Annotated in this window: 47 protein-coding genes (2 of these 47 only partly in view); 26 read left to right on the forward strand and 21 right to left on the reverse strand. The window is 62.1% G+C overall.

What is annotated here, in order from left to right:
* Positions 1–1272 carry the 5' portion of a murein biosynthesis integral membrane protein MurJ gene (gene murJ, locus BFN67_RS19730; protein ID WP_080921196.1) on the reverse strand. 300 nt of this gene lie to the left of the window's left edge, so 1272 of the gene's 1572 nt are visible here — the first part of the coding sequence; it begins with the start codon at positions 1270–1272; its stop codon lies off the left edge, out of view.
* Positions 1269–4076, reverse strand: coding sequence for a [protein-PII] uridylyltransferase (locus BFN67_RS19735; protein ID WP_080921197.1), 2808 nt, complete (start codon positions 4074–4076; stop codon positions 1269–1271). The genes murJ and BFN67_RS19735 overlap by 4 nt, the downstream gene beginning before the upstream one ends.
* A 188-nt stretch (positions 4077–4264) precedes the next feature.
* Between BFN67_RS19735 and BFN67_RS19740 the strand changes: the two genes are divergently transcribed.
* Both BFN67_RS19740 and copM read left to right on the forward strand, forming a co-directional pair.
* On the forward strand, positions 4265–6799 hold the full coding sequence (locus BFN67_RS19740) for a heavy metal translocating P-type ATPase (RefSeq protein ID WP_080921198.1): 2535 nt from the start codon (positions 4265–4267) through the stop codon (positions 6797–6799).
* A 39-nt stretch (positions 6800–6838) separates the two neighbouring features.
* Positions 6839–7231 carry a CopM family metallochaperone gene (gene copM, locus BFN67_RS19745; RefSeq protein WP_080921199.1) on the forward strand — a complete coding sequence of 131 codons (393 nt, stop codon included), beginning with the start codon at positions 6839–6841 and terminating at the stop codon, positions 7229–7231.
* A gap of 20 nt (positions 7232–7251) precedes the next feature.
* Here copM and arfB read toward each other — a convergent pair whose 3' ends face one another.
* The gene (gene arfB / locus BFN67_RS19750) at positions 7252–7689 is read right to left on the reverse strand and encodes an alternative ribosome rescue aminoacyl-tRNA hydrolase ArfB (protein WP_080921200.1); all 438 of its coding nucleotides are present in this window, start codon (positions 7687–7689) and stop codon (positions 7252–7254) included.
* An 80-nt stretch (positions 7690–7769) separates the two neighbouring features.
* A complete protein-coding gene (locus BFN67_RS19755) occupies positions 7770–9395 on the reverse strand; it encodes a phosphoenolpyruvate carboxykinase (protein WP_080921201.1) in 1626 nt (541 codons plus the stop codon).
* A 332-nt stretch (positions 9396–9727) separates the two neighbouring features.
* Between BFN67_RS19755 and BFN67_RS19760 the strand changes: the two genes are divergently transcribed.
* The 12 genes from BFN67_RS19760 (at position 9728) to trxA (ending at position 27244) form a co-directional block, all read left to right on the forward strand.
* Complete coding sequence (locus tag BFN67_RS19760; RefSeq protein ID WP_139789272.1) at positions 9728–10429, forward strand: response regulator transcription factor; 702 nt, start codon at positions 9728–9730, stop codon at positions 10427–10429.
* Positions 10430–10455: 26 nt separating this feature from the next.
* On the forward strand, positions 10456–12237 hold the full coding sequence (locus BFN67_RS19765) for a sensor histidine kinase (RefSeq protein WP_080921203.1): 1782 nt from the start codon (positions 10456–10458) through the stop codon (positions 12235–12237).
* Between the two features lie 6 nt (positions 12238–12243).
* Positions 12244–12690 carry an HPr kinase/phosphorylase gene (locus tag BFN67_RS19770; protein WP_080921204.1) on the forward strand — a complete coding sequence of 149 codons (447 nt, stop codon included), beginning with the start codon at positions 12244–12246 and terminating at the stop codon, positions 12688–12690.
* 179 nt (positions 12691–12869) lie between these two features.
* Positions 12870–13271 carry a PTS sugar transporter subunit IIA gene (locus BFN67_RS19775; RefSeq protein ID WP_080921205.1) on the forward strand — a complete coding sequence of 134 codons (402 nt, stop codon included), beginning with the start codon at positions 12870–12872 and terminating at the stop codon, positions 13269–13271.
* On the forward strand, positions 13268–13564 hold the full coding sequence (locus BFN67_RS19780) for an HPr family phosphocarrier protein (protein WP_080921206.1): 297 nt from the start codon (positions 13268–13270) through the stop codon (positions 13562–13564). Before BFN67_RS19775 ends, BFN67_RS19780 begins: the two co-directional genes overlap by 4 nt.
* 164 nt (positions 13565–13728) lie before the next feature.
* Positions 13729–15129: an adenosylhomocysteinase gene (gene ahcY / locus BFN67_RS19785; protein WP_080921207.1), complete on the forward strand. Its 1401-nt coding sequence runs from the start codon at positions 13729–13731 to the stop codon at positions 15127–15129.
* 212 nt (positions 15130–15341) lie between these two features.
* Entirely contained in the window at positions 15342–17897 is a 2556-nt protein-coding gene (locus BFN67_RS19790) for a sensor histidine kinase (protein WP_080921208.1), read from the forward strand.
* A gap of 8 nt (positions 17898–17905) precedes the next feature.
* Entirely contained in the window at positions 17906–19420 is a 1515-nt protein-coding gene (tsaE, locus tag BFN67_RS19795) for a tRNA (adenosine(37)-N6)-threonylcarbamoyltransferase complex ATPase subunit type 1 TsaE (RefSeq protein WP_080921209.1), read from the forward strand.
* Positions 19417–20160: a nucleotidyltransferase family protein gene (locus BFN67_RS19800; RefSeq protein ID WP_080921210.1), complete on the forward strand. Its 744-nt coding sequence runs from the start codon at positions 19417–19419 to the stop codon at positions 20158–20160. The genes tsaE and BFN67_RS19800 overlap by 4 nt, the downstream gene beginning before the upstream one ends.
* Entirely contained in the window at positions 20157–23291 is a 3135-nt protein-coding gene (gene addB / locus BFN67_RS19805) for a double-strand break repair protein AddB (RefSeq protein ID WP_080921211.1), read from the forward strand. The genes BFN67_RS19800 and addB overlap by 4 nt, the downstream gene beginning before the upstream one ends.
* Positions 23288–26818, forward strand: coding sequence for a double-strand break repair helicase AddA (gene addA, locus BFN67_RS19810; protein WP_080921212.1), 3531 nt, complete (start codon positions 23288–23290; stop codon positions 26816–26818). The genes addB and addA overlap by 4 nt, the downstream gene beginning before the upstream one ends.
* A gap of 102 nt (positions 26819–26920) precedes the next feature.
* The gene (gene trxA, locus BFN67_RS19815; protein ID WP_080921213.1) at positions 26921–27244 is read left to right on the forward strand and encodes a thioredoxin; all 324 of its coding nucleotides are present in this window, start codon (positions 26921–26923) and stop codon (positions 27242–27244) included.
* Between the two features lie 86 nt (positions 27245–27330).
* Here trxA and BFN67_RS19820 read toward each other — a convergent pair whose 3' ends face one another.
* Both BFN67_RS19820 and BFN67_RS19825 read right to left on the reverse strand, forming a co-directional pair.
* Positions 27331–27996, reverse strand: coding sequence for an FAD-binding oxidoreductase (locus BFN67_RS19820; RefSeq protein ID WP_080921214.1), 666 nt, complete (start codon positions 27994–27996; stop codon positions 27331–27333).
* 90 nt (positions 27997–28086) lie between these two features.
* Entirely contained in the window at positions 28087–30366 is a 2280-nt protein-coding gene (locus BFN67_RS19825) for an NADP-dependent malic enzyme (RefSeq protein ID WP_080921215.1), read from the reverse strand.
* Between the two features lie 146 nt (positions 30367–30512).
* Between BFN67_RS19825 and mutS the strand changes: the two genes are divergently transcribed.
* Together mutS and BFN67_RS19835 are read left to right on the forward strand one after the other, a co-directional pair.
* Entirely contained in the window at positions 30513–33242 is a 2730-nt protein-coding gene (gene mutS, locus BFN67_RS19830; RefSeq protein ID WP_245295350.1) for a DNA mismatch repair protein MutS, read from the forward strand.
* A gap of 174 nt (positions 33243–33416) precedes the next feature.
* Positions 33417–34112, forward strand: coding sequence for a DUF899 family protein (locus tag BFN67_RS19835; RefSeq protein WP_139789269.1), 696 nt, complete (start codon positions 33417–33419; stop codon positions 34110–34112).
* On the opposite strand, the gene BFN67_RS19840 is transcribed toward BFN67_RS19835, so the two are convergent.
* Genes BFN67_RS19840 through BFN67_RS19855 form a run of 4 tightly spaced genes read right to left on the reverse strand, consistent with a single transcriptional unit; the run spans position 34103 to position 36831 of the window.
* A complete protein-coding gene (locus BFN67_RS19840) occupies positions 34103–34483 on the reverse strand; it encodes a helix-turn-helix domain-containing protein (RefSeq protein WP_080921217.1) in 381 nt (126 codons plus the stop codon). The genes BFN67_RS19835 and BFN67_RS19840 overlap by 10 nt on opposite strands.
* The gene (locus BFN67_RS19845; protein WP_080921218.1) at positions 34480–35013 is read right to left on the reverse strand and encodes a Smr/MutS family protein; all 534 of its coding nucleotides are present in this window, start codon (positions 35011–35013) and stop codon (positions 34480–34482) included. The genes BFN67_RS19840 and BFN67_RS19845 overlap by 4 nt, the downstream gene beginning before the upstream one ends.
* Positions 35010–36101, reverse strand: coding sequence for a murein transglycosylase A (mltA, locus tag BFN67_RS19850; protein ID WP_245295351.1), 1092 nt, complete (start codon positions 36099–36101; stop codon positions 35010–35012). Before mltA ends, BFN67_RS19845 begins: the two co-directional genes overlap by 4 nt.
* A 22-nt stretch (positions 36102–36123) precedes the next feature.
* Positions 36124–36831 (reverse strand): Tim44/TimA family putative adaptor protein, encoded by a 708-nt coding sequence (locus BFN67_RS19855; protein WP_080921277.1) that lies wholly within the window; start codon positions 36829–36831, stop codon positions 36124–36126.
* A 189-nt stretch (positions 36832–37020) separates the two neighbouring features.
* Here BFN67_RS19855 and BFN67_RS19860 point away from each other — a divergent pair, with 189 nt between their 5' ends.
* Positions 37021–37536, forward strand: a complete 516-nt coding sequence (locus tag BFN67_RS19860) for an FxsA family protein (RefSeq protein WP_080921220.1) — start codon at positions 37021–37023, stop codon at positions 37534–37536.
* Positions 37537–37627: 91 nt separating this feature from the next.
* A complete protein-coding gene (secB, locus tag BFN67_RS19865) occupies positions 37628–38134 on the forward strand; it encodes a protein-export chaperone SecB (protein WP_080921221.1) in 507 nt (168 codons plus the stop codon).
* A 63-nt stretch (positions 38135–38197) separates the two neighbouring features.
* Here secB and dnaQ read toward each other — a convergent pair whose 3' ends face one another.
* The 6 genes from dnaQ to BFN67_RS19895 form a co-directional block, all read right to left on the reverse strand.
* The gene (dnaQ, locus tag BFN67_RS19870; protein ID WP_080921278.1) at positions 38198–38902 is read right to left on the reverse strand and encodes a DNA polymerase III subunit epsilon; all 705 of its coding nucleotides are present in this window, start codon (positions 38900–38902) and stop codon (positions 38198–38200) included.
* 75 nt (positions 38903–38977) lie between these two features.
* A complete protein-coding gene (locus BFN67_RS19875) occupies positions 38978–40021 on the reverse strand; it encodes a mechanosensitive ion channel family protein (RefSeq protein ID WP_158083544.1) in 1044 nt (347 codons plus the stop codon).
* Positions 40022–40279: 258 nt separating this feature from the next.
* Complete coding sequence (gene coaE, locus BFN67_RS19880) at positions 40280–40864, reverse strand: dephospho-CoA kinase (protein ID WP_080921223.1); 585 nt, start codon at positions 40862–40864, stop codon at positions 40280–40282.
* On the reverse strand, positions 40861–41712 hold the full coding sequence (locus BFN67_RS19885) for a shikimate dehydrogenase (RefSeq protein WP_080921224.1): 852 nt from the start codon (positions 41710–41712) through the stop codon (positions 40861–40863). The genes coaE and BFN67_RS19885 overlap by 4 nt, the downstream gene beginning before the upstream one ends.
* Entirely contained in the window at positions 41705–42304 is a 600-nt protein-coding gene (locus tag BFN67_RS19890) for a Maf-like protein (RefSeq protein ID WP_080921225.1), read from the reverse strand. The genes BFN67_RS19885 and BFN67_RS19890 overlap by 8 nt, the downstream gene beginning before the upstream one ends.
* A 61-nt stretch (positions 42305–42365) precedes the next feature.
* A complete protein-coding gene (locus tag BFN67_RS19895; protein WP_080921226.1) occupies positions 42366–43187 on the reverse strand; it encodes a pyruvate, water dikinase regulatory protein in 822 nt (273 codons plus the stop codon).
* Positions 43188–43588: 401 nt separating this feature from the next.
* Between BFN67_RS19895 and hemE the strand changes: the two genes are divergently transcribed.
* The 3 genes from hemE (at position 43589) to rho (ending at position 46570) form a co-directional block, all read left to right on the forward strand.
* Positions 43589–44617, forward strand: coding sequence for a uroporphyrinogen decarboxylase (gene hemE, locus BFN67_RS19900; RefSeq protein WP_080921227.1), 1029 nt, complete (start codon positions 43589–43591; stop codon positions 44615–44617).
* A complete protein-coding gene (hemJ, locus tag BFN67_RS19905) occupies positions 44614–45156 on the forward strand; it encodes a protoporphyrinogen oxidase HemJ (RefSeq protein ID WP_080921228.1) in 543 nt (180 codons plus the stop codon). Before hemE ends, hemJ begins: the two co-directional genes overlap by 4 nt.
* A gap of 148 nt (positions 45157–45304) precedes the next feature.
* Positions 45305–46570 (forward strand): transcription termination factor Rho, encoded by a 1266-nt coding sequence (gene rho / locus BFN67_RS19910; RefSeq protein ID WP_139789270.1) that lies wholly within the window; start codon positions 45305–45307, stop codon positions 46568–46570.
* On the opposite strand, the gene BFN67_RS19915 is transcribed toward rho, so the two are convergent.
* Positions 46571–48589, reverse strand: a complete 2019-nt coding sequence (locus BFN67_RS19915; protein ID WP_080921280.1) for a thioredoxin domain-containing protein — start codon at positions 48587–48589, stop codon at positions 46571–46573. It abuts the gene before it with no gap.
* A gap of 60 nt (positions 48590–48649) precedes the next feature.
* Between BFN67_RS19915 and mnmE the strand changes: the two genes are divergently transcribed.
* From mnmE to BFN67_RS19940, 5 genes are all read left to right on the forward strand, one after another.
* Positions 48650–49969 carry a tRNA uridine-5-carboxymethylaminomethyl(34) synthesis GTPase MnmE gene (gene mnmE, locus BFN67_RS19920; protein ID WP_080921229.1) on the forward strand — a complete coding sequence of 440 codons (1320 nt, stop codon included), beginning with the start codon at positions 48650–48652 and terminating at the stop codon, positions 49967–49969.
* Between the two features lie 119 nt (positions 49970–50088).
* Complete coding sequence (mnmG, locus tag BFN67_RS19925) at positions 50089–51972, forward strand: tRNA uridine-5-carboxymethylaminomethyl(34) synthesis enzyme MnmG (RefSeq protein WP_080921230.1); 1884 nt, start codon at positions 50089–50091, stop codon at positions 51970–51972.
* Positions 51969–52598, forward strand: coding sequence for a 16S rRNA (guanine(527)-N(7))-methyltransferase RsmG (gene rsmG / locus BFN67_RS19930; RefSeq protein ID WP_080921231.1), 630 nt, complete (start codon positions 51969–51971; stop codon positions 52596–52598). Before mnmG ends, rsmG begins: the two co-directional genes overlap by 4 nt.
* 46 nt (positions 52599–52644) lie before the next feature.
* Entirely contained in the window at positions 52645–53445 is an 801-nt protein-coding gene (locus BFN67_RS19935) for a ParA family protein (protein WP_080921281.1), read from the forward strand.
* A 37-nt stretch (positions 53446–53482) separates the two neighbouring features.
* On the forward strand, positions 53483–54400 hold the full coding sequence (locus tag BFN67_RS19940; protein WP_080921232.1) for a ParB/RepB/Spo0J family partition protein: 918 nt from the start codon (positions 53483–53485) through the stop codon (positions 54398–54400).
* A gap of 44 nt (positions 54401–54444) precedes the next feature.
* On the opposite strand, the gene holA is transcribed toward BFN67_RS19940, so the two are convergent.
* The 4 genes from holA to BFN67_RS19960 form a co-directional block, all read right to left on the reverse strand.
* The gene (gene holA, locus BFN67_RS19945; RefSeq protein ID WP_080921233.1) at positions 54445–55503 is read right to left on the reverse strand and encodes a DNA polymerase III subunit delta; all 1059 of its coding nucleotides are present in this window, start codon (positions 55501–55503) and stop codon (positions 54445–54447) included.
* 124 nt (positions 55504–55627) lie between these two features.
* The gene (locus BFN67_RS19950; protein WP_080921234.1) at positions 55628–56302 is read right to left on the reverse strand and encodes a DUF1028 domain-containing protein; all 675 of its coding nucleotides are present in this window, start codon (positions 56300–56302) and stop codon (positions 55628–55630) included.
* 5 nt (positions 56303–56307) lie between these two features.
* Positions 56308–56724 carry a RidA family protein gene (locus BFN67_RS19955; protein ID WP_080921235.1) on the reverse strand — a complete coding sequence of 139 codons (417 nt, stop codon included), beginning with the start codon at positions 56722–56724 and terminating at the stop codon, positions 56308–56310.
* A gap of 42 nt (positions 56725–56766) precedes the next feature.
* Positions 56767–57671: the 3' portion of a flavin-containing monooxygenase gene (locus BFN67_RS19960; RefSeq protein ID WP_080921236.1), read on the reverse strand. It continues 370 nt past the right edge of the window; 905 of the gene's 1275 nt are visible here — the last part of the coding sequence; its start codon lies off the right edge, out of view; its stop codon occupies positions 56767–56769.

Genomic DNA, 57671 nt, shown 5'->3' on the forward strand with positions numbered 1-57671 from the left:
GATCCAGCCGGCTAGCGCCGAAGCCACCGCAATACCCGGCGCCCCCATCGACGGAAACAGTATCAGCGCGGTGGCGAGATTCACCGCCACCGAAATCGCGGCGAAGATCATCGGCGTCTTCGTATCCTCACGCGCGAAATAGCCGGGCGTAAACGCCTTGATGAGAACGAAGGCCGGCAGGCCGATGCCGAAAATGGCGAGGATCGACGCCACCACTGGCGTCGAATTGTTGGCAGCGAAGGCGCCGCGCTCATAAAGCAGGCGCACGATCGGCTCCGAAATCACCAGCAGGGCCGCAGCCGCCGGCAGAGTGAGAAACAAAGTGAATTCCACGGAGCGGTTTTGAAGATTGTCGGCCTCGACGCGGTTTCCGGCCTTCAGCGCCCGCGCCAGTTCCGGCAACAGCACGATCGCCACGGCAATGCCGACCACGCCGAGCGGAAGCTGATAGACCCGGTCGGCGAGCGCTAGCGAGGAAACGGCGCTTGCTTGCGTCGAGGCGATGGCGGTACCAACCACCTGATTGATCTGGGTAATGCCGCCGGTGACGGCCGCCGGCAGCGCCAGCAGCAGCAAGCGCCGCACATTGGGTGTTATGCGCGGCCTTCGAAAGCCGATGCGCACGCCGGCATGGCGCACGGCGACCCAAAGGATGGCAAGTTGCACGACACCGGCCGCCAGCACGCCCCATGCCATGGCATGCCCTACCTCTAGCCCCTTGGCGCCGTTGCGCCAGGCATTATAGAGTACACCGATAAGAATCACATTGAGGAACACCGGCGCGATGGCCGCGGCGAAATAGCGGCGGAGCGAATTCAGCATGCCGGCCATCATGGCTCCCAGCGACATGCACACCAGATAGGGAAACATGATCGTCGCCAGCCGCACGGTCAGATCATATTTCTGGGGGTCGTTGGCGAATCCCGGCGCGATGATGGTGCTGACCAGGAGCGGCATGGCCAATTCCATGATGAGGGTCAGCCCCAGAAGCACGGTGAACAAGACGCCAAACACTTCTTCGGAAAAGCGCCGCGCGCCATCCAGCCCGCCGGCCTCGATTTCCTTGGCGAACAGCGGCACGAAAGCGGTATTGAAAGCGCCTTCGGCAAACAGGCGACGGAAGGTGTTGGGAAACTGGAAAGCAGCATAAAAAGCATCGGCGATCGGCCCGGTGCCAAGTGCCGCCGCCATCAACATCTCGCGAGTAAATCCGAGGATGCGGCTTGCCAGCGTGCCCGAGGCAACCGTGGCGAATTTCTTGATAAGGCTCATGGAGCGACGTTTTCCGCTGTCTTCGTTTTGGTGGTCCGCTCGGCTGCCGCGCCTTCCAGCGTGGCGAGCAGGCGTTTGCGGATAGCCGAGATGCGCGTCGGATTCTCGATCTTCTGGCCAGTCAGATCGGTGACGTAGAACGTATCGATGATCTTCTCGCCAAATGTGGTGATGTGCGCCGAGGCGATGTCGAGTGAAAGATCGGACAGCACGCCGGTAATTTCAGATAACAGGCCGGTCCGATCCAACCCTTCGACCTCGATGACCGAAAAGCGATTGGACAGCGTGTTGCGGATCTCGGCAACAGGCTGGATGCGGAAGGCCCGCGTGCCGCGCTTCGGCCGGGCGCGCTTCTCGATCATCTCCGGCAGCGAACTCTTGCCCGAAAGAACGCTTTCGATCAGCGTGCCAATCCGCTCGGCGCGGCGGCGCTCATCCTCGTCGCGGTCGAACTCCCGGCTAATCAGGATCGTGTCGAGCGCGCGGCCGTCCGCGGTGGTGAAGATTTGCGCATCGACGATATTGGCGCTGGCTGCGGCGCAGGCACCGGCAATGATCGACAACAGGCGCGGATGATCCGGCGCAAGCACGGTGATCTCGGTGACGGCCTCGAATTCATGCGGGCGGACCATGGTGGCAAGCGCGCGGTCGGCCTTGTCGGTGTCGCGAATGAAGCCGGCATGACGAAGCTGGTCGGGGAGTTCGACGGTCAGCAGATAATTCTCGTAATGCAGTGCAACCAGCCGTTCGCGCTCGTCACCCGGCCAACCGGCAAGCGCATCGCCAAGCTGATTGCGCGCCTCGATCGCGCGCTGGCCACGCGACATCTCCGAAAAGCCGCCGGTCAGCAGAAGCTCCGTCTCGAAATAAAGATTGCGGAGGAGCTGGCCCTTCCAGCCGTTCCATACGCCCGGCCCGACGCCGCGTATGTCGCAGACAGTGAGAATAAGCAGCAGTTTCAGCCGCTCGACCGACTGCACGACATCGGCGAAATCCTCGATGGTCTTGCGGTCGTTGAGGTCGCGCGTCTGCGCCGTCATCGACATCACCAGATGGTTCTCGATGAGCCAGGCGATCAGCCGTGTATCGGCAGCGGAAAAACCCATATGCGGGCAGACGCGCCGGGCGATGCGCGCGCCGGCCACGGAATGATCCTCCGGGCGTCCCTTGGCAATGTCATGCAGGAGCACGGCGACATAGAGCGCGTCGCGATGTTTCCTCAGGCTTGGCATCAGCGAATGCGACAGCGGATGCACCTTTGCATCGTCGCCGCGCTCCAGTTCCGCCAATATGCCGACGCAGCGGATGAGATGCTCGTCCACCGTATAGTGATGGTACATGTTGAACTGCATCATGGCGACGATCTTGCCGAAATCGGTAATCAGCCTGCCGAGCAGCCCGGCCTCGTTCATGCGCCTGAGATTATGCTCGGCGAATCGGTCGGAGGTTAAGATGTCGAGAAACAGCCGGTTGGCCTCGGCATTGCGTCTGAGCGTCTTGTCCACCAGCCGCAGCGAGCGGGTCAGCAGCTTCAGCGCGTCGGGATGGAACTCCAACCCGTGCCGGTCGGCAAACCAGAACAGGCGAAGAAGATTGACCGGGTCACGCTCAAAAACCTGACCATCGGCAACGTTGATCCGATGATTGTCGATAACGAAATCCGATGTTCCGGCCAGCTTGCGGCGGCGGCGCTGGAAGGTGAGGAAAATGCGGTTGAAGCCCGGAACGTGCTTGGCCTGCTCTTCTTCCAGTGCGGCGCAGAAGATGCGCGTCAGATTGCCGACATCCTTGGCGACGAGGAAATAGTGTTTCATGAAGCGTTCGACCGCCGAAAGGCCGGGATGGCTGGTGTAGCCCAGCCGGTCGGCGATATCGCGCTGAATGTCGAAATGCAGCCGCTCCTCGGCCTTGCCGGTGAGGAAATGCAAATGACAGCGCACCGCCCATAAAAAGTCTTCGGCCTTGCGAAACTGACGATACTCGCCGGCCGTGAACACGCCCTTGCCGACCAGTTCCTCGGCAGTGGGAACCCGATAGAAATATTTGCCGATCCAGAACAGCGTGTGCAGATCGCGCAACCCCCCCTTGCCGTCCTTGACGTTGGGCTCGACCAGATAGCGACTCTCGCCGCCCTTGGCGTGGCGGGCATCGCGTTCGGCCAGCTTCGCCTGGACATATTCGGGCCCGGTCTCGCTCACCACTTCCTGATCGAAGCGCGCGACCAGTTCGTCATAAAGCACTTCATCGCCCCAGACATAGCGCGCTTCCAGCACCGCCGTGCGGATGGTGATGTCGTCGCGGGCAAGACGCAGGCATTCGCCGATGTTTCGGGTGGCGTGGCCGACCTTCAGCTTCATGTCCCACAACATATAGAGCATGTACTCGACGATCTGCTCGCCCCAGGGCGTCTGCTTGTAGGGCAACAGGAACAGGAGATCGATGTCGGACCCCGGCGCCAGTGTGCCACGGCCATAGCCGCCGACCGCCACCACCGCCATGCGCTCGGCGGCGGACGGGTTGCGCGCCGGATAAACATGAGCGACGGCGAAATCGTAGAGCGCACGAATGATCTCGTCCATGACGTGGGAGAGGCGCGCGGCACAGGCGCTGCCGCTGCCATCCTGTCCAAGCAGGGCTTGCGCCGCCTTCATGCCGGCAGCGCGATAATCCTTGAGGATATTCAGCACGCCGGCCCTGACGCCGGAAGACCCCGCCGCGTCCTTCACGCCGGGCAAGGCGGCAAGCGCGGCGCGCAAGGCCGCGCCGTCGATTATCTCATCCAGCTTGAGTGCGATCCTTGCCATTCCTGCCTTTCGCCCGTTCCAGTCTTAGAACCCGGCGCGCCGGCGGCGTCTATAGCCTGTTTTCATCGTGCTGTGTATGACCCCCTCCCGCGTGAATTCATCCGATGGCGGGCCTGCACGCTTTGCCCCTTGACCTTCCAGTTACTGGAAGCCCTATCTCTGCCCCAACACGAGATTCGAGGCATCAAATGGCACGCAACGAACCACACACCCACGACCATTCGCATCATCATCATGAGCATCATGGCCATTCCGGCTCCTGCTGCGCGGCACATGACAGTGGGTCGGCGACCGACGCGGTGGTCCGCGATCCCGTCTGCGGCATGACAGTCGATCCTGGCGCCGGCAAGCCAAACCTGGAGCATGACGGTCGTACATTTCATTTCTGCTCCGAGAACTGCCGCACGAAATTCGAGGCGGCACCGCAAGACTATATCAGCGCCACCGACCCGGTTTGCGGCATGCAGGTCGATCGTGCCACGACGAAACATTTCGCGCGGCGTGAGGGCCAGGGCTTCTATTTCTGCTCGACAGGCTGCAAGGAGAAATTCGAGGCAGATCCTGAAAAATATCTTGGCGACAGGCCGGTACCCGCGCCCATGCCGAAGGGCACACAATATACCTGTCCGATGCACCCCGAAATCATAAGCGACAAGCCCGGCGCCTGCCCGCTCTGCGGCATGGCGCTGGAGCCAATGGGCATACCGACGGGCGATGAAGGCCCCAATCCCGAACTGGTCGATTTCACCCATCGCTTCTGGGTGAGCGCGGCACTGTCCTTGCCACTGCTGGTGCTGACCATGGGTTCCATGCTCGGCCTGCCTGTTCGACAATGGATGGGCGAACAGACGGCGATCTGGCTCGAACTCGTTCTGGCGACGCCGGTGGTGCTGTGGGCGGCCTTGCCCTTCTTCGAGCGCGGCTGGCATTCGATCCTCAACCGCAGCCCGAACATGTGGACGCTGATCTCGCTCGGCGTCGGCGCGGCTTTCATCTACAGCGTTATCGCCACGCTGTTTCCGGGCATCTTTCCGCATCAGTTCCGCGGCCATGACGGCACGGTGCCGGTCTATTTCGAGGCTTCGGCGGTAATCGTCGCGCTAGTCTTTCTCGGCCAGGTGCTTGAATTGCGCGCCCGAGAAAAGACCGGCTCGGCAATCCGTGCCCTGCTCGACCTCGCGCCGAAGACCGGGCGCTTGATCGGCGAGGACGGCACGGAGAGAGACGTACCGCTGGACGAGGTGAAGGCCGGCGATCGGCTGCGCATCCGCCCCGGCGAGAAGGTGCCGGTGGATGGCGTTGTGTTGGAAGGCCGCTCCTCAATCGATGAATCGATGATCACCGGCGAACCGCTGCCGGTAGAAAAGGACGAAGGCGCGGCGCTGACCGGCGGCACGCTGAACGGGAACGGCTCGCTCATCATGCGCGCCGAAAAGGTCGGCTCAGAGACGACGCTGTCGCGCATTGTCGAGATGGTCGCCAGAGCGCAGCGCAGTCGCGCACCGATCCAGGGGCTGGCCGATCGTGTTTCATACTATTTTGTGCCGGCGGTGGTACTGGTCGCCATTGCTGCCTTCATCGCATGGTCGATCTTCGGGCCTGAGCCCAGTCTTGTCTTCGCCATCGTCTCGGCCGTCTCGGTGCTGATCATCGCCTGCCCTTGCGCGCTGGGGCTGGCAACGCCAATGTCGATCATGACGGCCACCGGGCGCGGCGCGCATGCCGGCGTCCTGGTCAAGGATGCTGCCGCACTGGAGCGTCTGGCCGCCGTCGATACGCTGGTTATCGACAAGACCGGCACGTTGACCGAAGGCAAGCCGAAACTGACGGACGTGATAGCGGACGGCATCGAGGAGAACGAACTGCTCACCCTCGCCTCCGGACTTGAAAAAGGCTCGGAACATCCGCTGGCCGAAGCCATCGTGGACGGCGCCAAGGCGCGCGGCATTGCCGTCCCCGGCAGCGCCGATTTCGAAGCTGTAACCGGCAAGGGCGTCAGCGGCACCGTATCCGGAAAAAAGGTCGCTCTGGGCAATACGGCGATGATGGCCGATCTCGGCCTTGATCCGGCAGCACTGGAGGACAGAACCGAAGCACTGCAAAACGAAGGCAAGACGGCGATGTTCGTTGCCGTCGAGGGCAGGATCGCCGGCATCGTCGCCGTCGCCGACCCGGTCAAGGAGACGGCTGCCGAGGCGATCCGGGGATTGCAGGCCATGGGCATCACCATCGTGCTTGCCACCGGCGACACTGAGCGCACCGCAAAGGCAATCGCGAAAAAGCTGGGCATCGACCGTTTGCGCGCAGGGCAATTGCCGCAAGACAAGGGCGGTTTCGTGGAGGATTTGCGTCGGCGAGGCGCGGTGGTGGCGATGGCCGGCGATGGCGTCAACGACGCACCGGCGCTGGCGGCAGCCGATGTCGGTATCGCCATGGGAACGGGCGCCGACGTGGCGATGGAAAGTGCCGGCATCACGCTGGTCAAGGGCAACCTCACCGGCATCGTGAGGGCGCGGCGGCTGGCTGAAGGAACGCTGTCCAACATCCGCCAGAACCTGTTCTTCGCTTTCCTCTACAATGTGATCGGCGTGCCGGTCGCGGCTGGCGTGCTGTATCCGATCACCGGCATGCTTTTGTCACCGATGCTCGCGGCGGCGGCGATGAGCCTGTCATCGGTTTCGGTCATCGGCAACGCTCTCAGGCTACGCACGTTGAAACTCTGAATTTGTAGCCGGACCCCGCTTAACCCAAAGGAGATACCAATGACTCATATCCGCAAAACCACACTGGCGTTGGCCGCCTCGGCCCTGCTCGCCGCTCCTCTACTGGGGAGCCTTTCCGCGCAGGCGGAGGAGATGAACCACGACATGAGCACAATGAGCATGAGCGCCGAAAGCCCAGCGACCAAGGGCTATATGGCGGCCATGGACAAGATGCATCAGGAGATGATGGGCATCGATTATAGCGGCGACGCCGACAGGGATTTCGTGCTCGGCATGATTCCGCATCATCAGGCCGCAGTCGATATGGCCAAGGTACTGCTCGAAAACGGCAAGGATCCGGAACTGCGCAAGATGGCGCAAGACATCATCGCCGCGCAGGAAAAGGAAATCGCCGTGATGGAGAACTGGCTCGCCGCCCACCCGGCGAAGTAACCGGGCTCCTGTTTACAGTATCAGTCGTCCGCAATCCGACCGCGCAGCTTCTTGACCGTTGCACGGCCAGCCTTTGCCTTCAGCCGCCGTTCGACCGCACCCTTGGAAGGCCTCGTCTTCTTGCGCGGCTTGGGCGGTGGCTCCGCTGCTCTAGCCAGCAGCGCCGTCAACCGGGCGCGCGCATCGGCGCGGTTCTGTTCCTGGGTACGAAAGCGCGCGGCCTCAATGACGATGACGCCGTCCTTGGTGGCGCGCTGGCCGGCCAACCGGATCACCCGCTCGCGCACACGCTCGGACAGGCCTTCGGCATTGGCGGCGTCGAAGCGCAACTGGACCGCCGTCGCCACCTTGTTGACGTTCTGGCCACCCGGCCCGGAGGCGCGGATGAAATCCTCGCGCAGGTCACCCGGCCGAACGATCGCCTCTGCGCTCACTGTGATGATGTCTTCCGCTGCCATGGCGCAGTCATGCCGCGCGCGGGGCCAAAAGAAAAGACCCGGCAAGAGCCGGGCCTTTCAGAAGGCAGTTCTGGAAGCACCTACTCGGCAGCCTGCCGCAGATGCGGGGCGGCATTGCGCACCCTGGCGTCGACATGGTTTTCGAACTTCCCGAAATTCTCGATGAACATGCCGACGAGCCTGGCCGCCTGCCGGTCGTAGGCAGCGGGATCGGCCCAGGTCGCCCTTGGATCCAGGATCGTCGGATCGAGGGTGACGCTGTCCATGCCCGCCACCGCAACCGGCACCTCGAAGCCGAAATGCGGGTCGGTGCGAAACTCGACCTGTCGCAACGTTCCGTCAAGCGCGGCAGCAAGCAGAGCGCGCGTCGCCTTGATCGGCATGCGCGTGCCGGTGCCATAGGCGCCGCCGGTCCAGCCGGTATTGACCAGCCAGCAATCGACGCCGTGCTCGGCGATCAGCTGGCGCAGCAGATTGCCATATTCCGACGGATGACGCGGCATGAAGGGCTCGCCGAAGCAGGTCGAGAAGGTTGCTTCCGGCTCGGTGACGCCTTTTTCGGTACCGGCTACCTTGGCGGTATAGCCGGACAGGAAATGATACATGGCCTGCGCCGGGGTAAGCCGCGCGATCGGCGGCATGACGCCAAAAGCGTCCGCCGTCAGCATGACAATGTTCTTTGGATGGCCGGCGCGGCCGCTGCCGCTGGCATTGGCGATATAATCGAGCGGATAGGCACAGCGGGTGTTTTCCGTCAGCCGCGCATCGTCGAAGTCGGGCGCACCGTGTTCATCGATGACGACATTTTCCAGCACCGTTCCGAAACGCTGCGTGGTGGCGAAAATCTCCGGCTCATGCTCTGCCGAAAGCCGGATCGTCTTGGCATAGCAGCCGCCCTCGAAATTAAAGACACCCTGCGGTCCCCAGCCGTGCTCGTCGTCTCCGATCAGCGTGCGCGCGGGATCCGCCGAGAGCGTCGTCTTGCCGGTGCCCGACAGCCCGAAGAAGATCGCCGTGTCGCCCTCGGGACCCTCATTGGCCGAGCAATGCATTGGCATGACGTTCTTTTCAGGCAGGAGATAATTGAGCACGCTGAACACGGACTTCTTCATCTCGCCGGCATAGGAAGTGCCGCCGATCAGCACGATCATACGTGTCAGATCGACCGCAATCACCGTCTCGCTGCGACAACCGTGCCGGACCGGATCGGCGCGAAAGGTCGGCAGGTCGATTATGGTGAGTTTCGGTACGAAGCTCTCCAGCGCCTTGGCGTCCGGACGGATCAGGAGATTACGGATGAACAGCGAGTGCCAGGCAAGTTCATTGACGATCCGCACCGGCAGGTGGTGCTCGGGATCGGCGCCACCGACCAGATCCTGCACATAAAGGTCCTTGTCGGCGGCGTGAGCCAGGAAATCAGCCAGCAACGTGTCGAAATGCTCGACCGACATCGCCCTGTTGGCCTCCCACCAGACATGCGGGCGAGTGTGTTCATCATTGACGACAAATTTGTCCTTGGCCGAACGCCCGGTATGCCGGCCGGTTTCGGCAACAAGGGCCCCCTGCGCAGTCAGCCGTGCCTCGCCGCGCCGGATCGCCTCTTCGGCGAGCGCAGCGGCACGCAGATTATAGCGCACAAAACCTATCGTCCCGAGACCGATGCGGTCGATTCCATAGGAAGAATTGCGTTTGCCGAGTTCCGACATGGTGCTCCCTTTTACGATCCTGCTGTGTCTGCCGGTAATATTGAGGTCTCTCTTTTTGGCAGGACTTGGGCGCTCAGAAACAGAAAAGATGAAAGATATCAAATCATTAATCGATTTAAAAAATTTGAAAGTTGTTTAAATCGTTTATATGTGCAAAAACCCGCCAGTGGCCAAGGATTGGCGGACCTGTTGCGTCCCGGTCATTCCAGATGGGCGATGCAGGGTCGCCTTCGGGCGGTTGCGGAGCCGCGCCACATTTTGTACCTAATTTGTCCTGCAAAGCCCTTCTTCGAAGAACGAAGGGATACCCGCTCATGAGGGAGCCGCTGGAAATGGCGACAATCGCGCTAGTCGACGACGACCGCAACATTCTGACATCGGTTTCAATCGCACTGGAATCGGAAGGCTACCGCGTAGAAACTTACACGGACGGTGCCTCGGCGCTGGAGGGGCTGACGGCGCGGCCGCCGAATCTTGCCATTCTCGACATCAAGATGCCGCGTATGGACGGAATGGAGCTTCTGCGCCGCCTGCGACAGAAAACCGATCTGCCGGTGATTTTTCTGACCTCGAAGGACGAGGAAATCGACGAGCTGTTCGGCCTCAAGATGGGCGCGGACGATTTCATCAAGAAGCCGTTCTCACAGCGCCTACTGGTCGAGCGCGTGCGTGCGGTGCTGCGCCGCGCCAATGCCCGCGAAGCGGCGGCCAAGCAGCCGAACCAGCAGTCGCGCTCGCTGGAGCGCGGTCAATTGGTTATGGATCAGGAGCGCCACACCTGCACCTGGAAAGGCGAGCCGGTGACGCTCACCGTCACCGAGTTCCTGATCCTGCATTCGCTGGCGCAGCGGCCAGGCGTAGTGAAAAGCCGTGATGCGCTGATGGACTCGGCTTATGACGAGCAGGTCTATGTCGATGACCGCACCATCGACAGCCATATCAAGCGCTTGCGCAAGAAGTTCAAGCAGGTCGATGATGAATTCGAGATGATCGAGACGCTTTACGGGGTAGGCTACCGCTTCCGCGAGATTTAAGCTTCGCGGGCAGGACCTGTCGATCGATGGCAACAGAGGCAGAACGGCGAAGGCCGGCAACGGCCGCAAGGCGGGTTTCCCGCAGGCCCGGACTTCTTTCCCGGATCACGGTGCCGTTACGCCGTTTTCTCGGCCATCACATCTTCTCCAGTCTGACCCGGCGAATCCTGTTTCTGAACCTTGCCGGCTTGGCGGTGCTGGTCAGCGGCATCCTTTATCTCAATACCTTCCGCGCCGGGTTGATCGACGCGCGCGTGGAAAGCCTGATGACGCAGGGCGAGATTATCGCCGGCGCCATCGCCGCTTCCGCCACTGTCGAGACAGATTCGATCTCCATCGATCCGGAGAAACTGCTCGAACTTCAGGCCGGCGAAAGTGTCGGCCCTAGCAGTGACCAACTCGACAATCTCGATTTTCCGATTAATCCCGAGCGCGTCGCCCCGGTATTGCGCCGATTGATTACCCCGACGCGCACGCGCGCACGCATTTACGACCGCGACACCAATCTGTTGCTCGATTCGCGCCACCTGTATTCGCGCGGCCAGATTCTGCGTTATGATCTGCCGCCGGTGGACGAAGAAGAGCCAAACCTGCTGGAACGGTTTGATCGCTATATTTTCTATTTGTTCCGAAATCGAGACTTGCCGATCTATCACGAACAGCCCGGCGGCAGCGGGTCAGCCTATCCCGAAGTGATCCGGGCGCTGACCGGCAGCCCTTCGACGATCGTACGTATCAGCGAGCAGGGCGAGCAGATCGTCTCCGTCGCAGTGCCGATCCAGCGCTTCCGTGCCGTGCTCGGCGTGCTGCTGCTTTCCACCGAAGGTGGCGACATCGACAAGATCGTCACTGCCGAGCGCAAGGCGATCCTGCGCGTCTTCGGCGTGGCGGCGCTTGTGACGGCGCTTTTGTCTCTGCTGCTCGCCTCGACCATTGCCAATCCGTTGCGCCGCCTCGCGGCCGCGGCTGTTCGGGTGCGCCGCGGCCTCAAGGATCGCGAGCAGATCCCCGACTTTTCCAATCGTCAGGACGAGATCGGCAATCTTTCCATTGCCGTACGCGACATGACCAATGCGCTTTACGATCGCATCGAGGCGATCGAAAGTTTCGCCGCCGATGTCAGCCATGAGTTGAAGAATCCGCTGACCTCGCTGCGCAGCGCGGTTGAAACACTGCCTCTGGCAAAGAACGATGCTTCGCGCGCCAGATTGATGGAGGTGATCCAACATGACGTCAGGCGCCTTGACCGGCTGATTACCGACATTTCGGATGCCTCACGGCTGGACGCCGAATTGGCGCGCGATGACGCCGGCCGGGTGGACCTGGCCAAATTCATTACCGATCTCGTCACCATTTCGCAGGAGGCTTCCCACCACAAGAAACGCGTCGAGATCGAATTCAAGGCAGCCAAGCTGCCACAGGGCGCGAAGGGTTACTTCGTGCAAGGACACGATCTGAGACTTGGCCAGGTCATTACCAACCTGATCGAAAATGCGCGCTCCTTCGTGCCGGAAGGGCATGGCAGGATCTCTGTATCGCTCACGCGATCGGGCAAGTTCAACATCATCACCATCGATGATAACGGCCCAGGGATCAGGACGGACGCCATCGAGCGTATATTCGAGCGCTTCTATACCGACCGTCCCGCAAGCGAGGCATTCGGGCAGAATTCCGGTCTCGGCCTCTCTATCAGTCGCCAGATCGTCGAAGCACATGGCGGCACCCTGACAGCGGAAAACATTCCTGGCACCAAGCCCGGCGAGATCAAGGGCGCACGGTTTACCATGACGCTGCCGGCGGAAAGCTAGGTTGTAGTGACGAATCTTCACGGCACCGCAATTATCATCGGCGAACGCGGCCTGCTGATTACCGGCCCTTCCGGTTCCGGCAAGACGACGCTGGCACTGGCGCTTATCGAGCAATTTGCTGGCCGGGGCCTGCTTTGCCGGCTGATCGGTGATGACCAGCTTCTGACCGCGAACCATAGCGGCCGTCTGGTCTGTACGGTGCCGGAAACCCTCGCCGGGCTGGTCGAGGTGCCGGGTATCGGCCCGCAGTCGCTTGCATACGAACCGGCAGCGGTGATCGACCTGCTTGTGCGGCTGGTGCCGGCTTCCGTCATGGCACGCTTTCAGGAGCCCGGCATGGAGATGGTCGCAGGCTGCCGAATATCGCAGCTCGATCTGGCTGCGCGCAATGTCACCGCGGCTGTTCCAGCAATCGCCGCCCGCCTTGCTCTGGATCATTTTGGAATAGAATAGCCGGCATATGGCGTGCCGCGACCGTCTCGTTTTTGCTGCAATGCGTCAAAATGGCCCGGCTTTGACTAAATTGGGGCTTGTCAACGGGTTTTGGCTCGACAAGATAGCGCTCCCGCCGTCCGCATGGCCGGCGGGAAGAAAATGTGCCTGCAACAGGCCATGACGGGAGCCGCCGAAGAATGATTGGACTCGTGCTCGTGACGCACGGTCAACTGGCCAGTGAGTTCCGCCTTGCGGTGGAACATGTGGTGGGGCCGCAAGAAAATTTCGCCACTGTCGCCATCGGCGCCGATGACGATATGGAGCAACGCCGGCGCGACATTGTCGATGCCGTTGCCCGCGTCGATACCGGAACCGGCGTCATCGTGCTGACCGACATGTTCGGCGGCACGCCCTCCAATCTCGCGATATCGGTGATGGAGCCCGGCCGCGTCGAAGTCATTGCCGGCATGAACCTGCCGATGCTGATCAAGCTTTCCGGCGTGCGCAAGGCCGACAACATGACGAACGCGCTCGACGAGGCGCAAGCGGCAGGGCGTAAGTACATCAATGTCGCGAGCCAATTGCTGAGCAGCAAATGAGCATCGAGCCGACCGAAAGCGAAACCATCGTCCGCGACTTCCAGATCGTCAATCAACGCGGGCTGCATGCCCGTGCCTCGGCCAAGTTCGTTCAGGTGGCGAGCGGCTTCGAAGCTACGGTCGATGTCGAAAAGGATGGGGTCAGGGTTGGCGGCACCTCGATCATGGGGCTGATGATGCTGGCGGCAAGCCCCGGCTGCTCGATCCGGGTGATTGCCAGCGGACGCCAGGCGGCGGACGCCATCGCCGCGCTCGACAGCCTGATCGCCTCGCGTTTCGGCGAGGAAATCTAAGCCTGTCGCGGCTTTGCAACTATCGATCCGCATATGTACGGATAATGATTTCTTTATGTCCCATTGTCGTTAAGCGCGTGATCTGATAGGCAAATCGCCAATCAAAGCGCCATGAACCAGCCAATGGCATCGGCGCACCAAGACAAATCATACCGGAGCATGCCATGACCGACAGCAAGGACTTTCTGGTCGCCGATATTTCGCTCGCCGAATGGGGACGCAAGGAAATCGAAATCGCCGAGACGGAAATGCCGGGCCTGATCGCCTGTCGCGAAGAATTCGCCAAGGCGCAGCCGCTCAAAGGCGCGCGCATTTCCGGCTCGCTGCACATGACCATCCAGACGGCAGTGCTGATCGAGACGCTGAAGGCGCTCGGCGCGGATTTGCGCTGGGCCTCATGCAATATCTTCTCCACCCAGGACCAGGCAGCGGCGGCCATTGCCGCAACCGGCACACCGGTCTTCGCCGTCAAGGGCGAGACGCTGGAGGAATACTGGACCTATACCGACCGGATCTTCCAGTGGCCGGATGGCGGCTTCTCCAACATGATCCTCGACGATGGCGGCGATGCCACCATGTATATCCTGCTTGGCGCCCGCGCCGAAGCCGGCGAGGACGTTCTTTCCAAGCCGGGCAGCGAGGAGGAAGAAGTCCTGTTCGCCCAGATCAAGAAGCGCATGAAGGCAACGCCGGGCTTCTTCACCAAACAGCGCGAGGCGATCCGCGGCGTCACCGAGGAGACGACCACCGGCGTCAACCGCCTGTACCAACTCCAGAAGCAGGGCTTGCTGCCCTTCCCGGCGATCAACGTCAACGACTCAGTCACCAAATCGAAGTTCGACAACAAATATGGCTGCAAGGAATCGCTGGTCGACGGCATCCGCCGCGGCACCGACGTGATGATGGCCGGCAAGGTCGCGGTGGTCTGCGGCTATGGCGATGTCGGCAAGGGTTCGGCCGCCTCGCTCAGCGGCGCCGGCGCCCGCGTCAAGGTCACTGAAGTCGATCCGATCTGTGCGCTGCAAGCAGCCATGGACGGCTTCGAGGTGGTGACGCTGGAAGACGCGGCACCGACAGCCGACATCGTCATCACCACCACCGGCAACAAGGATGTCATCACGCTCGACCATATGCGGGCGATGAAGGACATGGTGATTGTCGGCAATATCGGCCACTTCGACAACGAGATTCAGGTCGCGGCATTGCGCAATCTGAAATGGACCAACGTCAAGCCGCAGGTGGACATGATTTCCTTCCCCGATGGCAAGCGCATGATCCTGCTGTCGGAAGGCCGCCTGCTCAATCTCGGCAACGCCACCGGCCACCCGAGCTTCGTCATGTCGGCGTCCTTCACCAACCAGACGCTGGCGCAGATCGAACTCTTCACGAAGCCCGGTCAGTACAAGAACCAGGTTTATGTTCTGCCCAAGCACCTCGATGAAAAAGTGGCGCGGCTGCATCTCGCCAAGCTCGGCGCCAACCTCACGACGCTCAGCGACGAGCAGGCCGCCTATATTGGCGTGACGCCAAAGGGGCCGTTCAAACCGGAGCACTACCGCTATTAACCATAGCGAAATTAATCACAACATATAGTGGCTGGGCGATTGACATTTCGCCCGGCCTTTATTTTTGCGCGGCACATGCCTTCACGGCGATTCGCCAAGGGGTTATTGTCGAATGATTCGCGGCGTATCCGGCAGGTCGGGGCAATGGATTCGCCGAGGCGGTCTTGTTTTAGGTCGTAGTGACGAAATCGGGCGGCGGAGAGGTTCAAGACATGCCGGGGGACAACCCGCTTCACGCGGGAGAGGCCGTTTCCGGCGGCCAGGACGATTCCAGTATGAAAAGCGGCGCGATTGCGACCGCACGCCGGCTACTGCGCCACTGGCGCATGGGTTGGCTAGCCGGATCCACATTCGCCTTGCCTTTGTTGGCAGGAACCGCGCAGGCGCAGGAAATAGCCCCGCGCGCTGGGTTCTCGGTCAGCACGGTGGATGTCATCCAGCTTGCCGTTACCGTCGGCATTATGAGCGCCGCGCTGGTGTCTGCGATCGTGCTGATCCGTGAGCGGCAGCGCACGGCTGCCGAGAATGTCGAATTGCGCACGCGCATCGCCGATGCCAATGCGGCCCTGCAACGTTCGGAAGCCTTGCTCAATCTGCGTGACCAGCGCATCGTGATCTGGCCGTCCGAAAACCGCAAGGCCGAACTGGTCGGCGCGCTGCCGCTGGAAAGCGGCGCGCCGGACGAGCGCTCCGCCTTCCTGGCCTTCGGACGCTGGCTTATGCCGCGCTCGGCGGCGGCACTGGAGCACGCCATCGCCGCGTTGCGCGAAAAGGGCACGGGTTTTGATCTCGTCGCGGAATCGCAGGCCGGCGCGCCGCTCGAAATCCAGGGCCGCAAGAGCGCGACGCATGCACTGGTACGGTTTTCCTCGCTGTCCGAAACAAAACGCGGCGAAGCGCGGCTCAGGCTCGAAAACCAGCGGCTGGCCGCCGATCATGACACGCTGTTCGGCCTGCTCGACGCCTTGAAAATGCCGCTGTGGCTGCGCGCTGCGGACGGCCGCCTCAAATGGGCCAACCGCGCCTATGCCGAAGCTGTCGAGGCCACGGATGCCGAGGCGGCGGTTAGCGATGGCAAGGAGTTTCTCGGAGGTCAGTCACGCCAGACGATTACCGAACGACATCGGACAAACCCAGTCTTCGAGGAGACGCTCTCCACCGTGGTCAACGGCGACCGGCAGATGTTTTCCGTTACCGACTTCGCCGGGCCGGCAGGATCGGCGGGGATCGCCTGCGACGTCAGCGCCGCGGAAACGATTCGCGAGGAATATCAGCGCATGGTGCGCAGCCATGCCGACACGCTCGACCAGCTCAACACGGCGGTGGCGATCTTCGACGAACGGCAGAAGCTGCGCTTCTTCAACCAGGCCTTCCAGAAGCTGTGGGGCCTCGATGGCGGCTTCCTGCACAGCGCGCCCGACAATGCGCTGCTGCTCGACCGATTGCGCAGCGAGGGCAAGATCGCCGAGCAGCCCGAATGGCGCCGCTGGAAAGACGGCCTGCTTGCCGCTTACCGCGCGGTGGAACCGCAAGAACACTGGTGGCACCTGCCGGACGGCAAGACCATCCGCGTCGTTGCCAATCCGCAGCCCAGAGGCGACGTGACCTGGGTGTTCGAGAATCTGACCGAGAAGATCAATCTTGAAAGCCGCTACCAGACGGCGGTGCGGGTGCAGGGCGAGACGCTCGACAATCTCGTCGAGGGCGTGGCGGTTTTCGGACCAGATGGGCGATTGCGCCTCTCCAACCCGGCCCTTGCCAAATTGTGGGATCTGGAGCCCGAGGCCGTGCAGCCTACAGTGCATGTGTCGGTCATCCGCGATATTTGCGATCAGCGCGCCAAGGACAGCCCATGGGTCAACTTTGTCGCGGCCGTGACCGGGTTTGACGAAGAACGCCGCGACCGGCATGGCCAGTGCGAACTCGTCAACGGCACGGTGCTGCGCCATGCCGTCATCCACCTGCCCAACGGACAGACGATGATCACATTCGTGGACGTCACCGACAGCGTCAATGTCGAACGTGCGCTGAAAGAGAAGAACGAGGCGCTGCTGAAATCAGATCAGTTGAAGAACGATTTCGTCCAGCACGTTTCCTATGAATTGCGCTCGCCGCTCACCAACATCATCGGCTTCACCGAATTGCTGGCGCTGCCGGCCACTGGCCTGCTGACGCCGAAACAGCGCGAATATGTCGGCCATATCGGCTCGTCTTCGGCGGTGCTGCTCACCGTCGTCAACGACATACTCGATCTTGCCACCGTCGATGCCGGCATCATGCAGCTCGACATTTCCGAGGTCCGCATCGCAGCCACAATCGACGCGGCGGCCGAGCTTGTAGCCGAGCGGCTGGACGAGCACGCCATCAAGCTCAAGATCGAAGCCGAGGGCGCGCCGGAAAGCCTCCATGGCGACGAGACGCGCATCAAACAGGTCCTCTACAACCTGCTCAGCAATGCCGCCAATTACGCACCCGAAGGCAGCACCGTGACGCTGACCTGCCGCCAGCAGGCCGAAGGCGTGGAATTTGCCGTTCATGACGACGGGCCGGGCATGGCGCAGGACGTGCTGGACTCGGTGTTCAGCCGCTTCGAATCGCGGATCAATGGCGGGCGGCGACGCGGCGCCGGACTGGGTCTCTCCATCGTCAAGAGCTTCGTCGAACTGCATGGCGGCAGCGTCGCCATCGAAACGGGCGCGGGGCGCGGCACGACCGTGATCTGTACCTTCCCAGCTTCGCCCGCGACAGTGCGCGCAGCGGCAGAGTAAAGGCAGGCATGGAGGACGGTTTGCTGCCGGCGCTTTTCCTGGCCGACGAGGCCGCCACCGCCCGGCTCGGCGAAGACATCGCCATGGCGCTGAAACCGGGAGACGCGATTGCGCTCAAGGGCGACCTCGGTGCCGGAAAATCGACGCTGGCGCGCGCGCTGATTCGGGCGCTGGCGGACGATGCGGCGCTCGAAGTGCCGAGCCCTACCTTCACGCTGCTGCAAAGCTATGCGGCGCGCTTTCCCGTCCATCATTTCGACCTCTACCGGCTCGGCTCGCCGCACGAACTGGACGAACTGGGCTTCGAGGAGATACTCGGCGATGGCGCGGCGCTGATCGAATGGCCGGAACAGGCCGGCAACAGGCTGCCTGCTGAAACGGTCCAGATCGAACTCACCCACGAGGGCGAACGGCGCTCAGCTCAGATTTCCGGCAACGGCCCGCTTTTGGAGCGTATCGCCCGCTCGCTTGCGATGCGCGCCTTTCTCGGAGACGCCGGCTGGGGCGATGCCGTGCGCCGCGCCTTCGCCGGCGACGCCTCGGCGCGCGGCTATGAAATCGTGACGCGCGCGAGTGAAGTGCCGCGCGTCTTGATGAATTCGCCACCGCTGGTGATGGGGCCGCCGGTGCGCGACGGCAGGCCCTATGCCGAGATCGCCCATACGGCGAAAACGGTCGCGGCGTTCGTGGCCATCGACCGGGCGCTTTCAGACGGCGGCGTCACTGTGCCGCAAATCCATGCGCAAGACCTCGACCACGGCTTCGTGCTGATGCAGCATCTGGGCAGCGAAGGCTTTCTCGACACCGAAGGAAAGCCGATAAAGGCGCGTTACGAAGCAGCGGCGCTCCTGCTGGCCATGATGCACGGACAGGAATGGGCATGTCGTCTGGAGGCTGCGCCGGGCATCCTCCACACCGTTCCGCCCTTCGACCGCGACGCGATGATGATCGAGGCCGATCTGCTGGTCGATTGGTATGTGCCGGCCATCACCGGCGCGCTGGCAGTCGAACAGATCCGCGCCGATTATCGCCGCCACTGGAACGCGCTGCTCGACCGGCTGGAAGGCCGTGAAACCACCTTGATGCTGCGCGATTTCCATTCGCCCAACATTGTGTGGCGCGCTGAGCGCAAAGGTCATGACCGGCTCGGCATTCTCGACTTTCAGGATGCGCTGGTCGGCCCGCCGGCCTATGATGTCGCCTCGCTGGCCATGGACGCGCGCGTCAGCGTGCCGCCGAAAATCGAGAGGGCGACCTACGACGCCTATATCGCGGCGCGCAATGCGGCGGGCGACTTCGATACCGGCGCCTTCGCCGAGGCCTATGCAATCATGGCAGCCCAACGCAACTCCAAAATTCTCGGCATTTTCGTGCGGCTCGACCGGCGCGACGGCAAGCCCGCCTATCTGAAGCATCTGCCGCGTATTCGCGACTATCTGAGACGGGCGCTGGCGCATCCGGCGCTGACAGAATTGCGCACCTTCTACGAGGAGCAGGGCTTTCTTGAGGAGCGCCCGCTATGACGGATAAGCCCAAGATAGCGATGGTGTTGGCCGCCGGGCTCGGCAAGCGCATGCGCCCGATCACCGACACGCTACCCAAGCCGCTGGTGAAGATCGCCGGCAAGCCGCTGCTCGACTGGGGATTGGACAGTCTGGCCGCCTCTGGCGTGGAAAAGGCGATCGTCAACGTACATTATCTTCCAGAGCCAATCCTTGCCCATGTCGCAGGCCGCACGGCACCACGCGTCGTCATTTCCGATGAGCGCGCGAAACTGCTCGAATCGGCCGGCGGTATCGTCAAGGCCCTGCCCGAACTTGGCTCTGCGCCCTTCTATGTCATCAATTCCGATACGTTCTGGATTGAGGAGGGCTGGATCGAGAGGGGAAAATCCAATCTCGACCGCCTCGCCCTTGCATGGGACGGCGCGCGCATGGATATTCTGCTGATGCTTGCCAATCTCGATCAGGCGACCGGCCATTCGGGCAGCACCGATTTCCTGATGGCGCCGGACAGCGTGCTCAGCCGCGCCAGGGGCGACCCGACCGGGCTGATCTATGCCGGCGCGGCCATCATCCATCCACGCATCTTTGCAGGTGTCGCAGCGACCTCGCATTCGCTCAACATCTATTTTGACCGCGCCATCGCCGCCGGCCGCCTGTTCGGCATGAAAATGCACGGCCACTGGATCACCGTCGGCACGCCGGACGCCATCCCGAAGGCCGAGGCGGCGGTCGAAAAGGCGCTGGCAGACGCGCCATGACCAGGCGGGACGCGCGCCACGTCTTCACCATTCCGCCCGGCGCGCCGTTTTTGCCGACGCTGGCGCAAGCCCTGCTTTCCGGCACACTCGTGCCCGACTTTCGCTTCCATGGCGACCCGCTGGCGCTGGCCGCCGTCACCATCTATGTGCCGACACGGCGCGCCGCGCGCGCGCTGCGCAGCGTCTTTGCAGAAGTGCTGGGCGGCGGATCGGCCATTCTGCCGACAATCCGCCCGCTCGGCGAATTCGACGAGGACGAGGCGGCATTCGAGGCGGATACGCCCGAAAGCCCCGCCGCGCTCGACCTTGCCCCGCCGATGGCGGGAATCGAGCGCCTGCTTTTGCTCAGCCCGCTGGTGCGCGCATGGAAACGGCGCTTGCCGGCACATGTTGCGGCACTGTTCAACGAGGAGGTTGTCGTGCCGGCCTCGACGGCGGATTCGCTGTGGCTGGCGCGTGACCTCTGCGGCCTGATGGACGAGATCGAGACCGAAGGTTCGGACTGGGCGAAGCTTTCGGGCCTTGTTTCCGGCAATCTCGCCGGCTGGTGGCAGGTGACGCTGGATTTCCTGCAGATCGTCACCGAAGCTTGGCCAGTCCTGCTTGCCGAGCGCGGCCTTTCCAACCCGGCCGCGCATCGCAGTGAGCTGATCCGGCTGGAGGCCGCGCGACTCAAGCGAAACCCGCCGCCCGGCCCGGTAATCGCCGCCGGATCGACCGGGTCGATTCCCGCCACCGCCGAACTCCTTTCCGTAATCGCGTCGCTTCCGCAAGGTGCCGTGGTGCTGCCGGGTCTTGACCGGGCGTTGGACGAGGCCTCTTTTGCCGCCATCACCGCCCCAGGCGCCGCGCCGGCGCTGCTTGGCCATCCGCAATATGGCCTTGCCCGCTTGATCGGCCAGATCGGTATCGCGCGCCGTGACGTCGATGAACTCGGCGCAACCACGCCCGCGCTTGCCCTGCGGGCAAGACTGGTCGGCGAGGCGTTACGACCGGCCGAGACCACCGAATTGTGGCGCGAGACGCGCAACGGCTTCAGCGATGCCGACATCGAACAGGCGCTGGACGGCGTGACCCTGATCGAAGCCGCCACCGAGCGCGACGAGGCGGCGGCCATCGCCATTGCGCTGAGGCTCGCCGTCGAGCAACCGGGCCAGCGCGCCGCGCTTGTCACCGGTGATCGCGCACTGGCGCGGCGCGTGGCGGGCGAGCTTCTGCGTTTCGGTATTGTCGCCGACGATTCCGGCGGCATGCCTCTGGCCGAGACGCCGCCCGCCACATTGCTCAAACTGCTGCTCGAAACCGTTTTCCATCCCGGTGATCCGGTGGCGCTGCTTTCGCTGCTCAAACATCCACTTCTGGCGCTCGGCATGGAGCGCTCGACTGTCCGCCACGTCGCCGAGACTATCGAACTGGTGGCGTTGCGCGGCGGCACCGGTAGGCCGGACATTGCCGAACTCAGCGCGCACTTCGAAACGCGGCTGACGGCGCTCGGCGGCGACAGTCGGCCGCCCTTCTGGCTACCACGGCTTTCGACATCCCGCATTGAGGCCACGCGTTCGGTGTTGGCGCGGCTTGGTGAAGCGCTGGCACCTCTCATTGACCTGCGCACTGTGAGCGAAGCCGATTTTCGGGCCCTGACCGAGGCAAGCGTCACCGTGCTGGAGGCGTTGGCACGCACAGCCGACAACGGCCTTACTGCGCTCTATGAGGGCGATGCGGGCGCAAAACTGGCCGAACTGCTGCGTTCGCTGGTTTCGGCAGAGGCCTCGCTGCCGCTGGAACCCGCCGAATGGCCGGACGTGATGAATGCGCTGATCGCGCCTGAAACGGTCAAGCCGGCGCGAGGCGCCGACAGGTCGGTGGCCATATGGGGCGCGCTGGAGGCGCGGCTCCAGCATGTCGACACGCTGGTGATCGGCGGGCTGAACGAGGGCGTGTGGCCGCGCAAGGCCGAGAGCGACCGTTTCATGTCGCGACTGATGAAGACCGGCATCGGTCTTGAGCCGCCGGAGCGGCGCATCGGCCTTGCCGCACATGATTTCCAGATGACGATGGGTGCGCCCAAAGTGGTGCTGGCGCGCGCGGGCCGCACTGGGGATGCGCCGGCGGTGCCGTCGCGCTGGCTGCAGCGGCTTACCACTTTCATCGGCAAGACGCCGACCGACGGGCTGCGCCAGCGCGGCAATGAACTGATTGCATGGGCGCAGGCGCTGGATGTCGGCGAGCGCAAGGATTTTGCTCCGCGCCCGCAACCGAAGCCGCCGCTGGCAGCACGGCCGCATCATTTCTCCGTTACGGAGATCGAAACGCTGCGCCGTGACCCGTATGCCATCTATGCACGGCGCATCCTGGCGCTTTCACCACTCGATCCGCTGATCCGCGACCCGAACGCTGCCGAGCGCGGCACGCTGTTCCACGCCATATTGCATCGCTTTTCCGGCCTCGGCATTGATCCACGCGACGGCGGCGCGCTGGCTGCATTGCTCGAAGCCGGCCGCGCCTGCTTCACTGAAGCCGCTTTGCCCGCCGATGTCGAGGCGGTGTGGTGGCCGCGCTTTGAAAAACTCGCGCCCAACATCATCGAATGGGAGCGCCGGCGCGCAGGCGATGTGGCACAGCGCTACGCCGAAGAACGCGCCGTCAAGAGCGTAGTGGGGAAATCCGGCGTCACGCTTTCCGGTTATGCCGACCGCATCGACCTTCTGGCCGGCGGCATGGCCGACATACTCGACTACAAGACCGGCTCCTCGCCCTCCAAGGCGCAGGCGCACACCCTGTTGTCGCCGCAACTGGCGCTGGAAGGCGCGCTGCTGAGGCGCGGCGCTTTTTCCGCACTGGGGCGGCGCGACCCTTCGCAACTGGCCTTCGTGCGGCTGAAACCCAATGGCGAGGTGTTTCAGGAATCGATTCTCGAATATAACCGCCAACCGCGCAGCGCTAACGATCTTTCGGAAGAGGCCTGGGCGCGACTGGAAAAGCTGCTCATCCACTATGCCGATCCCCTAATCGGCTATCTGTCGCGGGCGCTGCCCTTCCGCGAGGGCGAGAGCGGCGACTACGACCATCTGGCGCGCGTACTGGAATGGTCGGCTGGCGGCGATACCGATGGTGAGGGAAGCGAGGAATGAAGCGCCGCTACCCTGTTCCCTCCGATACCGCCACCAGCCAGGCAGCCGCCTCAGATCCGGCAAATTCCGCCTGGGTGTCGGCCAATGCCGGCTCCGGCAAGACGCATGTTCTGGCGCAGCGGGTCATTCGCTTGCTGCTGAAAGGTACCGATCCGTCAAAAATCCTGTGCCTGACCTATACCCGTGCAGCCGCCGCCAATATGTCGAACCGCGTGTTCTCCACCCTGTCGGAATGGACGGCGCTGGCCGACGCCGGGCTTGCCGCGACGATTGAGACGGTAGAAGGGCGCAAGCCGGACGATGCCGCGCTACGGCGAGCGCGGCGGCTTTTTGCCGAGGCGCTGGAAACGCCGGGCGGGCTGAAGATCCAGACCATCCACGCCTTTTGCGAATCGATGCTGCACCAGTTCCCGCTGGAGGCCAACATCGCCGCGCATTTCGAGATGATCGATCCGCAGATGGAGGCGAACCTGTTCGCTGCCGCCCGGCGCGACATCATCACCGGAGCGGGCGCTCCAGGCGAAGGACAAGACGGCACCGGGCTGGCGGAAGCTTTCGCCACCGTGCTTGAGCGCGGCGGCGAGACCGGCCTCGATGCACTGCTCGGTGAAATCCTGCGCAAGCGCGACGGCCTGCGGGGATTTATCCAGAAGATCGGCGGCGACGGAGATAAATTCCAGCCGCTGTTTGACGAGTTCGGCTTTGCCGAAGGCGAAACGAGTGCCGGCATAGCTGCCTCGATGTGGCCCTTGCCGGGGTTCGAATCGGGCTATTTTGCCGAGTTGCAAGGCGCATGTAGCCGGCTCGCTGCCGCCCGTGCCTCGGAACATCTCGTTTCTCAAGCCGAACCGGCCTTTGCCGAAGCGGATCCCGAACATCGGATCGTTCTGCTCAAGAACGCATTTCTTAGCGGCAAAGGTGAGCCGTACAAACCCGGATGGCTGTTTTCCAAGGCACTCGTCAACGCCCTGCCCGACCTGCCTGAACGTTATCTCGAAGCGGCCAACGCGCTTATCGAGACCTGCGAAAAGCTGGCGCTTCATCGCATGCTGCAAGGAACGAAGGCGGCGCTGACCGTCGCCGACCGGCTGATTTCCCGCTACGAGCAATTGAAGCGCGGGCGCGGCCTGCTCGACTTCAACGACCTGATTACCCGCACGGTCAGTCTTCTGGCGCGGCCCGATGCCGGGCCATGGGTACAATACAAGCTCGATCGGGGCATCGACCATATCCTGCTCGACGAGGCGCAGGACACCAGCCCTGACCAATGGGAGGTGGTGCGGCGGCTGGCGGACGAATTCTTCGCCGGCGAAGGCGCGCGCGGCCATGTCGAGCGCACCATTTTTGCCGTCGGCGATGAAAAACAGTCGATCTATTCGTTTCAGGGCGCGGCGCCCGATTCCTTCCACGAAAGCCGGCAATTGTTTTCGGCCAAAGCAGGCGGAGCCGAAGCACGCTTCGCCGATCTGAGGCTGACGCTCTCTTTCCGCTCGACACAGGATGTGCTTACCGCTGTTGACCGCGTATTCGCGGACGAGGCGGTGCGACGCGGCATCGGCCACGACGCCGATCCGGTTCTGCACAACGCCATCCGCTATGACGCGCCGGGTTATGTCGAAATCTGGCCGTCTGTCGGCGCTGAAGCGGTGGAGGAGGAAGACGACTGGACTAGGCCCGTCAATCATATAAGCGCCCCTGCGGTGCGAGTGGCCGAGCAGGTGGCTGCGACGATCCAGAAATGGCTCGCCTCCGGTGAGATCATCGAAGGTCAAGGCCGGCCGCTCAGCGCCGGCGACGTGCTGGTGCTGGTGCGCAAGCGCGATCGTTTCGTGCACGCCTTGTCGCGTAGCCTGAAGAACCGTGGCATTCCGGCGGCGGGCGCCGACCGGCTGAGCCTGCCCAGCCATATCGCGGTGAAGGATCTGACCGCCCTCGGCCGTTTCCTCATCCAGCCGGAAGACGATCTTTCTCTCGCCGCCGTGCTGCGCAGCCCGATCTTCGATGTCGCGGAAGAAAGCCTGTTTGCGCTGGCGCACGGCCGCGGCTCCGGCATATCGCTGGCTGCGGCGCTGCGCCGGCAGGCGGGCAGCGATGGCGCACTCGCCGCCATCTCCGAACAACTCGAAAAATGGACCAACGAAGCCGCATTCGGCCGGGTGTTCGAATTCTATGCAGCCCTTCTTTCGCGCGACGGCGTGCGCGCAAAAATGATGGCAAGGCTGGGGCCGGAGGCCGGCGAAATCCTCGACGAATTTTTGAGCTTCTGCCTCGCGGAGGAACGCACCGGGCTACCGGGATTGGAGGCTTTTCTCTCGACGCTGGAAAATGCCGGCCCCGAGATCAAGCGCGAGATGGATCAGGGGCGCGACGAGGTGCGGGTGATGACCGTGCATGCCGCCAAGGGGCTTGAAGCGCCGGTGGTGTTCCTGATCGACAGCGGCGCGGCGCCCTTCAGCGACCAGCATCTGCCGCGCCTGATGCGTTTCAAAAGCTCCGGCGCGCACTGGCAGGGCGAGGCCTATCTATGGCGCGCCGGCGCCGACGTCGCCAACGGCTTTTCCAAAACCGAAAGCGAACGGTTGAGGGCGCTTGCCGACGACGAATATCGCCGCCTGCTCTATGTCGGCATGACGCGCGCCGAGGACCGGCTGATCGTGGCCGGCTATCACGGCAAGCGGCCGCCTGGCGAAGGCACCTGGCATGCCATCGTCAGCCGAGCATTGGTCTGCGCGCCGGAAACGACGGAGCATCCGCATCCAGCCGGCGATGGAATTGTTCATCGCTTTCGCGCCAACAATCTCGCGCCGTTGTCGGGTGAAGCCACTGACACATCGCGGCAGGCGGAGTTTGATCCTCCGCCGCCGCTCCTTTTCCAGCGGCTTCCGCCTTTCGAGGATTTGCCGCGACCTCTCTCGCCCTCCGGCGCCTCGGCGCTGATCGAGGACGACAGGGGAACCGCGCTCGACACCCGTTCGCCGGTGCTGGACACAGATGCCGAACCCGGCTTGGCCGTGCGGCGCGGGCTTGCCATGCACAAGCTTTTGCAAATGCTGCCGGATATCACCGAGGCCGACCGAAGCGCTGCCGCCCACCGCTACCTGGCGCGAACCAGCGCCGGCTGGCCTGCAGGGGAGGCGGACGTGGCATGGGCGGCAGTGGAAGCCATTCTCGCCGATCCCGGCTTTGCGCCGCTATTCGCGAAGGGATCGCGCGCGGAAGTCGCTATCATGGGCAACCTCGACGTCAAGGGAAAGATGCGCACCGTCTCGGGCAAGATCGACCGGCTGGCAGTGACTGATCACGAAGTGCTGATCGTCGATTACAAGACCAACCGCCCGGCACCCGCCAGCCTCGCAAACGTGCCGCCGGCCTATCTGTTGCAGCTTGCACTCTATCGTGCGCTGCTCCAGCCGCTTTATCCGGGCCGCGCCGTGAATGCCGCGCTGCTGTTCACCGAAGCGCCGCGCCTGATCGCGCTTCCGCAATCGGTGATGGACGAAGCCCTTGCCCGACTCACAAGGCCGTGACACAAATTCTGCCTGAATGGCTTTTGCTGGAACAGCTTTGCTTGAACGGCTGAGCCCGCGCCACCACATTTAGCCGGAATATTGGATCAGAAAGGATTTCACATGGCCACCGTCAAGGTTGACAACAGCAACTTCCAGGCCGACGTGCTTGGCGCGAAAGAACCGGTCGTGGTGGATTTCTGGGCGGAATGGTGCGGTCCGTGCAAGATGATCGGCCCGTCGCTGGAAGAGATCGCCGCCGAACTCGGCGACAAGATCAAGATCGCCAAACTCAACATCGACGAGAACCCGGAGCTTGCCGCGCAATATGGCGTGCGTTCGATCCCGACCCTGATGATCTTCAAGGGCGGCGAAGTTGCCGATATGAAGGTGGGCGCTGCACCGAAGACCGCGCTGTCGCACTGGATCAACGGCGCCGTCGCCTGATTTTTTTCCAGGATCAAAAGCCGGCCGATGTTTTTGAAAATCGGCCGGCTTTTTGTTTTGGAGCACAGGCTTTCGCCACGTCGTTGTCAATGCTCGAAGACAAGCGCGGTCGGATCGGCGCCAAGCTCCTTGAGCGCGGTGTTGATATCGGCAACCATGGCGTCAGGGCCGCAGATATAGAAGTTCTGGCTGAAATCCGTCACATGTTCCCTGAGAAAATCCTTATTGACGGGACCGGCGGGGAAACGGCCTGTCTTTTCGCCGGTCACCACGAAAAGCCGGTCAAGCCCGCCCATTGCCTCCCAGGTCTGGCGCAGGATGATGTCCTGCTCCGTTCTGTTGGAAAAGATCAGCCGATGGCCGGCGATTTCGCCCTTGTCGGCAAGGTCGCGCAAAATGGCTATGAAGGGCGTGACGCCGGCGCCGCCGGCAATGAAGGTGCCCTTGCCCTTGTATTGGATGGTGCCCCAGGGCGATCCGATCAGCAGTGCATCGCCCTTTTTCAGCGTGCTCAGCCGGTTTGTCACGCCGTCATGGTCTGAATAGATCTTGATGGTGAATTCCAGATGCGGTTCGCGCCGCAACCCGGTGAAGGTGAAGGGCCGCTTTTTTTTCGACCAGTCTTCGTGGTCGATCGACACGTTGGTCGCCTGACCGGGAACGAATTCATAGCCTTCCGGCCGCTCAAAACGGAACCGCCTTACATTATGGGTGACATTTTCGATGTCGAGGATCTGGACCCTGTGCGCCATGGCGGTTCTCCTTGATTACACTCATTAGTTTAGACGATCCTGAGCCTTGCAGGTTCCCGTTTCGCGCCGAATTGCCACAGCCCTCTGCGTTCAGGTGCCCGCCGAATAGGCGGCAATCGCCGCCATATTGACGATGTCGCTGTCCTTGGCGTTGAGCGATACGATCTGCACCGGCTTGTTCAGACCCACCAGCAACGGCCCGATGACGGTGGAGCCGCCGAGTTCCTGCAGCATGCGCGTCGAGATCGAGGCCGAGTGGAAGGCCGGCATGACCAGCACGTTGGCCGGGCCGGTCAGCCGGATGAACGGATATTGCGCCATCGCGCGCGGGTTGAGCGCGACATCGGCGGCCATTTCGCCGTCATACTCGAAATCGACGCGTCTTTTGTCCAGGATTTTCACGGCTTCCTGTATGCGCTCCGAGCGCTCGCCCTGCGGATGGCCGAATGTGGAATAGGCCAGCATCGCCACGCGTGGTTCATAGCCCATGCGCCGCGCAAAGTTCGCCGCCTCCTCGGCAATGTCGGCGATCTGCTCGGCGTTCGGCATGTCGTGAACGGCGGTGTCGGCAACGATTACGGTACGCCCCCTGGCCAGCACGATCGAAGCGCCGATGACGCAATGGCCCGGCCTCGCATCGATGGCGCGGCGGATATCCTCAAGCGCGGTGGAATAGTTGCGCGTCACGCCGGTGACGATGCCATCGGCATCGCCCAACGCCACCATACAGGCGGCGAAATGATTGCGGTCATTGTTGATCAGCCGCTGACAATCGCGAAACAAAAAGCCCTTCCGCTGCATGCGTTCATAGAGATAGTCGGTATAGACACCGTTGCGACGCGACAGGCGGGCGTTGATGATTTCAAGACCCGGCTTGTCGAGATCGATACCGACATTGCGAGCGTTCTCCCTGATAATGTCGTCGCGGCCGAGCAGGATGGCGGTGCCGAGCCTCTGGTTCACATAGGCCACCGCCGCGCGCATGACCTGTTGCTCCTCGCCCTCGGCGAAGACGATGCGCTTGGGCTGGCGGCGCACGCGGTCGTAGATGCGTTGCAAGGTGGAGGCGATCGGGTCGCGCCTGGCCGACAGTTCATTGGCGTATTTGTCGAGATCGATGATCGGGCGGCGCGCAACGCCCGAGTCCATCGCCGCCCTGGCGACGGCAAGCGGCACGGCCGAAATCAGGCGTGGATCGAACGGCACCGGAATTATGTAGGATGGGCCGAAGCGCGGGCGATTGCCCTGATAAGCGGCCGCGACGTCGTCCGGCACGTCCTTGCGGGCAAGCTCGGCCAGCGCGCGTGCGGCGGCGATCTTCATGTCGTCATTGATGGTCGTGGCCCTCACGTCGAGCGCGCCGCGAAAGATATAGGGAAAGCCCAACACATTGTTGACCTGGTTCGGGTAGTCGGAACGCCCCGTCGCCATGATGGCGTCGGCGCGGATTTCCGCCACCTCTTCCGGCGTGATCTCGGGATCGGGATTGGCCATGGCGAAGATGATCGGGTTTTCCGCCATAGAACGCACCATGTCGGGCGTCAGCGCGCCTTTGGCCGAGAGGCCGAAAAACACATCCGCACCGTCCAAGGCATCAGTCAGCGTGCGAGCCTCGGTCTTGACTGCATGCGCCGACTTCCACTGATTCATGCCTTCGGTACGACCCTGCCAGACAACCCCCTTGGTGTCGCACAGGGTAATATTCTGTGGCGCAAAGCCCATCGCCTTGATCAGTTCGATGCAGGCGATGCCGGCTGAACCGGCGCCGTTGCACACCAGCTTCGTCGTCTTCATGTCGCGGCCGGTGATTTCCAGTGCATTGATCAGGCCGGCCGTGGCGATGATGGCGGTGCCGTGCTGATCATCATGAAAGACGGGAATGTCCATCAATTCGCGCAGACGCTGCTCGATGATGAAGCATTCGGGCGCCTTGATGTCTTCCAGATTGATGCCGCCGAAGGAGGGACCGAGATAGCGCACGCAATTGATGAACTCGTCGGCGTCCTCGGTGTCGACCTCGAGGTCGATGGCGTCGACGTCGGCGAAGCGCTTGAACAGCACCGCCTTGCCTTCCATGACCGGCTTGGAGGCGAGCGCGCCGAGATTGCCCATGCCGAGGATGGCGGTACCGTTGGAGATGACCGCCACCATATTGCCGCGGCTGGTATAGTCGAAGGCGCGGCTCGGATCCTCGGCAATCGCCCTTACCGGCACGGCGACACCCGGCGAATAAGCAAGGCTCAGATCGCGCTGCGTTGTCATTGGCTTGGTGGGCATGATCTCCAGCTTGCCGGGCCGGCCCATGGCATGAAATTCCAGCGCCTCTTCGGGACTGACGGAGGGGCTGTTGTTTTCCGGTTTTCTGGCCATGGATCGACGGTTTTCCTCACGCATGCCGCATGGCCGGTAGCAGGCCGCGGCTTTCTTTTGTGGACCATTCGGCGTTAAGGCTACACTTCGGCGCTGTAAATCGCCAAGCATAAGCGGAACACATCGAAAATTTTGGAAACAGTTTCTTGAACGACGAAACGCCCATCCGTGCACAAGGCGTGCCCGCTGCCACAGGCGGCGCAACACCCATGATGGAGCAGTTCCTCGAAATCAAGGCGGCGAACCCGGATTCGTTGCTGTTTTACCGCATGGGCGATTTCTACGAACTGTTTTTCGACGACGCGGAAAAGGCGAGCGCCGCGCTCGGCATCGTCCTGACCAAGCGCGGCAAACATCGGGGCGCCGACATCCCGATGTGCGGCGTGCCGGTACATGCCGCCGACGACTATCTGCAAAAGCTGATCGCGCAAGGCTTCCGCGTCGCGGTCTGCGAGCAGATCGAAGATCCGGCAGAGGCGAAGAAGCGCGGCTCCAAGTCGGTGGTCCGGCGCGACGTGATCCGGCTGGTGACACCCGGCACCATCACCGAGGACAAGCTGCTGGCGCCGGCCGAGGCCAATTATCTGATGGCGCTGGGGCGGGTGAAGGGGGCGGGCGACGCGACGGGGAACAAGGGCAGCTTCGCGCTCGCCTGGATCGACATTTCCACCGGCGCCTTCCATGTCTGCGAGACGACCGCCGAAAGGCTTCTCGCCGATATCGCCCGCGTCGATCCGCGCGAATTGCTCGTCGCCGAGCCGGTGTTCTTCGATCCCGACCTCAAGCCGGTGTTCGATCTTCTTGGCCGCGTCACCAGTCCGCAGCCGGCGAACCTGTTCGATTCAGCCGCGGCGCCGCAGCGCATTGCGCGCTTCTTCGAGGTGGCGACACCGGACAGTTTCGGCACATTCTCACGCGCCGAATTGGCGGCGATCTCCGCGACCATCGCCTATGTCGAGAAGACGCAGAAGGCCGAACGGCCGCCGCTGTCGCACCCGCAGCGCGAGGAAAACGGCGCGAGCCTGTTCATCGACCCGGCAACGCGCGCCAATCTCGAACTGCTGCGCACCTTGTCGGGCAACCGCGACGGTTCGCTGGTCAAGGCGATCGACCGCACCGTGACCGGCGGCGGCGCGCGGCTTCTGGCCGAGCGGCTGACAGCGCCGCTGACCGATCCGGCGGCCATCGCCGAGCGGCTCGATTCGGTGTCCTTTTTCAGAACTGAACCGAGACTGTGCGAGGCCCTACGGCTGGCGCTGAAGGGCGTCGCCGACATGCCGCGCGCGCTTTCGCGGCTGGCGCTCAACCGCGGCGGCCCGCGCGATCTCGGTGCATTGCGTGCCGGCTTCCAGGCGGCACGAGAGATTGCCGGGCTTTTCACCGACAAAAGCGCGCCGAAGGAACTGGCGTCGGCCATCGCGGCCATTCGCTCCCTGCCTTCTGCGCTCGCCGATCATCTGGGCCAGGCGCTGGCCGACGAATTGCCGCTGCTCAAGCGCGACGGCGGCTTCCTGCGCGCCGCCTATCATACCGAGCTGGACGAAATGCGGGCGCTGCGCGACAGCACGCGCAAGGTCGTTGCCGCCATGGAGCGCGACCTTGCCGAGGAAACCGGCATCAGATCGCTAAAGATCCGGCACAACAATGTGCTGGGCTATTATATCGAGGTGACCGCCAACCATGCCGGCACAATGAACGGCACGGACGACGCCAAGGCGCGATTCATCCATCGCCAAACCATGGCCAACGCCATGCGCTTCACCACCACCGAACTGGCGGGGCTGGAAACGAAGATCGCCAATGCCGCCGACCGCGTATTGGCCATCGAACTTGCCGCCTTCGAGACGCTCGTCGCGGAGGCCGTGGCCGAGGCGGAAAAGATTCGCGCAGGCGCGCAGGCACTTGCGGTGCTCGACGTGTCGGCGGCGCTGGCGCTGCTCTCGGAGGCTGAGAACTGGTGCCGACCGCAGGTGGATGCCAGCCTCGCCTTTACGATCGACGGCGGACGGCATCCGGTGGTGGAACAGGCGCTGCGCCGCTCGGGCGAAGGGCCGTTTGTCGCCAATGATTGCGACCTCTCACCCGAAGGGGACGGTCTGGCTGGCGTCATCTGGCTGCTTACCGGCCCCAATATGGGCGGCAAATCGACTTTCCTGCGCCAGAATGCCCTTGTCGCCATTCTCGCGCAGATGGGCTCCTTCGTGCCCGCGCAAAGCGCGCATATCGGCGTGGTGGACCGGCTGTTCTCCCGCGTCGGCGCCTCCGACGATCTGGCGCGCGGACGTTCCACCTTCATGGTCGAGATGGTGGAGACGGCGGCCATCTTGAATCAGGCCGGCGAGCGGGCGCTGGTGATCCTCGATGAGATCGGCCGCGGTACCGCCACGTTCGACGGGCTGTCCATCGCCTGGGCGGCGGTGGAATATCTGCATGAGAAAAACCGCTGTCGGGCGATTTTCGCCACGCATTTCCATGAGATGACGGCGCTTTCCGGCAAGCTGTCGCGCCTGCACAATGTCACCATGCGGGTGAAGGAGTGGGAGGGCGATGTCGTCTTCCTGCACGAGGTCGGCATGGGCGCGGCCGACCGCAGCTACGGCGTGCAGGTGGCGCGCCTCGCCGGGCTGCCGGAAGCGGTGGTGGCGCGCGCCCGCGAGGTGCTGCACCAGCTTGAGGAAGGCGAGATCGCCGGCAAGGCCGACCGGTTGGTGGACGATCTGCCGCTGTTTTCGGTCGCGGTAAAGCGCGAGACGGCCAAACCTGCAAAGCATGACAACGCGTTGGGCGGCGCACTGGCCGCGCTCCACCCCGACGAGATGACGCCGCGCGAAGCGCTGGAGGCGCTGTATCGCTTGAAAGGGATGTCGAGCGGCTAATAGAGCACGGCCCATGACAACAGGACGTTACGGAAGGCCCACTTGCGATCATGGCCATCCACACCGAAGGCGAGATTATGCCGCCTTGTGGCCGCTGCCGAAATTCATTTCCGGCATTGTCGGTTTCCGTGCTCCCCGCCCGTCCTAGGTATGTGCAAGCGAAGGAGAACTGTCATGCAGAACCTTACCCCTGCAACGGAGCTGGCCGAACGAAACGCCTATCGCGTTCCTCATGAGAGCGCAGAATACCGCAAAGCGCGCACGGCGCTTTTGGCCGAGGAGATCGAACTCAGGCGTCATATCGAACGCGTTGCCAAGCAGCGTCGCGCCCTGCCGCCCGGCGCCGAAATCAAGAAGGACTACGTGTTCAAGGGCGAAAACGGGCCGGTGCATTTCGCAGAACTTTTCGGCAGTCACGATACGCTGGCGATCTATACCTATATGTTCGGGCCGGAGCGGCAACGGCCATGCCCCATGTGCACAGCCATGCTGGGCGGGCTCGCCGGCAATGCCGCCGATATTCGACAGCGCATGGCGCTCGCCGTCGTGGCCCGCGCGCCGATCGACCGATTGCTCGCCTTCAAGCAGGAACGTGGATGGACGAATCTTCCGCTCTATACCGACGCGGACGAGGCGTTCGGTCGCGATTTCGGCAACTGGACCGATGAGGGTGACTGGCCGGGCTATCACGTATTTAGCAAGCGCGACGGCTCTATCCGGCATTTCTGGAGCGGCGAGATGGGCGGGGAAACCGCCGATCCCGGCCAGGACCCGCGCGGGGCGCCGGACTTCACACCGCTGTGGAACGTGCTGGACACCGCGCCCGAGGGCCGCGACCCGCATTGGTATCCGAAGGTCGATTACGCCTGAGATTCTGTCTTGTGCGCCAGCGTTTTGCGGATTTCCGCCGTGAGCGCCTTGAGGTCGGCCTCGTCCAGCCGGCCGATATTCTCGGCAAGCAGATTGGCAAGTTCGGTGGCGGCTGGCGGCAGGCCGGCGGTAACCAGCTTGACGCGCGGATGCGAGCTTTCGGCGAGGCGCTGCAATTCCTCGGCGTCATCCCAGATGACATTGAAATAGCCGATAATCTTCTGGATCAGCGTCCAGCTCGGCACGCCGCGTCGCCCGTGCTCAAGCGCCGAAAGATAGGCGGCGCTGACGCCGATGGCGGCTGCCATCTCCTTCTGGTTCAGACCGCGCTCCTGCCGGAGCGCGCGGATGCGTTCGCCAAGCGGGGTCATGGCTTTCCAACACGGCGCAGACGGACATAGAGCGCGCCGCCGCCGCCGTGATGGCGCGCCGCGTGATCATGGCTCGACACCAGATGCCGGAAAGCCGGCGTCGAGAGCCAGGCCGGCACGGCGCGGCGCAACACACCATCGCCGCCCGATGACGATCCCTTCCCGGTGATGACCAGCACATAGCGGACGCCGCCAGCATGGGCGCGACTAAGGAAGGTATAGAGCAGCGAATAGGCCTCGCTTTGCGTCAGCCCGTGCAGATCGACACGGCCTTCGATGGGCAGCCGGCCTTTCGACAGCTTGTCGTGCGTCGGCACGTCCAATGCATGAAGGGCCGGCATGGGCTTCGGCTTGGCTGCGGGTGTCGCGGGTGCGGCGACGCGCGACTGCTCAACGGGAGCCGATTCGGGCGGCGGTGCAACGACTGGAACCTCAACGGCCCGCCTGCCCTTGAGCGGCATGGCGCTGCGGGCCACAAGGCTCCACAAGACGCGATCCTCCTCGCTCAATAGGTTTGCACTTCGGCTCATCGCACGGCCTCGGGCATGAGCGAACGCGGCACCAGAGCGAAGAAACCGGCCGAACTGCGCACCACGCCGGCAATCTCACCCGCCGCATCGCCCGAACCGGCAAAAAGATCGCCGCGCGCCGGGCCGGTGATGGCCGAACCGGTATCCTGCGCAATCATCAGCCGCCGGAAAGGTACGCCGCCGAACGCGGTCAGTGTCGGGGCGTCGACATAAAATGGCGTGCCGAATGTGTGCAGCAGGCGATCGACGGCAAGCGAGCGGCCGGGCGTCAGCGGCACCTTGGCGGCAGCCACCGGCCCCAATGCCGGACCGTCCACCGCGGCCTCGCGAAAGAAGATATAGGAGCGGTTCTGCCAAAGGATTTCGTCGATGCGTTCGGGATGGGTGCGAAACCAGCCGCGGATCGACTGCATGGTGACATCGGCCAGCGGAATCTCGCCGAGACCGGCGAGCACGCCGCCCGGCCCGGTGAAACGCTGGCCGGATTTGGCCGCATAGGTGACGCGCACCAATCGTCCGTCGGTCATCTTCAGCCGCGCGGCACCTTGCACATGAACGAAAAAGGCGTCCACTTTTTCGGCCAGCCAGGCGATTTCCAACCCCCTGCCCGCCAACGCACCGCTCTCGATGGCCGCGCGGTCGAAATATTCGACCAAGCCTGCCGGCGTCGCGCGGGCAAAAGCGAGATAGGGGTCCATGCCGGCCGGGCGATCGGCATCATCGACAGAAACGAGATCATGCGGCCGCGCCAGAAGCGGGACGGTAAATTTCCCGGTGCGAATCGGGGACGCTTCCACCTCCGGTTCGTAGAAGCCGGTCACGAAACCGTCACCGGCTATGCGTGCGGCCAGGAAGTGCCGTTCAAAGAAGGCGCGCGCGATATTTCGATTCGATACCGAAACAGCCCTTGCTTCAGCGTAGGCCGGTGCGAAAGCCTCGAAGGCGATGCCGAGCGCGCCACTACGATAAGGTTTTTCAAGTATATGGAAGGCGGAGCGGCGAAAGGCGGCAAACGTCGCCGCATGATCGTCTTCCTCCCAGCCGGGCAGATCCGCAAAGCGCGCCGGTTGAAAAAGGGGCGACAGCACCGCAGGGCCTCCAGTATCAGGCCTAGTCTTCCGCCTCGGTGGCGACCAGCTTCCAGTTGGGATCGCGCGAGCGGGTGTCGCGGGCAAAAGTCCACACATCCTTGACCTCGGCAACCGTCTCGGGGTCGCCGTCGATCACCGTACCCGCCTTGTCCAGCGTCGCGGAAATCAGTTCGCTGACGATACGCAGGGTGACATGCGCCTCGCCGCCCTTCATCTCGGCAGCGACGATGTCGGCCTTGTCGATACCAACAAAGGAGGACTGAACCTTTTCGCCCTTGCCCTCGCGGTCGGCGATGGCGGCAACGAAACCGTCATAAACTTCGCGCGACAGGAGATTTTTCAGCGTCTTGCGATCGCCCTCGGCATAGGCCATCACGATCATCTCATAGGCCATCTTGGCGCCATCGACGAACCCCTTGGGATCGAAGGCGGCGTCATTGTCCTTCACGGCGCGCAGGCCCTTGTTGAGATCGGTGTCCGCCTTAGCAATGGCGTCGATCGCCGCATAAGGGTCCGGCGCCGGTTCGCCGGCCGGGTTCTTGCGCGGCAGCGATACGACATTGTCCGCAGCCTTGCCGCTATCGGCATCGCCGGCGCGGGCGGTGCGATAGGGATCGAAGGGTGGCTTCTCGTTGCCGGTGCGCCGGCCCAGTACATTGCGCAACTGGAAAAAGATCACCACGGCGGCAACCAGGAAGAAGATCGTCCCGAAGTCGAAAAAGCCCATATCGTATGCCATTCAGTCCTTTCCCGACCGTTCATCCTGGCCACGCCGCCCTTGAGCATGCGATCATTGAAAAACATATAGATCGCGCTAGGGTATCATTCAAATCAAAGCCAGCCATACCTATGTGAAGAAGCCAATGCCAGCGGCGAATCGTCCGATGGCGCGCGATCGTGCGAACAGGATCACAATTTGCGGATATCCATTCTTCCTTTCCTCCTCCTGGCGTTCCCTTTGCTGGAGATTGCCGGTTTTGTTGTCGTCGGGCAACAGATCGGTGCGCTGGCGACGATCGGGCTGGTGATCGCCTCATCGATTGCCGGCAGCCTGCTGCTGCGCCATCAGGGGTTCGGCGTGATGGCGCGGGCGCGCCAGGAAATCGATGCGGGGCGTGATCCCAGCCGGCATCTCGCCCATGGCGTCATGGTCCTGCTGGCGGCGGTGCTGCTCATTATCCCCGGCTTCATCACCGATATTTTCGGCCTGCTGCTTTTCCTCCCGCCGGTGCGCGATCTCGCATGGCGGCTGTTTAAGAAGCGGATCGTGACCGTGACCAGCTTCGGCGCCGATTTCAGCACCGGCGGTTTCCGCTCGCGGGGCGGCAATCGCACGATAGACCTCGATGACGACGATTTCTCGCGCGACGACGACACAAATCCGCATGGCCGCGATCCCAACTCGCCATGGCGGCGGCTCGGCGGCGATTGATCCGCGAAAACCTTGTCTTGCCGGGCCGGCCATGATAGCCAAACCCCGATTTCAATCGGGGCCTGAAAGGTCCGAATAAGGGATAGGGCTCATGGCCGAAGACAAGAACGAGCAGCCGAAGGCCGCAGCAGGTAACGGCAATGGCAACGACGCCCAGCCGACACTCAACATCCTGGCGCAATATGTGAAGGATCTCTCCTTCGAGAATCCCGGCGCGCCGAACTCGCTGCGCGGCCGTGACCAGGCGCCCGGCATCGCCATCAACGTCAATGTCAACGCCAACCCGCTTTCCGACAACCAGTTCGACGTCGTGCTGACGCTAAACGCCAAGGCATCCGTCGAGAAGGACGTGCTGTTCAATGTCGAACTGGTCTATGGCGGCGTCTTCACCATCAGCGGCTTCCCGCAGGAGCACATGCTGCCGGTGTTGTTCATCGAATGCCCGCGCCTGCTGTTTCCCTTTGCGCGCCAGATCATCGCCGAGGCGACCCGCAATGGCGGTTTCCCGCCGCTGATGCTCGATCCGATCGATTTCGCACAGATGTTTCAGCAGAGAATGGCCGAGGATCAGGCGGCATCCAAGGTCAAGGTGAGCTGACCTCCCTCGGCATTGAAAATTCCGAAGAAGCCCGGCCACGCGCCGGGCTTTTGTTATGAAGTTCTATTCCGTGGAAAATGTCCGCCATAGCGCCTTTTCGCCGAGCGTTTCGACCATGGCGGCATGAGCGGCACGCTCGGCCTCGCTGAGACGCGGCGGCAAGGGCGTGGGCCTTGCAATGACGGTGATGTGGGCGGCTTCAACCGCATCGCCGTTTTGGCCGCCGGCACTTGCCGTATCCAATATGAGCGCGGCCTGCTTTCCGCCGACCAGTTCGATGTAAACTTCCGCGAGCAGCTCGGAGTCGAGCAACGCGCCATGCTTGGTGCGGTGCGCATTGTCGATGCCGTAGCGCCGGCACAATGCATCCAGCGAATTCGGCCCCATCGGGTGTTTGCGGCGCGCCAGCGCCAGCGTGTCCACGACCCATTCCTGCCCGACCGCCGGATGGCCAAGGCGGGCGAACTCGGCGTTGATGAAGCCCATGTCGAAGCCGGCATTATGGGCAACCAGCTTGGCGCCATCGATGAAGGCGAGAAATTCCTCGGCGATCTCCGCGAAGCCCGGCTTCCCGACCAGATGTTCGGCACTGATGCCATGCACGGCCTGAGCATCGACATTGATCGCGCGGCCCTGCGGGTTGATGTAATGGTGGAAGGTGCGGCCGGTGGGGAAACGGTTGACCATCTCGATACAGCCAAGCTCGATGATGCGATCTTCGCGCGCATCGAGGCCGGTGGTTTCAGTATCGAAAATGATTTCACGCATCGATTCGCTCCGTTCTGCGAAAGTGGCGGTTTGCGCCTCCATCGGCAAGGCTTTCCAGATCAAACATCTGGCTGCTCAGGCGCTCTGCGGCGATTCGGCCAGCCCTTGAAGAAACGGCTCTGGCGTCGGCCCTGATTTCTGGAAACTCAGGCCGTCCGGCATGTGAACGGTAGAAGTCGGGACGGCCAGTTCGCCACCATGCGCGCGCACAATGTTGCCGATCTTCAAAAGAATATCCTCCTTGATCGACATGTACTCATTGTAATCCGTGGTTTGCGTGAAGGCATACAGGAACATTTTCAGCGCGAAATCGCCATAGGAATCCATCTGGAAGACAAAGAAGTCGTGCTCGATACCCGGATGCTCGGAAAGCAGTTTGTTGGCGTCGGCAACGATGGCCGGCACCTTGTCGATATCGCGATAGCGCAGGTGCAGATATTCCTGAATGCGGCGCGCGGTCATGCGCGAATGGTTAATCAGGACCGCGGTATTGAACATCGCGTTCGGCACGTAGAACGGCCGGCGATCGAATCCCATAACGCGGGTGGCGCGCCAGCCGATCGACTGCACCTCGCCCATGACCTCCGTGCCGGGCATGATGATCCACTCCCCGACCTTGAAAGGCCGGCTGGCGTAGATCGTCAAGCCGCCGAACAGATTGGCGACGAGCCCCTGGGCGGCGAAACCGATCGCGATGCCGCCAATGCCGCCGAACGCGAGAAGACCGGAAATCGAAAACCCAAGCGACTGCATGGCCACCAGAATTGCCGTGATGATGATGGCGGCGCGTATAAGCTTGCCAATCGCGTCGATGGCGGTCGGGTCGATATCCTGGCCCTTGTTCTTGGCGCGGGCCTGAAATCCAATCTCCATCCTGCCGACGGCGCGCAACAGGAACCATACGACCAATGCAATAACCGCCAGATCGCGCGCAGGGGGGAAAAAACCAGACAGCAGCGTGAAACCGCCATCGCGGGTCAGAAAGCCGACCGCCAGCGTCAGGCCAACAATCCAGATAACGCCGTGAACGGGTGGGTTAAGCGATTCCAGAATGGCGTTTCGCCATATATTCCCAGCCGATGCTTCCCTATTGATGAAGGGAACAAGAATCCTGTCCACGATCTTGTTAAGTATAAGGACCGCCAGAATAACCAGAAAAGCGAATCCAATATTTGTCCATAGGGCGTAATGGTCTCCCATCCATGCTTGCAGATCAGTTAAATTCATCTGGAACGCGTCTCTTGTCTATCTTCTCAAAAGGCATGACTGAAGCATCGGCTCGGATGGGTCAAGAGCGGCCTTCCATGCCGAACTTTCGATGATCGCATGAAACCGGTTCCGTTTTGCAATAGAACGTGTGAGGCGTCACCGCGCCGACTAGGCCTTCGACAGCTTCGCAATGACGCGGCTGACGGCAGCGCGCGTCTCGTCAAAACTGCCGCTTGTGTCGATGACGAAATCGGCCTGCCGGCGCTTTTCGGCATCCGGCACTTGGCACGCCAGAATGTGTTGGAATTTTTCTTCCGTCATGCCCGGCCGGGCGAGAACACGCTGACGCTGGATTTCCGCCGGGGCGCTGACCACGACAATCTTGTCAACGCGGTCGCGTCCGCCGGTTTCAAACAGGAGCGGGATATCCAGAACCGCCAGTGCCGTGCCGGCTGCGCGTTGCGCTGCCAAAAACGCATCGGCATCGGCGCGCACCAGAGGATGAACGATGGCTTCCAGTCTTTTCAGAGCCGCCGGGTCACCGAGCACGGAACGGGCAAGTGCCTGACGGTCCACCACCCCGTCTGTGACAGTGCCCGGAAACGCCGCCTCGATCAGCGGTGCGGCCTTTTCGGCATAGAGCCGGTGTACCGCCTCGTCGGAATCATGCACCGGCACGCCGGCATCGGCAAACATCGTACCGACGGTGGATTTGCCCATGCCGATCGAGCCGGTGAGGCCAATCACGATCATGCGGCACCGCCAAGATCGGCAACGATCAGGGCGCGCAATTCTGCCGTGACCTGAGGCCGGTGGCCAAACCAGCGCTCAAAACCGGGAACGGCCTGATGCAGCAGCATGCCGAGCCCGTCCACCGTCTTCAGGCCACGACGGCGAGCAGCAGCGAGCAGCGGCGTTTCGAGCGGCACATAGACGATGTCGGTGACCAGCGCGTGAGCCGGCAGGAGCGCCGGATCGGCAGGCAAGTCTCCGCCTCCCTCCTTGCCCTGCATACCGAGCGAGGTGGTGTTGACGAGCAGGCCGGCATCCCCGAGCAGGTCGGCAAGCGCGCCTGACGCATGTGCGGAGATGCCCGCGCCGAAGCGCGCGGCCAGGCTTTCGGCGCGGGCAAGCGTGCGGTTGGCGATGCGGATGTCGGCCACGCCGCGTGCTTTCAGCGCATGCACGACGGCGCGCGCCGCACCGCCGGCGCCAAGCACCACGGCAGGGCCGTTGGCCGCCCAACCGGGTGCCCGCGCATCGAGATTGGCGGCGAACCCATAGGCGTCGGTGTTGCCGCCGCACAGGATACCATCCTCGAACCACAGCGTATTGATCGCGCCGATGGCCTCGGCCGCTTCATCGCAACGGCCGACAGCGGCAAACGCCGCTTCCTTGTGAGGGATAGTGACATTGCCGCCGGCAAAGCCACATTCGGCAAGACTCGACAGGAACGCGCCAAGGTCCTGCGGCGCGACGTCGATGGCCCGGTAGGAACCGTCGAGCCCAAGGGTTTTCAGCCAATGGCCATGGATCATCGGCGAACGCGAATGCGCGATCGGATGACCGATGACAAAAGCTCTCCTCGCAACCTCAGCCATCGATGGCCCCACACCGTCGCAGTTCTACAAGCAACGGCAGCAGCGGCAGGCCGACAATGGTAAAATAGTCGCCTTCGATTTTCTCGAAGAGCTGGATACCCTCACCCTCGATCTGATACGCGCCGACGCTTTGCAGGGCTCGTTCGCCGACCCGTGCCAGATGGCGCCCGATGAAGGCGGGATCGAGCTTGCGCATGGTGAGGTTTGCGATGCCGACATGACGCCACAACACCTTGCCGTCGCGCGCCAGCACGGCCGCGCTGTTCAACTGATGCGTTTTGCCCGACAGCGCCAGCAGATGGCGGCGCGCACCCTCCATATCGGCGGGCTTGTGAAAGATTTCGTCGCCGAGAGACAATGTCTGGTCGCAGCCGAGAACCAGTGCGCCGGGCTTGCGTGTGCTGACATTTACGGCTTTGGCTTCGGCCAGCACCAAGGCGACATCCTCCGGCGAGGCGCCGCTATTCTTGAGCGGCGCTTCCAGTGTTCGCTCATCGAGTTCGGCCGGAACCGTCTCCACGGCAATACCGGCATCGATCAGGATCGCCTTGCGGAACGGACTGGCGGAGGCAAGAATAATTTTTTCGGTCATTGTCCAATCCCTCTTTCTCGTCGCTATAGCATGATGCGGGATGGCGGAAAGGGAAAGCGTCCTACCTTCCCTTACCGCGCAAGGCCAGGATCGCGGCAGCCGTCTCCTCGATCGAACGGCGGCTGACATCGATCATCGGCCAACCGTAACGCGTGCAGATCTGGCGGGCATAGGCGAGTTCCTCGGTGATCGTCGCCCGATCCACATAGTCGGCGGATTCGTAATTCGTCGTTGCGCCCAGAATGCGGTTCTGGCGGACATGCGAAATCCGCTCGATCGTCGCGATCAGACCGACGATCAATGGTGCTTTGGCATCGACCAGCACCTGTGGTACCGGCACACCGAGTACGATCGGGATATTGGCGGTCTTGATGCCGCGATTGGCAAGATAGATGCTGGTCGGCGTCTTGGAGGTGCGTGAAATGCCGATCAGCACGATATCGGCATCATCCATATTGGCGGGCAACTGGCCGTCATCATGCTCCATGGTGAAATTCAGCGCATCGATGCGGCGGAAATAATCGGCATCCAGCACATGCTGCGCGCCAACACGCCGGCCGGCCGGCGTGCCGAGATAGGATTGGAACACGCCAAGCACCGGCTCCAGAACCGAGACGCAAGGCAGGCCCATGGCCGCGCTGCGCTCGTCGATGCTGCGCGCCAATTGCTGATCGACCACCGTGTAGAGGATGATGCCAGGCTCTTCCTCGATGTCCTCGAACACCTTCATGAGTTGTTTGTCGTTACGCACCAGCGGATACATATGCTCGATCGCGCGTGCATCCTTGTATTGGGCTGCGGCAGCCCTTCCGGCCGCCAGCAGGGTCTCGCCAGTGGCATCCGAAATCAGGTGCAGATGAAAGAAGCTCTGGGGTTTGTTCACAGGATCTGTGGGCTTTCTGTGGGTAAATGTGGGCAGCCGGACTGGAAGCGGTTACCGGTTCGGCACGACTGTATCAGATGCCGACTTGTCCACAATTCATGCCGCTGTCCGTTTGTTTTCCAACTTGGGGAAAAGAACGGGGAAGACATAGATCATTATGCCAAAACCCACAGGCGAGGTTTTCTCGGTTCGATCTGAAATCATTGAATCGGCAAAGTGAATTCCATCCATCCACAAATTCCCGAACAGGGTTCACCGCTATACGCGACATTATGGTGGCTGGCCTTTTCCGGCACAGCATTGGACAAACGACAATCACCGATTCCAACAGACTCTTAGAATCAAAAGACTCTTTTCTAAAAGATATTTGATTATTTATAGTTGTTCGAAGGCGAGAAAAAATGGCTGAAACGCAATCCATGCTGAGGGCGCTGAGAGGCGAAGCGGTGTTTCCACCCCCGCTCTGGATGATGCGCCAGGCGGGGCGTTATCTGCCTGAATATCGCGAGTTGCGCCGCAAAGCGGGCAGTTTCCTGGACCTTTGCTACAATCCGGATTTCGCGACTGAAGTGACTATGCAGCCGATCAGGCGGTTCGGCTTCGACGCTTCCATCCTGTTTTCCGATATTCTGGTCGTGCCGCATGCGCTTGGCCGCGACCTGAACTTCGAGGAGGGCCGTGGCCCGGTCCTTACGCCCATCACGGCAAGCGAAATAGCGGCACTGAACACGGAAACGTTTCACGTGAATCTGGCGTCGGTTTATGAAACCGTGCGCCGGCTGCGCGAAAAACTGCCGGCCGAAACCACGCTGATCGGCTTTTGCGGCGCGCCCTGGACGGTGGCAACCTACATGATTGCCGGCCATGGCACGCCCGATCAGGCGCCAGCGCGGCTGTTTGCGTACCGCGAGCCGGAAGCGTTTCGCAAACTGCTCAGTATTCTGGCCGAGCAATCGGCGGCCTATCTGATCCGGCAGATCGAGGCCGGTGCCGATGTGGTGCAGATTTTCGATAGCTGGTCCGGTGTGCTGGACGAGGCTTCCTTTCAGGCCTATTGCGTCGAACCGGTCGCCGAGATCGTGCGGCGCGTGCATGCGGCGCATCCAGGGGTGCCGGTCATCGGCTTTCCGAAAGGCGCCGGCGCCAATTACGCCAGCTATCGCGAGCGGACCGGGGTGCAGGGGCTGGGGCTCGATTGGTCCGTGCCGCTTTCGCAGGTGCTTGCCTTGCAGCAGGGTGGCGCGGTGCAGGGTAATCTCGATCCGCTGCGACTCGTTGCCGGCGGCAAGGCGCTACACGAGGGCGTGGACAGGATTTTGAGGACGCTGGGCCAAGGCCCGCTGGTGTTCAATCTAGGGCATGGCATTATTCCGGAAACGCCGATCGCCCATGTCGAGGAAATGGTCAGACTGGTGAGGAACGCGGCATGACGGCGACGGGAAACGCCAACCAGAACAGCGGCGCGATCGCTATGAAGCGCGCGGCCATCGCCATTGGCGTCTTTCTCGTTCTGACGGCGCTGCTGTTTTTGTTCGGCACGGATAGTTTCTATCCCTGGGCCAAGGCGATCCATGTGATCGCTGTCATCTCATGGATGGCCGGCATGCTCTATCTGCCGCGGCTGTTCGTCTATCATGTCGAGGCCGAAAAAGGGTCGGTTCAGTCCGAGACGTTCAAGGTGATGGAGCGGCGGCTTTTGCGCGGCATCATCAACCCGGCGATGATCGTCACCTGGGTTTTCGGGCTATGGCTTGCCTGGAAAGGCTTCGGCTTCCAGGGTGGTTGGCTGCACGCCAAGATCGCGCTGGTCATCGTCATGTCGGCGATTCATGGCTATCTGTCGGCTTCAGTGCGGAAGTTTTCCGAAGATCGCAATGAAAAGCCCGCACGACACTGGCGCATCGTCAATGAAATTCCCACATTGCTGATGATCGCGATCGTCATTCTGGTCATCGTCAAGCCGTTCTGATCCTGAAATCGTCGCTTGCGCTTTCGATGAGCCGGCGCTACACAACGGGTCTTCCTTTCGCCATGCGCCGCCTATCTTGTTTCGGCCGCGCGGGCATTCATCGCATTCAGTCGATTATTTTTCCCCCGCTCATGCCCAGAGTCCATCCATGCAGGAAATGAAGCTTACAGAATTCAAGAACAAGAAGCCGCCGGAGCTGATCGCCTATGCGGAAACGCTTGAGGTCGAAAACGCCAGCGTGATGCGCAAGCAGGAGCTGATGTTCGCGATCCTGAAGAAACTGGCGGCGCAGGATATCGAGATCATCGGCGACGGCGTGGTCGAAGTGCTGCAGGACGGTTTCGGGTTCCTGCGCTCGGCCAACGCCAACTATTTGCCCGGTCCTGACGATATCTACATCTCGCCCTCGCAGATCCGCCGCTTTTCGCTCAAGACCGGCGATACGGTGGAAGGGCCGATCCGCAGCCCGAAGGAAGGCGAACGTTATTTCGCGCTTCTCAAGGTCAACACCATCAATTTCGACGATCCGGAAAAGATCCGCCACAAGATCCATTTCGACAATCTGACGCCGCTTTACCCGACCGAGCGGCTGAAGATGGAAATGGATGTTCCGACCGGCAAGGACATCTCGGCGCGCGTCATCGATCTGGTGGCGCCACTGGGGAAAGGTCAGCGCGCATTGATCATCGCGCCACCGCGTACCGGCAAGACGGTGCTGATGCAAAACATTGCCCATTCGATCACCACCAACCATCCCGAATGCTACCTGATCGTGCTGTTGATCGACGAGCGGCCGGAGGAGGTCACCGACATGCAGCGCTCGGTGAAGGGCGAGGTGGTGTCCTCGACCTTCGACGAGCCGGCCTCGCGTCACGTTCAGGTTGCCGAAATGGTGATCGAAAAGGCCAAGCGCCTGGTCGAGCACGGTCGCGACGTGGTCATTCTGCTCGATTCCATCACGCGTCTCGGCCGCGCCTACAACACCGTCGTGCCGTCATCTGGCAAGGTGCTGACCGGCGGTGTCGACGCCAACGCCCTTCAGCGGCCGAAGCGTTTTTTCGGGGCCGCACGCAACATCGAAGAAGGTGGATCGCTGACCATTATCGCGACCGGGCTGATCGACACCGGCAGCCGCATGGACGAAGTGATCTTCGAGGAATTCAAGGGAACCGGCAACTCGGAAATCCATCTCGACCGGAAGGTATCCGACAAGCGCATCTATCCGGCGATGGATATTCTCAAATCCGGCACGCGCAAGGAGGATCTGCTCATCCCACGCGCGGACCTGCAGAAGATTTTCGTGCTGCGCCGTATTCTAGCGCCAATGGGGACAACCGACGCGATCGAGTTCCTCATCGACAAGCTCAAGCAGACCAAGACAAACGCGGATTTCTTCGATTCGATGAATACCTGATCAGGTCTCGCGCAGCGCCGCTTCAAGCTTCACCGGGTCGGTGATAACGGGAAGACAGACAGGCCCGGTGCAAAGATAGGCACCGGGCTTTTTCGTGGGCGGCTCACCGGCGCCGGGCAGAAGAGGCAGGTCGGTTGTTGCGCCGATGGGAACGAAATGATCGACCCGGCGTGGGTCGGGTATCCGATTCGCCACCGAAACGAGCTTCGAGTCTTCAGTCTCATCTACGACGACCAGTTTCAACGGCTTGATGACAAGCGCGCACGCATTGACGATGCCGGCCTGGCCATAGGATTGGTGCCGCGCACGCCCGGCGGCATGTTCTGCGACCGCCCAGGCCTTTGCGTGCAGTTCGATATCGCCTGTGACATTGGCAAGCCGGGCCAAAGCTTCGACGATCTGTGCGGTTGCTGACGGGATCGCTTCATCGACATCGCCGCGGATCCTGAGTGGAACGTCCTCGGCATCGGATGTCGAAAGATAATAGCCGGTACCAGCGTCGTCGCCGTGCCAGCGGTCGAGCTGGGCGCATAAATCGCGCGCCTGTTTGATATATCTGGTTTGATGTGTGGCCTCATAGAGCGCGATCGCCGCATTGATCATCGCGGCATAATCGCTGGACAAGGCCGGGAACAGCGCTGCATCCTTGAGCCGGGAATGTGGCAGACGCCCTGCCCGCGCGCTGCCTGTGATAGAGTTGAACGCCGCGGCGGCCACATCGACCCAATCGCTGCGCGCGAACAGACGTCCGCCGTCGGCAAGAGCGGTAATGGCAAGGCCGTTCCAGTCGGTCAGCACCTTTTCGTCGCGCCCCGGCCGGACACGCTCTTCGCGTGCAGAGCGCAGCCGTTGTTTCAGCGGTGTGAACGTGTCGCTGTCGGCGATAGAGTCCGCCTGCTGCTGCAATGTCTGACGCAGTATCGGCTTTCCTTCCCAATTCTCAGGGTTGGACAATGTGATATATCTGTTGAATATATCAATGTCTGATCCGAGAACGGCTGCCAGCTCGTCCCGATCCCAGGTGTAGAACAGGCCTTCGTGTCCCTCGCTGTCGGCGTCGAGGCTGGACGCGAAGGCGCCGTCATCAACCAGCATTTCCCGCAACAGCCAGGCGATGCTTTCCTCGATTCGGACCCGGAACAGTTCGTTGCCGGTTTCCGCATAGACCCAGTTGCCCAGGCGAAGCAGTTGCGCATTGTCATAGAGCATCTTTTCGAAATGCGGCACCAGCCATTCGGCGTCGGTGGAATAGCGCGCAAGCCCACCGCCTATATGATCGTAGATTCCGCCTGCCAGCATGGTTTCTAGGCTGTGCAGAACCCTATCGCGATGCTCCCGGTTGCGGGTTTCCAGCCAAGATAGCCACAGCGTGGTCATGAAGGGTGTGTTCGGGAATTTCGGTGCTCCGCGCAGGCCGCCGAGCGTCCTGTCCATCATGCCGTCAATGCTTTCGGCAAGCGTCGTGAGCGTGTCTATGTCGAGAGAAGCCCTGTCGCGCGAGGCGGCTAGCCGTTCGCCGACATGGACAGTCAGTCCGTCCGCACTTTGGGTCAGGCTTTGCCGCTTTTCCCGCCACGCCTTGTCCACGGCCTCCAGAACCTGAATGAAGCCGGGCCGGCCATAGCGTGCTTCGGGAGGGAAATAGGTGCCACCCCAGAACGGCTTGCCATCGGGCGTCAGGAACATGGTGAGGGGCCAACCGCCCTGCTCGCCCATGGCAGCAAGTGCGGCCATATAGATCTGGTCGAGGTCCGGCCGCTCCTCGCGATCGACCTTGATATTGACGAACAGCCGGTTCATGACGGCCGCGACGTCTTCGTTCTCGAAGCTTTCATGCGCCATGACATGACACCAATGGCAGGCGGCATAGCCGATGGAGAGCAGGATAGGACGATCAAGCTCTTGCGCTTCGCGCAACGCGGCAGCCGACCAGGCGCGCCAGTGGACAGGATTGGCGCTGTGCTGCCGTAGATATGGGCTGGATTCGGCGGCAAGTAGGTTTTCGGGCGGTAAGGGCACTTTGATATCGACTTTCTCGTCTATGATAAGAAAGCTAGGGCGGTTCCGGTAAAGGTACAAATGATTTTCAGCGATTCCATTGTGGCGCTTTCGAGCGGTCGCCTTCCGGCCGGTGTTGCTGTAATTCGCATCTCTGGCCCGCATAGTCGATTCGCCATCGAAACGATCTCTGGAAGCATCCCTGCGGATCGGGTCGCGGCGTATCGGTCGCTACGCGCGTCCGACGGGCGCCTCCTCGATCGTGCCTTGGTACTGTTCTTTGCGGCTCCACGCAGCTTTACCGGCGAGGATGTTGCGGAACTTCACGTTCATGGCGGGCGCGCTGTTGTGGCAGCCGTGCTTGCGGCACTGACTGCTTTGGATGGCGTCCGCAGCGCCGAAGCCGGTGAGTTCACCCAGCGCGCCTTTCTCAATGGCAAGATCGATCTTACAGAAGCGGAGGCGCTGGCTGACCTGATTAATGCCGAGACGGAAGCACAGCGGCGCTTTGCAAGCCTGAACGCCGGCGGTGCGCAAAGCCGACTTTATCAGGAATGGCGGCGGCGGTTGATCCATGCGCGTGCGATGATCGAAGCCGAGATCGATTTCACCGATGAGGAGGATATTCCAGGTTCCATCGCGGAGACGATATGGGCCGACATGGAGATGCTGGCGTCGGATATCACACGCCATATGGATGGATTTGCTGCCGCTGAAATCCTGCGTGAAGGTTTCGACGTTGTCATCCTAGGCGCGCCGAACGCTGGAAAGTCCAGCCTGTTCAATGCGCTGGCGCGTCGGGACGCGGCCATCGTTACAGACGAACCGGGCACGACGCGGGACCTGCTCGAGGTCGTGCTTGACCTGCATGGGTTGCGCGTCAGGGTTACTGACACGGCTGGGCTAAGGGAGACCACAGGTAAGGTCGAGGCTCTTGGGATCGAAAAGGCCAAGGCGCGAGCACGCGAAGCCGATTTGGTTCTGGCGCTGGAGGACTTGGCTCAACCGGTTTCCGTCGATGTCGATGGGATTGCGACACTGCGCGTTGGCACGAAGCCCGACCTGCTGGGGCCGATGTCTACTGATGTATCAGGCAGGTATGATCTTTGCGTCTCCGCAGTGACAGGCGCCGGCCTTGACGCCCTTCTTGGAGAGATTGGCCGCCGCGCGGAAGCCAGGATAGATTCGGCCGGCGAAATACTGCCGTCGCGGCAACGACATGTGGAACTATTGCGCGAATCCGTGCGGCATATTCATGCGTCGCTCGGTGCGGATCAAGCATTGGAACTGCGTGCTGAGGAATTGCGTCTCGCAGCCGATCGACTAGGGCGGATCGTCGGCGCCGTCGATGTCGAAGATCTTTTCGACGTGATCTTTTCACAGTTTTGCATTGGCAAGTGACTCACGTGAAACAACAAGCGCCGCCTGATTCACGTGAAACGCTGCATCCAGGCCCGTGTCATTGTTTCACGTGAAACGGTCCGCTTGACAGGAGTCGAGTGAGAGCCGAAGAGATGCGGATGATAGATAGTCAGGACAGGTTTGATGTGATCGTCGTTGGCGGCGGGCACGCCGGCTGCGAGGCTGCGAGCGCTTCGGCACGGGCAGGCGCTCGGACTGGGCTTGTCACATTGCGGCTTGATACAATCGGCGTGATGTCTTGCAATCCGGCCATCGGCGGTCTGGGCAAAGGGCATCTTGTGCGCGAGATCGACGCCATGGATGGTCTCATGGGCCGTATTGCCGACGCCGCAGGCATCCAGTTTCGCTTGCTCAATCGCCGCAAGGGTCCGGCAGTGCGCGGGCCGCGCACCCAGGCGGACAGAAAGCTCTACCGGCTCGCCATGCAGCGGGTCATCACGGCGCAGCCCAATCTTGAGGTGATCGAAGCCGAGGTGCATGACCTTGAGATCCAGGACGGCCGCCTTATCGCTGTTGTTCTGACTGACGGCCGCCGTCTCACCTGCGGTGCGGCTGTGTTGACCACCGGCACATTCCTGGGCGGATTGATCCATATCGGTGATAAGAAGATTGTCGCCGGACGCATGAACGAACAGGCATCGCATGGGCTATCGGCAACCATGGCGCGTGCCGGCTTTCGTCTCGGGCGCCTGAAAACCGGTACACCGCCTCGGCTTGATGGAAGGACGATCGACTGGGCTTCGCTCGATCGCCAGAAGGCGGATGAGGAACCAATCCCGTTCTCGCTGATGACGGAGCGGATCAGCAATCTACAGATCGAATGCGGTATCACGCGCACGACACCGGCGACCCACCAGGTTATCCGCGAAAATCTCAACCGCTCGGCCATGTATTCCGGATCGATCCAAGGAATAGGCCCGCGCTACTGCCCGTCCATCGAGGATAAGATAGTCAAGTTCGGTGATCGTGACGGGCATCAGATTTTTCTCGAACCGGAAGGATTGGATGACGATACGGTCTACCCCAACGGTATATCGACCTCCTTGCCCGAAGATGCCCAGCTTGCATTGCTGAAGACCATACCGGGGCTGGAGCGCGCGACCATGCTGCAACCCGGTTACGCGATTGAGTACGACCATATCGATCCGCGCGAGCTGAAGGCAACCCTCGAGACCCGACGTATGGGTGGTTTATTTCTCGCCGGTCAGATCAACGGCACGACGGGCTATGAGGAAGCTGGCGCGCAAGGTCTGCTTGCCGGTCTGAATGCGGCGCGGCGTGCCGCAGGTGCGGAACCCACCGTGCTGAGTCGCACAGAGGCCTATATCGGCGTGATGATCGACGATCTCACCAGTCGCGGCATCGTGGAGCCCTATCGCATGTTCACGTCGCGGGCAGAATTTCGGCTTGCGCTGCGGGCCGACAATGCCGACGAGCGGCTGACACCAAAGGCGCTGGATTTTGGCATCGTGTCGCGCGAACGCTCGCAACGGTTCCAAAGTGTCCGCGCCAAGATCGACGCCGCCCGGCGATTGGCGCGGTCCGTGTCGCTGACGCCGAACGAAGCGGCGCGTCACGGCCTGGAGATCAACAGGGACGGGGTGCGGCGAACGGCCTATGACCTTTTGACTTATTCTGGCGTCGATGTGGCATGGCTGGCAAGGATAGATCCGGCTTTCGGCGAACTGGATCACGGTACTGCGGAAGCTCTTGAAATCGAAGCAAAATATTCCGTCTATGTGGAACGGCAGCGCGCCGATGTGGAGCGGATGCGGCATGAGGAATCGGTGCTCATTCCCGATCACATCGATTTTTCCAACGTGCCGGGCCTATCCAACGAACTGAAATTGAAGATGCGTGAGCGGCGGCCGCGGTCGATCGCGGATGCCCAGCGCATGGAAGGCATGACACCTGCCGCGCTGGCGGTGATCGTAGCGCACGTCCGTAAAGACGGCGCCGCCTCCCGGAGGAGCGTGGCTTGAGCGCAGACCTGTTCAACCGGCTTTGTGACGTTGCCGGCCCTGTTTCACGTGAAACTTTCGTACGACTCGAGCGCTTTGAAAGCCAGTTCCTGAAATGGAATCGAAGCATCAATCTCGCGGCCCCCTCGACATTGGGCAATGTGTGGCAAAGGCATATACTGGACAGCGCCCAGTTGATGCCCCTTGCATCGAACGCATTGCGCTGGCTCGATCTTGGCTCGGGCGGTGGTTTCCCAGGGCTTGTTGTGGCCTGTCTGCTCAAGGAGCGGGGCGGGTCCATCGATCTGGTGGAAAGCAACCGTAAAAAGGCCGGGTTCCTGCAATCCATGATCGGCGAGTTCGAGCTGCCCGCCCATGTCGTCGCACGGAGAATCGAGGAAGTCGCTACATTGGTGACGAGTCCGCAGATCGTTACGGCTCGGGCGCTTGCGCCATTGCCGGTTCTGCTGGACCTTACGGCACCCTGGTTGACGACCGGAAGTCGCGCTCTGTTTCATAAAGGTCGGGATTACCGTACCGAAGTGGAAGAAAGCACTCACCGCTGGGCCTTCGATCTGGTAGAACACCAAAGCAAGGTCGATCCACAAAGCGTAATTCTCGAAATCGGCGGCCTCAAACGCGTTTGATCGAACGAAGGCGATGTGAATCGGCATGAATTTCTGGCATGGAACGATGAACAAGACCGGACCCCGTATTATCACCGTTGCCAATCAGAAGGGCGGCGTCGGCAAAACCACCACGGCCATCAATCTGGCGACGGCGTTGGCCGCCATTGGCGAGCAGGTGTTGATCGTCGATCTTGATCCGCAAGGTAATGCCAGCACGGGGCTGGGCATCGACCGGCGCGATCGCAATGTTTCTTCCTATGATGTGCTCACTGGCAGCCTCGAAATCGAGGATGCCGCAGTGGCAACTGCCGTTCCCGGTCTGTCCATCGTGCCCTCGACTCTTGATCTACTGGGCATAGAAATGGAGATTTCCTCGGCGCCGGATCGGGTTTTGCGCCTGCGCAATGCCGTGAGGGCGGCCAGCGAGCGGTCTCAATCCTTCGATTATGTGTTGGTCGATTGCCCGCCATCGCTCAATCTGCTGACGCTCAATGCAATGGCGGCGGCCGATTCGGTGCTGGTGCCGCTGCAATGCGAATTCTTCGCGCTTGAGGGCCTCAGCCAATTGCTGGAAACGGTGGAGCAGGTGCGCGCTTCGATCAATCCGGCGCTTGAAATCCAGGGCATCGTGTTGACCATGTTCGATGGCCGCAACAATCTCGCCAATCAGGTGGTACAGGATGTTCGTGCCCATATGGGGGACAAGGTCTATGAGACGGTGATCCCGCGCAATGTGCGCATATCGGAAGCACCGTCCTACGGCAAGCCGGCGATACTCTACGATTTGAAATGCTCCGGCAGCCAGGCCTATCTGCAACTGGCATCCGAGGTTATTCGCCGCGAGCGTCATCAACGCGCTGCATGACCGACCAATACGCCTACGAAACGATTTGAGACGGACCATGAACGACGATCCTTCAAGAAAGCGACTGGGCCGCGGACTTGCCGCCCTGATCGGGGATATGGACCGCCCCGCGGCGCCCGAACGGACGGCTGCTCGTGCCGATGGCAAGGCTCCAATCGAGTTCCTTTCGCCCAATCCGAAAAATCCTCGTCGCCATTTCGGCGATGCCGAATTGACCGATCTCGCGCAGTCCATCCGCGAGCACGGCGTCGTGCAACCGGTCGTGGTGCGGCCTTCGCCCGCTCAGGCTGGACGCTATGAGATCATTGCCGGCGAGCGCCGTTGGCGCGCGGCACAGCGGGCCGGGTTGACCGAGATCCCGGTCATCGTCCGCGACGTCAACGATCGCACGGCGCTTGAACTGGCGATCATCGAGAACGTTCAGCGTGCCGACCTCAATCCGCTTGAGGAGGCGCTTGGCTATCAGCAGTTGATAGACGAGCATAATTACAGCCAGTCCGATCTTGGGCAGGTGATCGGCAAGAGCCGCAGCCATGTCGCCAACACGCTGCGCCTTCTCAAGCTGCCGGATGTGATCCGCGACATGCTGGTCGAGGGCGCATTGTCCGCCGGTCATGCGCGCACTCTGGTGACGGCGCAGGATCCGGCCGGCCTGGCCAAGCGTATCGTCGAAGAGGGGCTTTCCGTGCGTCAGGCCGAGGCGTTGGCGCAGATGCCGGCCGGCGCGCCGACGCAAAGGAGGCCATCCGTGTCGGCGGAAAAAGACCCGGACACGCTGGCGCTGGAGCGGCTGCTGACTGATACGATCGGCATGAAGGTGACGATCGCGCATAAGGAGCGGGGCGGTGAGGTGAAGATCGCCTATCGTACCTTGGAGCAACTGGACGATCTGTGTCGCCGGCTGAAGCAGGATGGCGGTTCCGCCGGGTCCGGCGAGCCACGCATCCGTTACTGACTTGGCAACAGCGCAGCCTTGAACGATATTAGCCGGCAAATAAACTAACGCCGGGAATCGGCGTTGCGACCGAGGCGCGCGCCTTCTACCGCAATGCCGAGCAGAGCCTGCCGTGCGACCGCGACGGCAAGGTCCGGCCGGCGCCGCGTTTCCAGAACCGCCGCCTGCAGGCGTGCGAGCCCGCGGTTCAAGGCTGCCGCGCTCCAACGTTGCAGGGCCCGTTCGACCAGTTTACGGCGGGCGTAGAAGATGGGCGGCCGGTGGGCGCCGACAACCGATGCGGCATTGCCGCCGCCGCCATCCATGATGCCGCGCATGGAATGCAACGACTGCAGCAGGCGCATTGCCGAACCCAGAGCCTGGAACGGGTGGCTGCCGGCCTGGCACTGGCGGGTGAAAACCGTGTCGAACGTGTCGATCCGCCCTTCGATTGCCGCATCGACGGCGTCATCAAAGGATTGCCCGGACACATCGCCGGTCATCATCCGGACATCGTCCAGCGTGATCTCGGCCTTGCCGTGGGCATAAAGTGCGAGTTTTTGGATCTCGGCGCGTGAGGCGAGTCGGTCGCCGCCGAGATTGCGGCGCAGCGCCTGGCGCGCATCGAGCGCCATAGTCATGCCGGCCTTGGCCAGTTCGTCGTCGATAACGGCCTCGATGCTGCGGTCTTCATCCGCATAACAGGGCAGGGCCATGGCGCCGGAACCCGCCTCGACCGCGGTTCGCAGGGGCGCGCCCTTCTTAAGCTCGCCGGCTTCGATCAGCACGACGGCATCGGCGGCGGGCGCGGCGATCAGGGACTTGACGTCATTGGCAAGCGTCTTCTGCGCGCCGGCGTTGCGGATCCACAGCAGGCGGCGGTCGGAAAACATCGGCACCGTGCGGGCTTCGTCGAGCAGGCGACCTTCGCCACGGTCGATCTCGGCGGCGTCGAGCTTTACCACGGAGAACGGATCGTCGAGGGGCAGTCCGGTGTTTCTGGCGAACGCGGCGGCGCGTTCCGCCACCAGCCCGCGATCGGGGCCGTAAAGGAGAACAACGGAAACCCCGGCGTCGGGCCGGGCCAGCCAGGAATCGACCTCGTTCGTTTTCTTCTGCGCCATGGCCTGTCTTAGTGCATCGGCTCGAAAAGTGGAATCCGGTTTTCGGATCGCTCCGATGCGTCATCAAGGTGCAGGATGGATCCCGATGAGCGGATGGGATGGCAGTGGCTGCTCCCGTGGCCCGTTATTCGTCACCCGGCACGCCATAGCTCGGGGCGTCCGAGGGGTTGATGGCGCGCGTTACATAAGCGTCGAGCTGGGGCTTGTAGAGTTCCCACAACGCAGCCAGCTCCTCAATCGGGCAGGCTTCGGTCCAGTCGCAACGCAAATCGGCTACCGGCCAGACGACATCGCGCACCAGCTTCATACCGGCCGAACGGACCGGGCCGGCCTCGCCACCGGCCGTCAGCGCGGCCCGCATGGTGGCTATGATGCGGTCGCCGAGATGGCCTTCGGAAGCGAGGAAGGCGTCAACCATGGCTTGCGGCACGCCGTCATGGGCGAGCAGGTTGCCGCCGCAGGCGACATCTTGAGCCCGCGCCTCGGCCCAGGTGCCGAGCGCCTTCGGGCCGGAATGGATGGCGCTGACGCCGTTCGCGTCGACGGCCAGCACCTGCCGGTATTCGGGATAGGCGCCGGTGCGTTTCAGGATGGCGACGGCCTCGGTGGCGGACGCGCCGCGCGCCATCAGCTCCAGCCCGCGCGTGCCCAGTGTCGGGTCGGTGACGTTCTGGCAGGCGACGGCGCCGACGCCGGCCTGTGCATAGGCACAGCGCGCCGCAACGGCCGGCGAGGAGGAGGAAACGGCAACCCCGAACATGCCCGTTTTCGCGCAGCGCGCGACGATGGAGAAGGTCATGGCGTTCAGTCCGGAATAACGGCGGTGCCGTCGATCTCGACCAGCCAATCCGGCCGGGCCAGCGCCGACACGACCAGGCCGGTCGAAACAGGATGCACGCCTTTGATGTATTCGCCCATGGTGCGGTAGACCGCCTCGCGATGGCGGACATCGGTGATGTAGACCACCACCTTGACGAGGTGCTCCATCTTGCCGCCGGCTTCCTCGATGAGTTGCCTGATGTTCTGCATGACCTTGTGGGTCTGCTCGACCGGATCGTGGCTGCCGATGTCCTTGGCGGTGTCGAGGTCCTGCGGGCACTGGCCGCGCAGGTAGACGGTCCTGCCGCCTCGCGTGACGACGGCCTGACACAGATCATTGTCGAGCCTTTGTTCGGGATAGGTATCTTTGGTGTTGAACGGGCGAATTCTCGTATGCGCCATTGTGGTCTCCCTTGGGTCGGACATGCTGTTCCGAGAAATTGGCTATTGCTCCTCGGCCTGATGCTTCATGGAAGCATGATAGGCCATATATTTGCGCCGCGTCGCAATACGATCCGCCACATGCATGGCGTCGTGCCAGACGCCCCAGATGAAGCTGGAGCCTCTGCGGGCCTGCCATGGCAAGCCCAGGAAATAGATGCCGGGCTCGACCGATACGCCGCGCTGATGCCTTGGCCTGCCCTTCTCGTCGAAGGCATCGATCTTTAGCCAGCTATAGTCGACATCATAGCCTGTCGCCCAGATGATCGAGGTGATCCCGGCCCCGGCTACATCCAGTTCGAGGATGGGATGGGTCATGCATTGCGGGTCCGCATCGATTTTGCGCGCATCGGGCTCTTCGGGAAGGTCGAGGCCGTTGCTGGTGATATAAGCGTCAGCTTCGTCCAGCAGTGACATCAGATTGGCGTCGCCGCGCCTGATATTATCGCCAAGATCGGACGCGAAGGTCATCAGACCATTGCGGAACGATTCCGTGCGACCGACAAGCGTCATTCCCTGCATGGCCAGACGCCGGAAATCGATCGTTTCGCCGCCACGCGCGCCGCTTACCGCAATGGTGACATGCTCGGTGCCAGGCCCCGGCGTCTCGGCGTCCCATTTGCCCAGAACCCCCAGCCACCAGCAGAAATCACGGCCTCGATAAGAGCGGGGAGGGCGATCGTGCGGGCCGACCGACAGGTATACGCGCTTGCCCGAACGCAAGAGTTCATCCGCGATCTGCACCCCGGATGACCCCGCGCCAATCACCAGCACCGCGCCTTGCGGTAGCTGGCTCGGATTGCGGTAGGCATTGGAATGCATCTGCAACAGCCCTGCGCTCTCGGGCACGATGGAAGGCGTGATCGGGCGTTGGAAAGGCCCGGTTGCGGCGACCACGCTATCGGCTT

This window comes from Manganibacter manganicus (assembly GCF_002075885.1).
In the GTDB taxonomy this organism is placed as follows: Bacteria; Pseudomonadota; Alphaproteobacteria; order Rhizobiales; family Rhizobiaceae; genus Mesorhizobium; species Mesorhizobium manganicum.

Excerpts from the sequence above, each read along its gene's own strand:
- BFN67_RS19890 (WP_080921225.1), bottom strand. The coding sequence starts at position 42,304 with ATGACCGAAAAAATTATTCTTGCCTCCGCCAGTCCGTTCCGCAAGGCG.
- BFN67_RS19765 (WP_080921203.1), top strand. The coding sequence starts at position 10,456 with ATGGCAACAGAGGCAGAACGGCGAAGGCCGGCAACGGCCGCAAGGCGG.
- rho (WP_139789270.1), top strand. The coding sequence starts at position 45,305 with ATGCAGGAAATGAAGCTTACAGAATTCAAGAACAAGAAGCCGCCGGAG.
- BFN67_RS19845 (WP_080921218.1), bottom strand. The coding sequence starts at position 35,013 with ATGAGCCGAAGTGCAAACCTATTGAGCGAGGAGGATCGCGTCTTGTGG.
- hemJ (WP_080921228.1), top strand. The coding sequence starts at position 44,614 with ATGACGGCGACGGGAAACGCCAACCAGAACAGCGGCGCGATCGCTATG.
- BFN67_RS19825 (WP_080921215.1), bottom strand. The coding sequence starts at position 30,366 with ATGGCCAGAAAACCGGAAAACAACAGCCCCTCCGTCAGTCCCGAAGAG.
- BFN67_RS19735 (WP_080921197.1), bottom strand. The coding sequence starts at position 4,076 with ATGGCAAGGATCGCACTCAAGCTGGATGAGATAATCGACGGCGCGGCC.
- holA (WP_080921233.1), bottom strand. The coding sequence starts at position 55,503 with ATGGCGCAGAAGAAAACGAACGAGGTCGATTCCTGGCTGGCCCGGCCC.
- secB (WP_080921221.1), top strand. The coding sequence starts at position 37,628 with ATGGCCGAAGACAAGAACGAGCAGCCGAAGGCCGCAGCAGGTAACGGC.
- BFN67_RS19855 (WP_080921277.1), bottom strand. The coding sequence starts at position 36,831 with ATGGGCTTTTTCGACTTCGGGACGATCTTCTTCCTGGTTGCCGCCGTG.
- BFN67_RS19800 (WP_080921210.1), top strand. The coding sequence starts at position 19,417 with ATGACGGATAAGCCCAAGATAGCGATGGTGTTGGCCGCCGGGCTCGGC.
- BFN67_RS19740 (WP_080921198.1), top strand. The coding sequence starts at position 4,265 with ATGGCACGCAACGAACCACACACCCACGACCATTCGCATCATCATCAT.
- mnmE (WP_080921229.1), top strand. The coding sequence starts at position 48,650 with ATGATTTTCAGCGATTCCATTGTGGCGCTTTCGAGCGGTCGCCTTCCG.
- tsaE (WP_080921209.1), top strand. The coding sequence starts at position 17,906 with ATGGAGGACGGTTTGCTGCCGGCGCTTTTCCTGGCCGACGAGGCCGCC.
- copM (WP_080921199.1), top strand. The coding sequence starts at position 6,839 with ATGACTCATATCCGCAAAACCACACTGGCGTTGGCCGCCTCGGCCCTG.
- BFN67_RS19775 (WP_080921205.1), top strand. The coding sequence starts at position 12,870 with ATGATTGGACTCGTGCTCGTGACGCACGGTCAACTGGCCAGTGAGTTC.
- BFN67_RS19940 (WP_080921232.1), top strand. The coding sequence starts at position 53,483 with ATGAACGACGATCCTTCAAGAAAGCGACTGGGCCGCGGACTTGCCGCC.
- addB (WP_080921211.1), top strand. The coding sequence starts at position 20,157 with ATGACCAGGCGGGACGCGCGCCACGTCTTCACCATTCCGCCCGGCGCG.
- trxA (WP_080921213.1), top strand. The coding sequence starts at position 26,921 with ATGGCCACCGTCAAGGTTGACAACAGCAACTTCCAGGCCGACGTGCTT.
- BFN67_RS19790 (WP_080921208.1), top strand. The coding sequence starts at position 15,342 with ATGCCGGGGGACAACCCGCTTCACGCGGGAGAGGCCGTTTCCGGCGGC.
- dnaQ (WP_080921278.1), bottom strand. The coding sequence starts at position 38,902 with ATGCGTGAAATCATTTTCGATACTGAAACCACCGGCCTCGATGCGCGC.
- hemE (WP_080921227.1), top strand. The coding sequence starts at position 43,589 with ATGGCTGAAACGCAATCCATGCTGAGGGCGCTGAGAGGCGAAGCGGTG.
- BFN67_RS19760 (WP_139789272.1), top strand. The coding sequence starts at position 9,728 with ATGGCGACAATCGCGCTAGTCGACGACGACCGCAACATTCTGACATCG.
- BFN67_RS19835 (WP_139789269.1), top strand. The coding sequence starts at position 33,417 with ATGCAGAACCTTACCCCTGCAACGGAGCTGGCCGAACGAAACGCCTAT.
- coaE (WP_080921223.1), bottom strand. The coding sequence starts at position 40,864 with ATGATCGTGATTGGCCTCACCGGCTCGATCGGCATGGGCAAATCCACC.
- BFN67_RS19820 (WP_080921214.1), bottom strand. The coding sequence starts at position 27,996 with ATGGCGCACAGGGTCCAGATCCTCGACATCGAAAATGTCACCCATAAT.
- BFN67_RS19755 (WP_080921201.1), bottom strand. The coding sequence starts at position 9,395 with ATGTCGGAACTCGGCAAACGCAATTCTTCCTATGGAATCGACCGCATC.
- BFN67_RS19935 (WP_080921281.1), top strand. The coding sequence starts at position 52,645 with ATGAACAAGACCGGACCCCGTATTATCACCGTTGCCAATCAGAAGGGC.
- BFN67_RS19840 (WP_080921217.1), bottom strand. The coding sequence starts at position 34,483 with ATGACCCCGCTTGGCGAACGCATCCGCGCGCTCCGGCAGGAGCGCGGT.
- BFN67_RS19780 (WP_080921206.1), top strand. The coding sequence starts at position 13,268 with ATGAGCATCGAGCCGACCGAAAGCGAAACCATCGTCCGCGACTTCCAG.
- ahcY (WP_080921207.1), top strand. The coding sequence starts at position 13,729 with ATGACCGACAGCAAGGACTTTCTGGTCGCCGATATTTCGCTCGCCGAA.
- addA (WP_080921212.1), top strand. The coding sequence starts at position 23,288 with ATGAAGCGCCGCTACCCTGTTCCCTCCGATACCGCCACCAGCCAGGCA.
- arfB (WP_080921200.1), bottom strand. The coding sequence starts at position 7,689 with ATGGCAGCGGAAGACATCATCACAGTGAGCGCAGAGGCGATCGTTCGG.
- BFN67_RS19950 (WP_080921234.1), bottom strand. The coding sequence starts at position 56,302 with ATGACCTTCTCCATCGTCGCGCGCTGCGCGAAAACGGGCATGTTCGGG.
- mnmG (WP_080921230.1), top strand. The coding sequence starts at position 50,089 with ATGATAGATAGTCAGGACAGGTTTGATGTGATCGTCGTTGGCGGCGGG.
- BFN67_RS19955 (WP_080921235.1), bottom strand. The coding sequence starts at position 56,724 with ATGGCGCATACGAGAATTCGCCCGTTCAACACCAAAGATACCTATCCC.
- BFN67_RS19885 (WP_080921224.1), bottom strand. The coding sequence starts at position 41,712 with ATGGCTGAGGTTGCGAGGAGAGCTTTTGTCATCGGTCATCCGATCGCG.